The organism is Saccharothrix sp. ST-888 (assembly GCF_000955975.1).
Lineage (GTDB): Bacteria > Actinomycetota > Actinomycetes > Streptomycetales > Streptomycetaceae > Kitasatospora.
In genome coordinates, this window is record NZ_JYJF01000059.1 from 1 (window position 1) to 42235 (window position 42235).

At 72.7% G+C, this 42235-nt stretch carries 33 protein-coding genes; 17 read left to right on the forward strand and 16 right to left on the reverse strand.

The genetic code is table 11. The features are described from left to right. The 6 genes from UK12_RS19235 to UK12_RS19260 form a co-directional block, all read right to left on the reverse strand. A partial coding sequence (locus UK12_RS19235) for a VWA domain-containing protein (protein ID WP_045304277.1) occupies positions 1 to 480 on the reverse strand: 480 nt, incomplete at its 3' end. A 131-nt stretch (positions 481 to 611) separates the two neighbouring features. Continuing rightward, on the reverse strand, positions 612 to 1751 hold the full coding sequence (locus UK12_RS19240) for a protein phosphatase 2C domain-containing protein (protein ID WP_063838286.1): 1140 nt from the start codon (positions 1749 to 1751) through the stop codon (positions 612 to 614). Between the two features lie 5 nt (positions 1752 to 1756). Then, positions 1757 to 4243, reverse strand: coding sequence for a serine/threonine-protein kinase (locus UK12_RS19245; RefSeq protein WP_231591291.1), 2487 nt, complete (start codon positions 4241 to 4243; stop codon positions 1757 to 1759). 56 nt (positions 4244 to 4299) lie between these two features. Continuing rightward, entirely contained in the window at positions 4300 to 5670 is a 1371-nt protein-coding gene (locus UK12_RS19250) for a hypothetical protein (RefSeq protein ID WP_197084991.1), read from the reverse strand. Between the two features lie 112 nt (positions 5671 to 5782). Then, positions 5783 to 6760 (reverse strand): glutamate ABC transporter substrate-binding protein, encoded by a 978-nt coding sequence (locus tag UK12_RS19255; RefSeq protein WP_197084992.1) that lies wholly within the window; start codon positions 6758 to 6760, stop codon positions 5783 to 5785. 40 nt (positions 6761 to 6800) lie between these two features. After that, a complete protein-coding gene (locus UK12_RS19260) occupies positions 6801 to 8027 on the reverse strand; it encodes a hypothetical protein (protein ID WP_052681998.1) in 1227 nt (408 codons plus the stop codon). Between the two features lie 431 nt (positions 8028 to 8458). Here UK12_RS19260 and UK12_RS19265 point away from each other — a divergent pair, with 431 nt between their 5' ends. Both UK12_RS19265 and UK12_RS19270 read left to right on the forward strand, forming a co-directional pair. Continuing rightward, positions 8459 to 9034: a nucleosidase gene (locus UK12_RS19265; RefSeq protein ID WP_197084993.1), complete on the forward strand. Its 576-nt coding sequence runs from the start codon at positions 8459 to 8461 to the stop codon at positions 9032 to 9034. Positions 9035 to 9163: 129 nt separating this feature from the next. Next, on the forward strand, positions 9164 to 9940 hold the full coding sequence (locus UK12_RS19270) for a GNAT family N-acetyltransferase (RefSeq protein WP_045304282.1): 777 nt from the start codon (positions 9164 to 9166) through the stop codon (positions 9938 to 9940). A gap of 66 nt (positions 9941 to 10006) precedes the next feature. On the opposite strand, the gene UK12_RS19275 is transcribed toward UK12_RS19270, so the two are convergent. Then, the gene (locus tag UK12_RS19275; protein WP_045304283.1) at positions 10007 to 10606 is read right to left on the reverse strand and encodes a cysteine hydrolase family protein; all 600 of its coding nucleotides are present in this window, start codon (positions 10604 to 10606) and stop codon (positions 10007 to 10009) included. Between the two features lie 71 nt (positions 10607 to 10677). On the opposite strand from UK12_RS19275, the gene UK12_RS19280 reads away from it, so the two are divergent. Continuing rightward, complete coding sequence (locus UK12_RS19280) at positions 10678 to 11679, forward strand: GlxA family transcriptional regulator (protein ID WP_082119756.1); 1002 nt, start codon at positions 10678 to 10680, stop codon at positions 11677 to 11679. A gap of 110 nt (positions 11680 to 11789) precedes the next feature. Here the strand turns inward: UK12_RS19280 and UK12_RS19285 are convergent, their stop codons facing one another. From UK12_RS19285 to UK12_RS19315, 7 genes are all read right to left on the reverse strand, one after another. Further along, on the reverse strand, positions 11790 to 12842 hold the full coding sequence (locus tag UK12_RS19285; protein WP_045304285.1) for an N-acetylglucosamine kinase: 1053 nt from the start codon (positions 12840 to 12842) through the stop codon (positions 11790 to 11792). A 79-nt stretch (positions 12843 to 12921) separates the two neighbouring features. Then, positions 12922 to 14208 (reverse strand): 6-phospho-beta-glucosidase, encoded by a 1287-nt coding sequence (locus UK12_RS19290; protein ID WP_045304286.1) that lies wholly within the window; start codon positions 14206 to 14208, stop codon positions 12922 to 12924. After that, entirely contained in the window at positions 14208 to 15107 is a 900-nt protein-coding gene (locus UK12_RS19295) for a carbohydrate ABC transporter permease (protein ID WP_082119757.1), read from the reverse strand. The genes UK12_RS19290 and UK12_RS19295 overlap by 1 nt, the downstream gene beginning before the upstream one ends. Position 15108: 1 nt before the next feature. Next, positions 15109 to 16068 carry a carbohydrate ABC transporter permease gene (locus UK12_RS19300; RefSeq protein ID WP_045304287.1) on the reverse strand — a complete coding sequence of 320 codons (960 nt, stop codon included), beginning with the start codon at positions 16066 to 16068 and terminating at the stop codon, positions 15109 to 15111. Between the two features lies 1 nt (position 16069). Beyond that, positions 16070 to 17419 carry an extracellular solute-binding protein gene (locus UK12_RS19305; protein ID WP_045304288.1) on the reverse strand — a complete coding sequence of 450 codons (1350 nt, stop codon included), beginning with the start codon at positions 17417 to 17419 and terminating at the stop codon, positions 16070 to 16072. A gap of 94 nt (positions 17420 to 17513) precedes the next feature. After that, positions 17514 to 18719: an ROK family transcriptional regulator gene (locus UK12_RS19310; protein ID WP_197084994.1), complete on the reverse strand. Its 1206-nt coding sequence runs from the start codon at positions 18717 to 18719 to the stop codon at positions 17514 to 17516. A gap of 211 nt (positions 18720 to 18930) precedes the next feature. Then, positions 18931 to 20052, reverse strand: coding sequence for a mechanosensitive ion channel family protein (locus tag UK12_RS19315; protein WP_231591292.1), 1122 nt, complete (start codon positions 20050 to 20052; stop codon positions 18931 to 18933). 309 nt (positions 20053 to 20361) lie between these two features. On the opposite strand from UK12_RS19315, the gene UK12_RS19320 reads away from it, so the two are divergent. Further along, on the forward strand, positions 20362 to 20997 hold the full coding sequence (locus UK12_RS19320; protein WP_045304289.1) for an HNH endonuclease: 636 nt from the start codon (positions 20362 to 20364) through the stop codon (positions 20995 to 20997). 162 nt (positions 20998 to 21159) lie between these two features. On the opposite strand, the gene UK12_RS19325 is transcribed toward UK12_RS19320, so the two are convergent. After that, on the reverse strand, positions 21160 to 24993 hold the full coding sequence (locus tag UK12_RS19325; protein ID WP_052681999.1) for a beta-N-acetylglucosaminidase domain-containing protein: 3834 nt from the start codon (positions 24991 to 24993) through the stop codon (positions 21160 to 21162). A gap of 467 nt (positions 24994 to 25460) precedes the next feature. On the opposite strand from UK12_RS19325, the gene malQ reads away from it, so the two are divergent. The 4 genes from malQ (at position 25461) to UK12_RS19345 (ending at position 30515) form a co-directional block, all read left to right on the forward strand. Then, positions 25461 to 27590, forward strand: a complete 2130-nt coding sequence (gene malQ, locus UK12_RS19330) for a 4-alpha-glucanotransferase (RefSeq protein ID WP_052682000.1) — start codon at positions 25461 to 25463, stop codon at positions 27588 to 27590. Between the two features lie 21 nt (positions 27591 to 27611). Continuing rightward, positions 27612 to 27842: a hypothetical protein gene (locus UK12_RS19335; RefSeq protein ID WP_045304290.1), complete on the forward strand. Its 231-nt coding sequence runs from the start codon at positions 27612 to 27614 to the stop codon at positions 27840 to 27842. A 495-nt stretch (positions 27843 to 28337) separates the two neighbouring features. Further along, complete coding sequence (gene galU, locus UK12_RS19340) at positions 28338 to 29249, forward strand: UTP--glucose-1-phosphate uridylyltransferase GalU (protein ID WP_045304291.1); 912 nt, start codon at positions 28338 to 28340, stop codon at positions 29247 to 29249. 297 nt (positions 29250 to 29546) lie between these two features. Next, on the forward strand, positions 29547 to 30515 hold the full coding sequence (locus tag UK12_RS19345) for a ParB/RepB/Spo0J family partition protein (RefSeq protein WP_231591293.1): 969 nt from the start codon (positions 29547 to 29549) through the stop codon (positions 30513 to 30515). Positions 30516 to 30550: 35 nt separating this feature from the next. On the opposite strand, the gene UK12_RS19350 is transcribed toward UK12_RS19345, so the two are convergent. Further along, positions 30551 to 31444, reverse strand: a complete 894-nt coding sequence (locus UK12_RS19350) for a helix-turn-helix transcriptional regulator (protein WP_045304293.1) — start codon at positions 31442 to 31444, stop codon at positions 30551 to 30553. 217 nt (positions 31445 to 31661) lie between these two features. Here UK12_RS19350 and UK12_RS19355 point away from each other — a divergent pair, with 217 nt between their 5' ends. From UK12_RS19355 to UK12_RS19395, 9 genes are all read left to right on the forward strand, one after another. Further along, on the forward strand, positions 31662 to 33092 hold the full coding sequence (locus UK12_RS19355) for an MFS transporter (protein WP_045304294.1): 1431 nt from the start codon (positions 31662 to 31664) through the stop codon (positions 33090 to 33092). Between the two features lie 120 nt (positions 33093 to 33212). Next, the gene (locus tag UK12_RS19360) at positions 33213 to 33980 is read left to right on the forward strand and encodes an SDR family NAD(P)-dependent oxidoreductase (RefSeq protein ID WP_045304295.1); all 768 of its coding nucleotides are present in this window, start codon (positions 33213 to 33215) and stop codon (positions 33978 to 33980) included. A 27-nt stretch (positions 33981 to 34007) separates the two neighbouring features. Continuing rightward, complete coding sequence (locus UK12_RS19365; protein ID WP_045304296.1) at positions 34008 to 35255, forward strand: MFS transporter; 1248 nt, start codon at positions 34008 to 34010, stop codon at positions 35253 to 35255. After that, complete coding sequence (locus UK12_RS19370; RefSeq protein WP_045304297.1) at positions 35252 to 36931, forward strand: FAD-dependent oxidoreductase; 1680 nt, start codon at positions 35252 to 35254, stop codon at positions 36929 to 36931. Before UK12_RS19365 ends, UK12_RS19370 begins: the two co-directional genes overlap by 4 nt. Before the next feature lie 162 nt (positions 36932 to 37093). Then, the gene (wecB, locus tag UK12_RS19375; protein ID WP_045304298.1) at positions 37094 to 38296 is read left to right on the forward strand and encodes a non-hydrolyzing UDP-N-acetylglucosamine 2-epimerase; all 1203 of its coding nucleotides are present in this window, start codon (positions 37094 to 37096) and stop codon (positions 38294 to 38296) included. 25 nt (positions 38297 to 38321) lie between these two features. After that, positions 38322 to 38978 (forward strand): hypothetical protein, encoded by a 657-nt coding sequence (locus UK12_RS19380; protein ID WP_197084995.1) that lies wholly within the window; start codon positions 38322 to 38324, stop codon positions 38976 to 38978. Between the two features lie 2 nt (positions 38979 to 38980). Beyond that, the gene (locus UK12_RS19385) at positions 38981 to 40249 is read left to right on the forward strand and encodes an FG-GAP repeat domain-containing protein (RefSeq protein WP_045304300.1); all 1269 of its coding nucleotides are present in this window, start codon (positions 38981 to 38983) and stop codon (positions 40247 to 40249) included. Between the two features lie 75 nt (positions 40250 to 40324). Beyond that, positions 40325 to 41542, forward strand: coding sequence for an acyltransferase family protein (locus UK12_RS19390; protein ID WP_045304301.1), 1218 nt, complete (start codon positions 40325 to 40327; stop codon positions 41540 to 41542). 199 nt (positions 41543 to 41741) lie between these two features. Further along, the coding region (locus UK12_RS19395; protein WP_045304302.1) for an alpha/beta hydrolase at positions 41742 to 42235 on the forward strand (494 nt) is incomplete at its 3' end.

The following is a 42235-nucleotide window of genomic DNA, read 5'->3' on the forward strand; positions in this document are numbered from 1 at the left end:
GTGCCGGATGGGGATGTCGGACCGGGTCTCGAAGAGCTGGTCGGCCAGGGTCAGCCAGGTCCCGATCGCGGTGCCGCCGGCCGGGTTGAGCTTGCGCAGGGCCTGCTTGGCCTGCTGGCGGGTGGCGTGGTCGGCGACGGCCAGCTTGCCGTTGCCCGGGTAGACCTCGGTGGCGTTGTGGGTGCCCGCGACCACGGCGAAGGCGACGCCGTCCCGCAGCGCGTCGATCGCGACGGCGGTGGCCTCACGGGCGTTGCGCATCTTCGTCGGCGGGTAGTCCATCGAACCCGAGCAGTCGACCATGACGACCACCGCGGCCTCGGCCCGCGCGCTGTCGGCGGACAGCCGCCCGCCCGAGGTGCCGCCGCCGGTGGCGGTGACGGTCACGATCGCGTTCACCTCGCGAGCGCCGTCCGCCAGGTACTCGTTCTGGAAGATGTCGACGCTGAAACTCGGGTGCGACTTGGACAGAGTGGCCATCGCTGCTCCTGTCGAGCGGTGAGTGAGTAGAGCGGTGAGTGAGCCGGGGGAGAGTGGGCCGGGGGCGAAGTGGGTCGAGGGAGAGTGGGCCGGGCGCGAGGGAGGTGGGCCGGTGCCGGAGTGGCGGTGGGTCAGATGGCGGTGCCGGTGGCTGCGGGGGAGGGCTGGTCCGGCAGCGTCCGGAAGGGCTGGAAGTCGACCAGGGTCGGGGCGGGTTCGATGGCGGGCGGGTCGATCGGCAGGACGGCGACGGTGATGTTGTCGTGTCCGCCGGCCGTGACCGCGAACCTCACCAGCGCCTGGGCGGCCGCCAGCGGGTCGGTCCGGGCGTCGGCGCGGACGAAGAAGGCCAGGTCGGTGGCGGCCTCGGCGTAGTTCCACAGGCCGTCGGTGCAGACCAGCAGGACACCGGGGACGTGCGGGGTGAAGCTGACGGTGTGCGGTTCGAGCTCCTCCGCGTCCGCGCCGAGCCAGCCGGTGATGGCGTGCGCACGAGGGTCCGCGTACGCCTCGGCCTCGCCCATCAGCCCGGCGGCGACCACCCTGGCCGCCCAGGAGTCGTCCTCGGTGAGCCGGTACGGGACGGCGGAGACCCGGTCGTCAGGGATCCAGTACGCCCGGGTGTCGCCGACCCAGCCGATGGTGATCCGTCCGGCGGCCGAGATCGCGCTGACATAGGTGCACGCCGGCGCGTTGAGGCTGCCACCGGGCGTGAGCGGTCCGTCCTGCGCCAGCGCGGAGACGGCGTGCGCGGCCGCCTCGATGGCGCCGCGCATCGCGGCCTCGGGCTCCTCGCCCTGCTCCAGGGCGGTCAGCAGGGACTCCGAGGCGGCGTCGACGGCCGCCGCCGACGCCTCGTCGGGCCGGGCGGAGGAGGAGACGCCGTCGCAGACCACCGCGACCACGGCGGGCTCGCCGCCGGGCAGCGACGTGGCGGCCACGGTGAACGCGTCCTCGTTGCGGTGGTGGCGCAGACCGCGGTCGGTGACCCCGGCGACGCCCGCGAGGGAGCGCTCCTGGTGGTCGCGCGGCCGGGGCTGCACGCCCCCGCAGGACTCGCAGTACCCCTCGACGGTGAGCTCGGCCGAACCGCAGTGCACGCAGCTCGGCGGCGCGGCGGCCTCGGTCCTGGGAGCGGCCTCGGGACTGGCCTCGGGGGCGGGCTCGGGTTCGGGTTCGGGTTCGTTCAGGCTTCGGCCGCAGGCGCCGCAGAAGACGTCCTCCGGTTCCAGCGGCTCGGCACAGCTCGGGCACACGGTCTGCTGCGGCATCGCTCTCACACCCACGTCCGGGGGCGGGCCCGGTTCGCCCGCTCCACCATGTCGATCCTGGTCTCGGCCCGGTCGGACAACCGGGCCAACACTCGGTAGGAGTGTTCCAGAGCGAACCGTAGTTCCCGCTCGCTGGCCGGATGTCCGAGCACCTGAACGGCGGCCTTTCCGCCCTCGCCCGGCAGCCCGGCCAGCACCCAGCCGAGCGCACTGTCCAGCACCTCGACCGCCAGTTCCTCGCGCCGCCGGGCGTCCAGGGCGAGCCCGGACAGCTGCTCGGAGCACTGGACCAGGTCCGGTCCGAGCAGCTCCGCCGCGGCCCGGCCGCGCAGCCGGGCCCGGACGGCGCCGATCCGGGCGGCGGTGAAGTGCGTGGACACCTCGGGCACCGCCTCCAGAGCGCGCACCGCGCCCGGCCGGTCCCCGGCGGCCAGCCGGACCCGGGCCAGGCCGAAGGCGGCGCTGACGTAGGCCCGGTCGGTGCTGCCGACCAGCCGGTAGAATTCGGCCGCGTCCTCGCCCGCGCCGAGCAGTTCGGCGCAGACGGCCAGGCCCAGCTTGGGCGCGGCCTCGCCGGGGAAGGCGTCGTAGACGGCGTCGAAGGCCTCGGCGGCCTCGGCGATCCGGGCCGGGGCGGCAGCCCCGGAGGCGCCGGCGGCCTCAGTGCTCCCGGAGGACCCGGAGGACCGGATCACCAGCGCGGCCAGCCCCCGGTACCAGACGACCCGCCAGTCGTCGGGGTGGTCGGCCTCCAGGGCGCGCAGCGCGGCGTCCACCGCGGGGCCGTCCCGCAGCTCCAGGTGGGCGCGGAGTTCGCGCAGCAGCAGCTCGACCGAGGGGTTCGGCGCGGTGGCCAGCGCGGCCAGGGCCTCGGCGGGCGAACCGGCGACCAGGGTGGCGAGGAAGCCGGCGTTGGGGTCGGCGGGGTCGACGCGGGGGGCGGGCAGGGCCAGTGCGGCGGCCGCCGCATCCAGTGGCTCGGTGGCCAACTCGGTGTCCACCACGCGCAGTTCCGGTCCGAACAGGGTGGAGAGCGCGGGGCGCGGACGCCCGTCCTGCAGGCTCAGCACCTCGCGCAGCACGCCGGTCAGCTGGTCGGCCATCTCCTCGGCGGAGGCGAACCGGCGGGCCGGGTCGGGGTCGGTGGCCCGGACCAGGAAGCGGTAGTACGACTCGTACGTGGCGAACAGCGGGACCTGCTCGGGGTCGGGCAGTTCGTAGCGGTAGCCGGTCGAGTAGCCCTGGAAGTCGAAGGTCAGGACGGCCAGGGTGCGCGCCACGGTGTACAGGTCGGAGGCGGGGGAGGGGCCGTGGGTGGCGATCTCCGGGGCCTGGTAGCCGACGGTGCCGTAGATCGGGCCCTCGTCGTCGAGGCGGCGGACGGCACCCATGTCGATGATCTTGAGTGAGTCCTCGGCCTGTATCACGTTGTCGATCTTGAAGTCGCAGTAGACCAGCCCCCGGCTGTGCAGGTGGCCCAGCGCGGGCAGCGCCTCGAGCGCGTACGCGATGGCCTGTTCGACCGGCAGCGGGTCGCGGCGGCCGTCGGGGCTGCGGCGCTCGTTGGCGATGTCCTTGAGCGACTTGCCGCCGACGTACTCCATCACGATGTAGCCGTCGGTCGAGCCGGAGCGCAGATCGGGGTGCTCGACGAAGTTGATGATGCGGACGATGTTCGGGTGGTCCACCTCGGCCAGGAAGCGGCGTTCGGCGATCGCCACCGCCAAGGCGTCCTCGTCGCCGGTGTCCAGCAGGCCCTTGAGCACCACCCAGCGGTCGCTGACCCGCCGGTCCACGGCCAGGTAGATCCAGCCGAGGCCGCCGTGCGCCAGACAGCCGAGCACCTCGTACTGGCCGCCGACCAGATCGCCGCGCGCCAGCTTGGGCGTGAACGAGTACGGCGTGCCGCACTTGGTGCAGAAGCCCTCGGGACGGCCCGGACGGCCGTTCTTCTCCCGGCCCACCGGGGTGTCGCACTTGCTGCAGAACCGCTTGCGCTCGGGCACCTGGGGGTCGGTCAGTACGGCTGCGGCCGGGTCGGGGCCGGGGACCGGAGGCACCGTCACCAGCCCGGCGCCCAGGTTGCCGCGCCGCGCCGTACCCGCACTGCCGCCCTTGCCGCTGCGCACCGAGAGCGAACGGCCGCTGCCGGTACGGGCGGAGCGGTGCGAGCGGGAGCGGCCCGACATCGACCGGGCCGAACCGGTACTGGTCGAACCGGTGCGGGCGGAGTCCGGCGAACCGGTGCGGGCCGAGGGCAGGTACGGCTGGGTCCGGGCGCCCGTCTCCAGCGGAGCCAGCCCGCACTCGTCGCAGTAGCCGTCCGCGTCGATCGTCCCGGCGCAGTCGCCCCTGGTGCACCGGTTGCCGGGGCCGGAGGTGCCGCCGGGGCCCGTCTGCCCGCTCTGCGCGGCCTGCCCGGTCCGGCCGTTCGGCGCGGCCGCCGCCGGGGCCAGCCCGCACTCGTCGCAGTAGCCGTCGGCATCGATCACGCCCGAACCGGAGCAATCCGGCCGTGCGCACGCCTCGCCCGCCTCACCCATGATTCTCAAGCCCCCCGCTCGTCCTGGTACCCGGTCGCCGATCCGCCAACCGCCGACTCCCCGGCCGGCTGCGCAGCCTCCGGCCGCACCGGCCGCAGTGCCTGCTGGAAGCGGCTCACCGCCTCCGCCGCCGCCCGCAGGTCGCACGGTGCGCTCCACAGCAGCCAGCGGGCCTTCTCGAAGCGCTCGACGACCACTGGGTCCTCGGCCACGCCGAGCCGGGCGGCCATCGCCTTGTACGCCTCCAGCCGTCCGCGCAACTCGGCCCGGAGGGCGAGCGGTTGGGCCACCTCGGTGAGCGACTGCCGGGCCCGGGCGAGCTCCTTGGCGGCGGCGTCCTCCAGCGTGTCCAGCAGCGATGCCAGCCGGTGCCACTGGCCGGACTGCTGGAACTCCACCGCCTGGACGATCCGTTCGCGCAGCGCCGAGGCGGGCCCGGGGACGGCCGGGACCTCGGTCGCGGCGATCTTCGCCAGCACCTCGCCCCGGGCGCGCCGGGCCTCCGCCAGCGTGGCGTCGGCCCGTTGCAGCAGGTCGCCGACCTGCTGGAGCCGCTCGTGGGCCTCGTCGCGCAGCCGGAGCAGGCCCTCCAGTTCGACCCGGATCTCGTCCAGGCCGCGTCCGGCGCGGTCGAAGCGCTCGGTGTCCACCACACCCGAGGCCGGCGCGAACGGGCCCGCGCCGGTGGGGGTGTCGCTGCCGCGCTGCGCGGGCACCCGGACCGGGCGCCAGAGCGCCAGCGGGTCGGCCAGGACCTCGGCCCGCAGCGCCGTCAGCTCCCCGCTGAGCAGGGTCAGGTCGTCGCCGAGCGGGTGCGCGCCGGGCCGGACGCCGACCGAGACGGCGAGCATCTGCACCCGGCCGAGCTCGGCCAGCAGCAGGTCTATCCGGGCGGGCAGCGCGGACCAGACCGCGTCGGCGGCGTTCACCACCTCCAGCACGGTGGCGTACCAGGCGTTCATCCGCTCCATCAGCACGTCCAGGCTGACCCGTTCCACCAGCCGGGCCGGTCCGGGGCCCGCCACGTCCGGCAGTTGGCCGCCGGAGACGGTCACGGCCGCGCCGCCGAGCAGTTCGCTCAGCTCGGCCAGTTCGGCGCTGCCCGGACGGTTGCGGCGGGAGCGGACCGCCCGGGCGGAGGCCAGCGCCTCCGAGTAGCGGTCGAACAGCGCCCAGAGCAGCGTCAGGCCCTGCGCGGCGACGGACCAGCGCTCCTCGGTCCGGCCGCTCAGCGCGGCGCCCTCCAGCAGCCGGCGGCCGGGGTGGTCCTGCAGGGCCAGCAGCGCCGCCTCCACGGCATCGCGCTCCGCGCCGAGCCGCGCCAGTGCGCGGTCCACCTCCTCCCGGTTCATCACCGGGCCAGCAGATCCTGCCAACGCTCCGTCCTTCCTCTGTCCGTACGGTCGTGTCCCGGGTCCGGTCACGGTTCCGGTCCTGTCACTGCTCCGGGCCTGCGATGGCCCGGAGCCTGCCACTATCGCGGATCCGTCACCTGAGGTAGTCCGCCGGGTCGGCACCCATGCTCGCGGCCAGCCAGTGGTCGTAGCTCGCCCGCCAGCCGCCGTTCGCCCGGTAGTCCACCAGCACCTGGTTCACCCGCGCCACCAGGTCGGTGTCCTCCTTCTTCATCGCGATGCCCATGTGGGCGAACGCGATCTGCCCGCCGGCCTGTTCGACCGTCGGGTCCTGCGCGGCCTGGGCGGCCGCGAGCGCCGTGTCGGTCAGCGTGGCGTCCACCTGGCCGAGCTGCATCAGCACCAGGCAGTCGAGTTGGTTCTCCACCACCTTGACGTCGGCAGTGCCGTAAGGGTTCTGCTTGAGCAGCGCCTGCGAGGACGACTGGTCGGCCACGCAGGCGCGCTTGCCCTTGAGCCCCTGCTCAAGGTTGGTGACCTTCGCCGCCCTGGGGACCACCAGCCGTTGGCCGGAGGCGAAGTACGGGGCCGAGAAGGCGACGTCCTGCCACCGCTCGCAGGTGATCGTCATGGTACGGGCGATCAGATCGACCTGGCCGGTCTTGATGGCTTCAATACGCTTGGCCGTCGGGACGGTCCGGAAGGTCACCTTGTCCGGGTCGCCGAGGATCGCCTTGGCCACCGCCCTGGCGAGGTCGATGTCGAAGCCCTCGATCCGGCCGGTCTGCGGGTTCCGGTAGCCCCAGTGGTAGCTGTTCTGGTCCACCCCGACGATCAGTGTGCCGCGCTGCTTGATCTGCCGGACCTTGGGCCCGCTCTCGTTCGGACTCGGCGCCGCCGTACGGTCCTCGCAGCCGCCCGCCAGATCCTGCGCTGACTGCGGCGCGGCCGCCTCGGCCCTGGGCTGCGCCGCCGTGGCCGGACCGACCGCACCCGAGGTGCCCGCGCCGATCAGCCAGGCCGCGAGCACGGCGACGCCCGTCATCCGCGCAGCGCGCGCCGTCGCCGTACGTCGCGGCGCGGTGCGTCCGGTCGCGGTACGGTCCGTCACCTGCCGTGCTGTTGTTGCCGTGCGCATCGTCGGTTCCCCCTCACCGGTACTCGGCCAGTCGGCGGCCCAGGCCCCTGATCACACCGACCGCCGCCAGGACGGCCAGCACCGCGGCACCCGCCGCCACGGCGTCCAGCACCCCGTCGGTGCCCTTCGCGGACCGTGTGAACGCCGTCTGCTCGGCCGTCGCGGCCCGCGCGAGCTGCTGGTCGAGTGCGGTGAAGACGCCCTCCGCGGAGTCGTCGGAAGCCCCGACCGTGGTGCGCAGCGCGGCGTCGTAGTCGCCCTGTTCGTTGCTCTTGGCGGCGGCCTGGTGGCGGCCGTCCCAGGTGGTGAAGAGGTCCAGTGCCCGGGCCAGGGCCGCGTCCGCCTCGCCGGGCGCGCCTGCACGGGCCAGCGCGAGGTTGCCGCCGCCCGTCCGGCTGCCGCCGTCCCCGGCGAGCGGACCGGCCAGCGCGCCGGTGAGCGCGGCCCAGCGCGCGGCGTAGGTGTCGGAGGCGCCCCGGGCGACCAGGTCCATGTTCTCCGCGGTGTGCGACTGGAGCGCCTCGATCCTGGCCTGGTCGAGGGTCCGCAGCGGGACCGCGCCGTGCTCCCGGCTGTCCGTCAGGTCGGACCGGGCGGACAGACTGCCGGTCGCGAGCCAGAGCACTGCGGCCAGTACGGCGGCGGTGGCGCCGAGCAGACCGGGGCTGAACACCCGGTTGGTCCGGCGCAGCAGCAGCACCTGGCACCGGATCAGCGCCGCCAGCGTCAGCCCGCCCAGCACGAGTGCCGCCCACGGGAAGGCGCCGGCGTCCGCGTAGTCGCCGTCCAACTGCGCGGCCTCCACCGCCGCGAGGCGTTCCGCGGCGGGCAGCATGGACTCCTGCATCTGCTTGGAGGCGTACCGCAGATAGGCTCCGCCGAGCGGCAGACCCTGCCGGTTGTCCGCCCCCGCGGTCTCCACCAGGCCCGCGTACTGCGGGAGTTGCCGGTTGAGGGTGGCGACCCACTGCTGGGCGTCGGAGGAGGAGCCGGTCCTGGCGGCGGCCTCGGCGAGCAGCCGGGCGGCGGTGTCGAGATCGGCGCGGTAGCGGTCGCGGACGGCCTGCGGGGCGTCGCCCGCGAGCAGGAACGCGGAGGCGGCGGTGGCGTCGGCGTCGGCGAGCGAGCGGTAGATCTCGGCGGCGTTCTGGCTGAGCGGCTGGCTGTGCGAGACCACCTGGTCCGCTGCACGGGCCCGGCCGGTCGCCTGCCAGGCCGCCAGCGTGCCGAAGGCCAGCACCAGGACGGTCAGCAGGACGGCGGCCGTGCGCAGTCGGCCGGGCGCGGTGTCCGTCGTCCGCCGCAGCAGCGCCAGGCCACGCCGGGGAGTCGGCGGTGCGGGTGCGGGTGCGGGTGTCGTCGCCGGTGTCGGTCGCGGAGTCGGCGCTGGTGACTCCGGTGCCGGTGGTGCTGATCCCGGTCCCGGTCCTGGTGCCGGTCCCGGTGTCGGTCTCGGTGCGACTTCCCCCGCCTGTGCCGGTGTTGCCACCTGCCCCACTCTCCCCCCAAGGGCCGCACCGTCCGCCGGAGCCCGCCCGTTGCCAAGCAGTATGGCCGCAGCTTCGGGCGGCCACACGCGAGTTGCGCGGCTCTTGAGCTTCGACGGACCCCGGCTCCCCGGCTCCGGCCGGTGTCTGTCGGCGCCCGGTGGCGGCGCCTACCATGGACCGCATGCGTCTGCTCGGAACGATCACCCCTGACCGCCCGCTGCTCGTCGTCGCCGTCCAGGAGGAGGCCGTCTACCTCGACGACAGCCTTCCTGTGCTGCTCACCGGCATGGGGAAGATCAACGCGGCTGCCTCGCTGGCCACCGTGCTGGCCCGGGGCGACCTTCCGGCCGAGATCGTCAACCTGGGTACCGCCGGCGCACTCCGTCCGGGCTGGTCCGGTACCCACCAGGTGGCGCAGGTGATCCAGCACGACATTGACACCCCGGTCCTCAAGGCGCTCAGCGGCCGCGTCTACGGCGCACCGATCACCGTCAGCGAGACCGCCGGGCCGACCCTGGCCACCGGCGACCTGTTCGTCTCCGACCCCGAGGCCCGGGACCGCCTGGCCGAGCGCGCCGACCTGGTCGACATGGAGGGTTACGCACTCGCCACCGTCGCCCAGCGGGCGGGCGTCCCGATCCGGCTGATCAAGCACGTCAGCGACGAGGCCAACGAGGGCGCCGCCCGCACCTGGCGGGAGTCGGTGGACAGCTGCGCCAAGATCCTCGCCGAGTGGGTGCGCACCGAGCTCCTCTGACCTGCCCCAGCCGGGGGCACCCGGCCGGCCCCCGGGGCGCGGGCGGCGTACCGGTTCCTCCGGGCCCCGCCCCGGCCCGTCGGGAAATCCGATTGCGGTGCCGGCGGGCGGCTGCTGGAGTCGGGGGCAATGGACAGTGAAGCGGTGCTGGCGGTCTTCGACCAGCAGATGAGGCGGGACGCGGCGGCCGAGAGCCCCGGGGGCGTCGTCGAGCGGGTGGGCGGCGTGGTGCGGCAGGTCGGCGCGGAGCACGAGTGGAACGGCGTGGTCTGGTCGGACCTGGACGAGGACACCGCCGACGCGGCGATCGCGGCGCAGGTACGGCACTTCACCTCGCGGGGCCTGGAGTTCGAGTGGAAGCTCTACTCCCACGACCGTCCCGCCGACCTGGGCGACCGGCTCCGGGCGGCCGGCTTCGTCCCCGAGCCCCCGGAGACGCTGCTGGTGGCCCGGGTGGAGGACCTGCCCGTCGAGGTCCGACTGCCGGACGGCGTCCGGCTGGTACCGGTGACCGACGAGGCCGGCCTCGACCTGGTGACGGCCGTCCACGAGCAGGTCTTCGGCACGGACGGCTCCCGGCTGCGGCAGCGGATGCTCGACCGGCTGACCACGGACCCGGAGTCGCTCTCCGTGGTCCTGGCGATGGCCGGTGAGCAGCCGGTGTGCGCCGCCCGGCTGGAGTTCAACCCCGGGACCGCGTTCGCCGGCCTCTGGGGCGGGGGGACTCTCCCCGAGTGGCGCGGCCGGGGCATCTACCGGGCCATGGTGGCCCATCGGGCCCACATCGCCGCCGAGCGCGGCTACCGCTACCTCCAGGTCGACGCCTCCGACCAGAGCAGCCCGATCCTCCGGCGGCTCGGCTTCGCGGCCCTGAGCACCACCACGCCGTACCTCCACCAGCCGTAGCGCCTGGCCCGGTCGACCGGCCGTAGCGCCCGGCCCGGCCGGGGCGGCCGCCGCACCGCAGCCGTGCTACCCGAGCGCACCCGCCGCCAGGACGGCATCGGTGGTGACCACCTTGGCGAACCGCATGGTGTGCAGCGCCGCAGCGGTGGCACGGGCGAGTTCGGCGGCGGGGATCGACTCGCCGTCCGGGCCCGCCATGTCGAAGGTGTGCATCGCGTCGATCGGGAAGATCACGTCGTAGCCGAGGTTGCCGCCCATCCGCGCGGTGGTCTCGTTGCAGGCGTTGGTCATGATGCCGACCGTCACCAGCTGGGTGGCGCCCCGCTCCTGGAGCCAGGCGTGCAGGTCGGGGGTGCCGTAGAAGGTGCTGTTGACGGTCTTGGTGATGTGGAGGTCGGCCTTGGCGGCGGCCACGAAGGGCTTGAGCTCGTAGCCGGGGGTACCGGGCTCCAGCGGACCGGCCGCCGACTGGTGCTGCGCCACCACGACGGGGCGGCCGGTGGTCTGCCAGAGGTCCAGCAGCTCGGCGATCCGCTGCTCGGCTGCGGGGTTGTCCCGGGGCCCGAAGTGGTCGTACCGCTCGAAGCCCTGCTGGACGTCGATCACGATCAGGACTGCGTCGTCGGCGAGGTGGAGCGGTGCGTCGAAGGCTGCGGTGTTCGTCATGGCTCCATCCTGTGGCCGGGCCTGGAGCCGCGGTGAGTGGCGGGACTGCCGGTGATCGATAGATTTCCGCCATGAGTACTGCTGCCGGTCCCGCCGCAGGTGTCCCCGCCATGCGTACGGTGGGGTGCCTGCTCTTCGACGGTGTACGGGCCTTCGACTACGCCGTGATCGGCGAGGTCTGGGCGAACCGGGCCGGCCGGCCCGGCGTGCCCGCCTTCGACCTGCGGGTCTGCGGGCCGGCGGGCGCACGGGTCCGGCTCGGCGGTGGACTGGAACGGCTGCCCGACCACGGGCTCGCCGCGCTCGCCGGATGCGATCTGGTACTGGTGCCCGGAGTCGAGGATCCGGCCGCCGCGCGGGCCCCCGAGATCCTGGACGCACTGCGCGCCGTGCACGCGCGCGGCGTGCCGATCGCCTCGCTCTGCGCCGGGGCCTTCGTCCTCGCCGAGGCCGGCCTGCTGGACGGCCGGCGCGCCACCACCCACTGGGCGCTGGCCCCCGAACTGGCCCGCCGCCACCCCGCCGTGGAGGTGGATCCCGAGGTGCTGTTCACCGGTGACGGCGAGCTCTGGACCTCCGCCGGGGTCGCCGCCGGGATCGACCTCTGCCTGCACCTGGTCCGCTCGGCCCACGGGCAGCAGGCGGCGGCGACGATCGCCCGCGCGATGGTCACCGCGCCGTTCCGGGCCGGCGGGCAGGCGCAGTTCATCCCCTCGCCCGTACCCGGGGCCGCCCTGGCGGACGACCCGCTGGGGGCGGTCCGTGCCACGGTACTCGGTGCGCTCGGAGTGCCGTGGACGGTCGGACGGTTGGCGAAGCTGGCGACCATGTCCGAGCGCTCCTTCGCCCGGCACTTCACCGCCGCGACCGGGATCCCGCCGCTGCGCTGGCTGCTGGAGCAGCGGGTCCTGGCCGCCCAGCGCCTGCTGGAGGAGACCGACCTGCCGGTGGACGAGATCGCCACCCGCTGCGGTTTCGGCTCGGCGGTCTCGCTCCGCCCCGCCTTCGTCCGCCGGATCGGTGTCGCACCCCGCGACTACCGCCGTACCTTCCGCGGGCGGGACGCCGGTTGAGCCCCCGGTCGCCCCGAGGCACGCTCGGGGCGACCGGGATACCCCCGGGGGCGCGGGGCGGGCTCTTCCGATCGCCCGAGACCCGAGTGCCCGACCGCCCGAGGCGGCGCTCAGGCGAGGCCGGCGGCGCAGGCGGCGATCGGCTGCCGGGCGGCGTAGGCGGTGCGGAGGCGGCGCTGGGCTGCCGGGCCGCCGCCCAGGCCGGTGGCGGCGAGGTGGTCGAGGCCGAGCAGGGCGGAGCCGAGGACGGGCGGGGCGACCACGATCCGGGGCTCGGCCAGCGGGGCGGCGGCGGCCAGCCTGACGGTCAGGTTGTCGATCAGGAGCGGGTGCCGGGCGGCCAGCACCCCGCCGCCGAGCACCACCGGCGTCGCCTCGCCCAGCAGTTCCAGCCGGGTGAGGGCGACCACCGCGAGCCCGGCGATCTCGGCGGCCTGGCGGTCGATCAGGCCGAGCGCGATGGCATCCCCCGTCTCCGCGACCGCGAACAGCACCCGGGAGAGCTCGTGCAGCCGGATCCGTTCCAGCTGCCCGAGGTGGATCGCCTCCGCGACCGCGGTCGCGCTGGGCAGCCCGAAGTGGGCGGCGATGGCGGGGGCCAGTGCGGTGGCGGGCCCGCGCCCGTCCTCGGCGCGGGCGGCGTGCCACATCGACTCGGCGGCCAGCCCGCCGCCCCCGCCCCAGTCGCCGGTGAGCAGGCCGAGGGCCGGGAAGCGCGCGGTGCGGCCGTCGGGCAGCAGTCCGACGCAGTTGATGCCGGCGCCGCAGACCACCGCGACTCCGCGCGGCCCGTCGGTCCCGGCCCGCAGCAGCCCGAAGGTGTCGTTGGCGACGGCGCTGCTCAGCCCCCACGGCTGAGCAGCGAGCGCGGCCTGGAGCTGCTGCTCCTCGACGGGCAGGTCGGCGTTGGCCAGGCAGGCGCTGACCCTGGTGGTGAGAGGCCCGTCGGCGACTCTGAGGCCCGCCTCGGCTGCTGCTGCCCCGACCAGCGGGGCCAGCCCGGCGATGGCCTTCTCGGCGCCGTCCAGTTGCGGCTGGAAGCCGCCGCCCCGCGCCGTTCCGAGCACTGTGCCGTCGGCGCCGACCAGGGCGACGTCGGTCTTGCTGTTGCCGGCGTCGATGGCGAGCACGCCGTGGAGTTGCGCAGTCTGCTGCTGGTCCATCGGTCGGTCCATCAGTCCTCGCTGGTAGGTCCCCCCGGCCCGGTCGGGCCGGGGGGAGTCGGTGTCGGCCGGGACCGGCTCAGGCCCAGCTCAGGTGGGTGCGGTTGTGGGCCAGCAGCCGGTCGGTCAGCCGGTCGGCGAGGTCCAGCTGGCCGACCAGCGGGTGGGCCAGCAGGGCGTCGAACACCCGGTGGCGGCCGCCCTTGAGAGCGGCTTCCAGGGCGAGCTGCTCGTACGCCGTGACGGAGGCGATCAGCCCCGCGTACAGCGGTTCGACGGGGCGCTGCGGCAGCGGTCGTACGCCCTGGGCGTCCACCTCGGCGGGGACCTCGATCACCGCGTCGTCGGGGAGGAAGGGCAGGACGCCGTCGTTGCGGGTGTTGACCACCTGGACGTCGGTGCCGCCGCCGGTGCCGAGCAGGGCGCCGATCAGCTGGACGGCGGCCTCGGAGTAGAACGCGCCGCCGCGCCGGCCGAGCAGCTCGGGCTTGGTGTCCAGCGCCGGGTCGGCGTACATCCGGAGCAACTGCCGTTCGATCTCGGCGACTTCGGCCGCCCGTGAGCCCTTGACCCGGAGCTCCTCGACCACCGCGTCGTGCTGGTAGAAGTAGCGCAGGTAGTACGAGGGCACCACGCCGAGGCGGCGGATCACCGGGAGCGGCAGGCGCAGGTCCTCGGCGATGGACTCGCCGAAGCCGTCCAGGAGTTCGGGCAGCACCTCGCGCCCGGTGGTCGCGCCCGGGGCGTCCAGCAGGGTGACGCCGCGCTCCCAGGTGAGGTGGTTGAGGCCGACGTGGTCGAGCCGGATCAGTTCGGGCGCGACGCCGAGGTGGGCGGCGAACTTGCGCTGGAAGCCGATGGCGACGTTGCAGAGCCCGACGGCCTTGTGCCCGGCGTTCTGCAGGGCGCGGGTGACGATGCCGACCGGGTTGGTGAAGTCGACGATCCAGGCGTCCGGGTTGGTGCGGCGGACCTGTTCGGCGATGTCCAGGACCACGGGCACGGTCCGCAGCGCCTTCGCCAGACCGCCCGCGCCGGTGGTCTCCTGGCCGACGCAGCCGCACTCCAGCGGCCAGGTCTCGTCCTCGTTCCGGGCGGCCTGCCCGCCGACCCGCAGCTGGAGCAGGACGGCGTCCGCCCCGGCGACTCCGGCCGTCACGTCGGTGGTCGTGGTCACCGTCGCGCCGTGCCCCTGCCGGGCGAAGAGCCGGCGGGCCAGGCCGCCGATCAGCTCCAGCCGGTCGGCGGCGGGGTCGACCAGCACCAGCTCGGCGACCGGCAGGGTGTCGCGGAGCCGGGCGAAGCCGTCGACCAGCTCCGGCGTGTAGGTCGAACCGCCGCCCACGATGGCCAGTTTGAGAGACATCAGCCCTTGACCCCTGTCAGTGTCACGCCTTCGATGAAGGCTTTCTGAGCGAAGAAGAACAGCACGATCACCGGTGCCATCACGAGCAGCGTGGCGGCCATGGTGAGGTTCCAGTCGGTGTGGTGGGCGCCCTTGAAGGACTCCAGCCCGTAACTGAGCGTCCAGGCCCCCTCGTTCTCGCTGGCGTAGATCTGCGGGCCGAAGTAGTCGTTCCAGCAGTAGAAGAACTGGAACAGCGCGACCGCCGCGACGGCCGGCCTGGCCATCGGCAGGATCACCCGCAGCAGGGTGCGGAGTTCACCGCAGCCGTCGATCCTGGCGGCCTCCACGTACTCCTTCGGGATGGTCAGCAGGAACTGCCGCAGCAGGAAGATGGAGAAGGCGTCGCCGAACGCCATCGGGATGATCAACGGCCAGAGCGAGCCGGTGAGATGGAGCTGTTTGGCCCAGAACAGGTACATCGGGATGACGGTGACCTGCGGCGGCAGCATCATCATCGAGATCACCGCCATCAGGGCCAGGTTGCGGCCCCGGAAGCGGAACTTGGCCAGCGCGTAGGCCACCGGGAGGCTGGAGACGATGGTCAGCAGGGTGCCGAGGCCGGCGTAGAGGAGGGTGTTGCGCCACCAGCCGAGGAAGCCGGGGGTCTGCCAGACCTTCAGGTAGTTGCCCCACTGCCACTGGTGCGGCCACAGGTCGCCGGTGAGCGCCTGGCGGTCCGACATCACCGAGGTGAGGAAGACGAAGACGAACGGCAGCAGGAAGAACAGGGCTGCCGCGACGGCCACGGAGTGGACGGCCACCCAGTGCAGCACGGCCCTGCGGCGGGCCGCCCCGGCGGCGGCGGTGGTGGTGGAGGGTGAGGCCGTCGTGGGCCGGGTCATGGTGGTCACGGTCATCTCAGTCCTCGCTCGACAGGAAGCCGCTTCGGCGCCGCAGCAGCAGTGAGGTGACGGCCATCGAGATGGCGAACAGGACCAGCGCGGCCACGCAGGCCGAGCCGGTGTCGAAACGCTGGAAGCCGAGGTTGTAGACCATCTGCGGCAGCGTCCAGGTGGAGCCGTGCGGGTAGCCGGGCTCGAACTGCTGGCCCGAGCCGCCGATCACGCCGCTGGCGACCTTCCCGGCGACGATCGCCTGGGTGTAGTACTGCATGGTCTGGATCACCCCGGTGACCACCGCGAACATCACGATCGGCGAGATGTTCGGGTAGGTCACGTAGCGGAACTTCTGCCAGGGGCCCGCGCCGTCCAGCTCGGCGGCCTCGTACTGCTCCTTCGGTACGTCCAGCAGTGCCGCCATGAAGATCACCATCAGGTCGCCGATGCCCCACATCGCCAGCATGGTGAGGGCCGGCTTGGACCAGGACGGGTCGGTGAACCAGCCGGGCTGCGGCAGCCCGAGGTCGCCGAGCAGGTGGTTGACCGGTCCGGTGCCGGGGTTGAGCAGGAAGGCGAAGGCCATCGTGGCGGCCACCGGCGGCGCCAGGTACGGGAGGTAGAAGGCGGTCCGGAAGAAGCCGACGCCGGTCTTCAGCTTGGTGATCAGCAGGCCGATGCCGAGGCCGAAGGCGACCCGCAGGGCGACCATCACGACCACCAGCCAGAGGGTGTTGCGCAGCCCCTGCCAGAAGAAGGGGTAGTGGTTGAAGACGTAGTCCCAGTTCTTCAGGCCGTTGAAGGTCGGGGCGGTGAAGCCGTCGTACCGCATGAAGGAGAAGTAGACGGTGGAGATCAGCGGGTAGGCGAAGAAGAAGCCGAAGCCGATCAGCCAGGGGGAGAGGAAGGCCAGGGTCCGGGCGGTCTCCCGGCGGTGCTTGCGCTTCAGCGCCGCAGGGACGGCCGTGCTGCCGACTGCCACGTCACTTCGCCTGGTCGATGGCGGCGTCGATCTCCTTGGCGGAGGCCGCGAGCCCGGCCGCCAGATCGGACTGCTTGCCGGACTCGTAGGCGTAGCCGAGGTTCTGGATCGAGATCTGGTACGCGCCGCCGTTGATGCTGGCCGGGGTGGTGTCGGAGGCGGGGTTCCTGGCGATGTCGATGAAGGTCCTGAAGTTGGGATCGGCGTCCAGCTTGGGCGAGCCGAGCGCCGCGATGGTGCTGGGCACGTTGTGGATCGCGTTGGCGAATCCGACCACGGCATCGGTGTCGGTGGTCAGGTACTTGACCAGCTCCCAGGACGCGGCCTGCTTCCGGCTGGTCCGGGCGATCCCGATGATGGTGCCGGTCTGGTAGCCGCGCCCGTAGGTGTCGGCCTGGTCGTCCGGCACCGGGAACGGCGCGGTGGCCCAGTCGAAGGAGACCTTGTCCTCGGCGATCGAGGCGGTCCGCCACTCCCCGTCGATGGACATCGCCACCTGCCCGGTCTCGAACGGGTTCTTGGCGCTGTACTCGTCACCGAAACCGCTGCGGTACTTCTCCAGCCGGTCGAAGCCGCCGAGCTTGCCGATCAGGTTCTTCTGCCAGGTGAACATCGCGGCGACCCTGGGGTCGGTGGCGATGTTCGACTTCCCGGCGCCGCCGAAGTAGGACGCGCCGTACTGGCCCAGGTAGCGCGAGGGGGCGGACTCGTAGCCGTGGTAGGTCGGCATGAAGCCGAGCTGCTTGTAGCCGTCCCCGTCGGCGACGGTCAGCTTGACCGCGTCCGCGTCGAACTCGCTGAAGGTCTTCGGCGGCGCGGTGATCCCGGCGGCGGCGAAGGCCGTCTTGTTGTAGTAGAGCCCGTAGGAGTCGCCGAGCAGCGGCAGCGAGCACTGACTGCCCTCGAACTGGCTGTACTTGAGCATCGCGGCGGGGAAGGTCCTGGCCGGGTCTATGCCGTCCTTCTTCAGCAGCGGGTTCAGGTCCGCCCAGACCTTCGCCGAGCAGAACTTGCCGACGTTGTCGGTGCTGAAGGAGGACACCACGTCGGGGGCGTCGGGCCCGCCGGCCCGGAGCGCCTGCTCGCTCTTGTCGTCGGCGATGTCGCCGACCACCTTCACGTGGATGTTGGGGTGCAGCCTCTGGAAGGTGTCGATGTTCGCCTGGATCGCCTTGGTCTCGTTCTCCTGGCTCCAGCCGTGCCAGAAGGTGATGGTCACGTCCTTGCCGGAGGCCGAATCATCCGTACCCCCGGCCGAGTTGGTGCCGGTGCAGGCGGTGGCGAGGAGCGCGAGGACGGCGCTGCCGGTGACGGCGGCGGCCGTGCGGCGGGAGCGGCGCGGGGAGTGCATCGGTCAGTCCTCCTGGGGGTGCGGGGGCAAGGCGGCATCGCCCTTCGGCCCGGGCGCGGGGGGTGGGTGGTGGTGCGGGGGAGCGAACAGCGGGTCAGTGCGTCGTGAAGGCCGTCTCCCGGGCGGCGGCCAGGGCGCGTTGCAGGGCGCCGTGCACGACGGGGGAGTCGGGCACGGTGCTGCAGCGCACCTGCGGGCGGGGGATGGAGATCCGGGCCAGCGCCTCCTGGACCAGGCCGCGCAGCCGCTCGCCGCCCGCGGTCGGGGTGCGGCCGGAGAGCACCAGCAGCTCCGGGTCGACCACGGAGACGATCACGGACAGTCCGAGGGCCAGCCGTTCGGCCAGGGTCCGCAGGAACGCGTCGCCGCCGCCGGGCGTCCGCAGGGCGAGTTCGATGGCCTGTTCGGCGGTCGGCGCGGCGACCCCGTGCTCGGCCGCCAGGGCGAGCACCGCCTCCTCGCCGGCCAGTTCCTGGAACCCGCCGGAGTTCTTCCGGTGGACGTTGTGGACCACCGGGGCGCCGGGGACCGGCATGTAGCCGACCTCGCCCGCGCCGCCGGTGAAGCCCCGGTGCAGCCGCCCGGCCAGCACGATCGCGGCGCCGACGCCCTCGGCGGCCCAGAGCAGCACGAAGTCGTCGCAGCCCTGCGCGGCGCCGGAGGTCTGCTCGGCGACCGCGGCCAGGTTGACGTCGTTCTCGATGCTCACCGTGGTGCCGAGCGACTCCGTCAGTTCGGCCAGCAGCCGGGGGGAGTGCCAGCCGGGCAGGTGCGAGGCGTACCGGAGCCTGCCGGTGACCGGGTCCAGCGCGCCGGGCACGCCGATCACCACCTCGCGCAGGCTGTCCGGCGCCAGCCCGGCCAGCCGGACCGTCTCGGCCACCGCCGCGACCGTCCGCTCCACCGCCTCGGCCGCGGGCCAGCTCCTGGTGGCCACGGTGTGCTCGGCGAGGACGGCGCCGGTGATGTCGGCGACCGCGATCCGCACCCGGGCGGTGTCCACATCGAGACCGGCGACGTACGCGGCGGCCGGGTTGACCCGGTACAGCTGCGCGTTCGGCCCGGGACCGCCCGCCGTGGTGCCCATCGGCTGCACCAGCCGGGCCGACTCGAGCCGGGCCAGCAGCTGGGAGGCGGTGGGCTTGGAGAGCCCGGTCATGGCGCCGATCTGGGTGCGGGAGAGCGGCCCGTGGGCCAGCAGCAGTTCCAGTGCGGCCCGGTCGTTGATCGCGCGGAGCAGGCTCGGGGTGCCGGCCAGCGGAGTCTGCCTGGCCGAAGCGGTGGGGATCTTGTCGTTCACGGCCCGATCCTCCTCTGTCCTCGACGCCCGGTGCTGTGCGGGGTGCGGGAACTAACTGTTAGGAAAGTTTCCAATCACTGAGAGGACCGTAGGTCCCGCCGCCGGAGGGTGTCAATGACCGCGCGGGCGCTGGATGCCGAAGCGTTACCGGAGACGCCGGAGCCCCGTCCACCACCAGGGTGAACGGGGCCCGGTCGCGAGAAGAGGTGGCTCAGTCGAGCGGCAGCGGTATCGGCTTGGCGGCCAGGGAGCGCGCCGAGCTCGGGTCCGCCAGCGCCGAGGGCGCGGCCGAGTCCACCGCGGGGACGGCCACCATGGGCACCGGCTCCTCCTTCAGCTTCACCCCGGCCTCGTCGAAGGCGATCTTCAGCCGCTGCCGCAGCGCCCGGCCGACCTTCGCCGACTCGCCCGGCGACGTCCTGGCCTCGACCCGCAGCACCATCGAGTCGGCGGCCACCGACTCCACGCCCAGCACCTTGGCCCGGCCCCAGATCAGCTCGTCGTACGGGGTCTCCTTGCCCAGCTGCTCGGCGGTCTGTGCGATCAGCTCGGCGACCCGCTCCAGGTCCTCCCGGTAGGCGATCTGGACGTCCACCGAGGCGGTGCTCCAGCCCTGGCTCATATTGGCGATCCGCTTCACCTCGCCGTTGCGGATGTACCAGATCTCGCCGTTGCTCCCGCGCAGCTTGGTGACCCGCAGCCCGACCTCCAGCACGGTACCGGTGGCCACCCCGGTGTCGATCTCGTCCCCGACGCCGTACTGGTCCTCCATGATCATGAAGACCCCGGACAGGAAGTCCGTCACCAGGTTCCGCGCGCCGAAACCGATCGCCACACCGGCGACACCGGCGCTGGCCAGCAGCGGCGCCAGATTCACTCCCAGGGCGGACAGCACCATCAGCGCGGCCGTGCCCAGAATGCTGAACGAGGCCACACTGCGCAGCACCGAGCCGATCGCCTCGGCCCGCTGCTGCCGGCGCTCGGTGTTCACCACCCCGCTGTTGGCCAGCAGCCCGCCGATCCGGCCGAAGTCCGCCTCGTGCTCCCCGTGCCGGATCATCCGCGTTATCAACTGCGTGATCAGCTTGCGGACCATGGCCCGCAGCACCAGTGCCAGGAGCACGATGAAGACGATCCGCAGCGCGCCCTCGACCCAGCTCTGCCAGTTGGCGTCCAGCCAGCTCGCGGCCTGCCGGGTGCTGGTCGAGACCTCGTTCGCGCTGGTCGGCAGCCTGAGGTCGAGCTTGGGCAGCGGGTCGGAGGAGGAAGGGGCACTGGGGATGGCCGCGGGGGAAGCGTCGGCGAGAAGGCCGGTGACACCGGACCGGAACACGTGCGGAGCCTCTTTCCAAACAGGGGTCGGTGGATCGGTCCAGCGTAGCGGCCGGGCGACCCCCGGACGGACGCCCCATCAGGAGCCCGGGGCCGCCGGTGCGGCCGCGACCAGCGGCCTCCCGGTGCATCGGGCCGGGTCGCGGGCATACCGGCTATGACGGAACCCACATCGGACCCGTTACACAGGAGTGGTGGCGCCCTACCACGGCGTAAGGCGACACTGGTGGAGATCGCGTGGCAGAAAACGGCGCGATCACCCGCTCGTCCCGGCGCGAGCCACGCGCCGCAGGCGTCCAAGGAGGCATCCGTGCCGCATGTCCTGGTCCTCAACGCGTCCTATGAGCCGCTCGGCGTGGTCTCCATGCGCCGGGCACTCATCCTGGTCCTCAACCACAAGGCGGTCAGCCTGGAGGACTCGGGAGTCACTCTGCACAGCGCCACCAGCGTCGTACCGGCGCCGTCCGTCGTCCGCCTGACCCGGTTCGTCCGGGTCCCGTTCCGAGGCCCCGTCCCCCTCACCCGCCGCGCACTGTTCGCCCGTGACCACGGGCGCTGCGTCTACTGCGGCGCCGCGGCCACCAGTGTCGACCACGTCATCCCGCGCAGCCGGGGCGGTCAGCACCGCTGGGACAACGTCGTGGCGGCCTGCCGCCGCTGCAACCACACCAAAGCCGACCGCCACCTGACCGAACTGGGCTGGCGGATGAAGCGTCCCCCGGCCCCGCCCAGCGGCCTGGCCTGGCGCGTCATCGGCACCGGAATCAAGGATCCGAGCTGGCGGCCCTACCTGGAGCCGTACGGAGGGGTCGAGCAGTTCCGCGAGTACGAGCACCACGACCATACCGAGTCGAACGGAGCACTCCCGGCGCCGCTGGGCCGCTCCCACCCCGTCCACCCAGTCCACCGTGGCGAGCGTCCCGAACCGGAACCGCTCTCCGCCTGACCGACAAGGGCTTGCCCGCCAAGACATCCGGTACGCCTCATGGGCCGCCGGCGCACCCCCCAGTGGGAGCGCCGGCGGCCCGCCGTCTGCGCAGCGGCAGGCGGGCGGAACCGTCGACCGGAGTGCACCCCGAAAGCCTCGGTGGCGCCCCTGGACGGCCCGTCAGGGCGCCACCGCGTACGTCTCGATGCCGTAGAGCGAGTACCCGTACTTGGTCGCCCGTGAGACGCCCTGCATGCGCAGGTACTTGGTCCCCGGGGCGTCGAACCGGATCGTCTCGGTCCCGCCCCTGCCACTGTCCACCGAGGCGACGGTGGTCCAGGTGACGCCGTCCGGCGAGGTCTGCAGCTTGTAGGCGGAGGCGTAGGCGTCCTGCCAGTGCAGCACCGCCGACCCCAGCCGGACGGCCTGCGGCAGCGCCAGCTGCACCCAGGCGTCGTCCTTCGCGGGCGAGGACCACCGGCTCTTCGGGTCGCCGTCGTTGACGGCGGAGGCGGGGAAGGCGGGGGTCTCGTCGCCCGAGGAGCTCGCCGTGGCGCCGGGCGCCAGGTCGGCGCCGGCGACGGCGGGCACCACGTGCACCTGGAGCACCTGGCGGACCGTCACCCCGCCCGCCGTGAAGGTGACCGGAACCTGGTACGTCCCCGACGGGGTGTCCTTGGCCGCCACCACCACCAGCGGGGTGCCCACCTTGCCCCCGCGCGGCACGTTGACGGCCGCCGCCGGGGTGACCGTGAGCCCCTTCGCCGCCGCCGGGACCTCGGTCTTGAGCTCACCGGTGGTGCCGTCCGGGCGGCCGGACTCGACCACGGCCTGGGTCTGCGCGGGCGCCGGTGCGCCGGCGATCACGTCGAGCCCGGTGTCGGCCAGGCTGAGCCGGGCCGCCGGGACGTCCGTGTACCAGGGGATGACCTGGTTGACCACGGGGGGCTCGCCGCCGGGAGCCCAGGTCAGCCGGATGGCATCGGCGCTCTCACCGCCGGCCGGCAGCTCGTTGTAGCCGGGCTGCGCGGTGCCGATCGCCACCCAGCCGCCGGTCCGCCGCACCTCGACGGTGGCGATGGCCCGCACCGTCGGGTCGGTCAGCACCGTCACCCGGTCCATCGGCCGGGCCGTGCCCAGCTCGATGACCAGCGGGGCGTCGGAGGCGGTCGGCGCGCTGGCCGCGCGGAAGGCGGAGTCCGGGTTGCCGTCCAGGACGTCCGAGGGCGAGGAGCCGGGTGCGGCGGTCGGACCGCCGCTGACCGTCGCCGGGGTGTCGCCCGGCGCTCCCACGGTGAACTCGCGCACCGCCACCGCCGTCTTCTGCCCGGCGGTGGCCCGCAGCCGGACCGCCTTGGCTACCGTCCCGGCCGGGGCCGTGACGGTGATGTTCTTCTGGTTGTGCACCTTGGCCAGCTGCTTCCAGCCGCCGTCGCCGGTCGAGTACTCCAGGACCCCGTCGCGCAGGTAGTCGTCGGCCGCGCTGGTGGCGTCGGGGTCGGTGCCCCAGGAACCCATCAGCACGGTGATCTCGCCCACCGGCCGTCCGGCGCCGAGGCTGACCCCGACCGAGTCTCCGGTCTGCGGAGGGGCGGAGCTCCAGTAGAAGGTGTCCGCCGCGCCGTCCGTCATCAGCGCCGGGCCGTGGTCGTTCGCGGTCCCCAGCGTGGTGGTCGGCGTCAGCGAGCCCGTGCTCACGCCCGACCAGTTGTCCGCCGACTGCAGTGCCCGGTCCAGGAACGGATCGAGGACGCCGGAACCGACCGTCGCCCCGCCCTGGGTCAGCTGCTGGCGCAGCTGCCGCAGCTCCACCCGGGCCTGCCAGGCGGCCGAACCGTCCCCGCTGTGCTGGGCCAGCAGCATGTCGACGGCGGCCTGCCCGGCCCGGCCGTAGACGCTCAGCTGGGTCAGCCAGGGCGCGGCCTCGCTGCCGACCGCCTCCAGGGCGAGCGCGCGCTGGGCACCGGCCATGGTGCTGAACGCGTCCCGCACCGGGGCCGCCGCGTCGCGCAGCTTCGCCAGGTCGGGCGGGCTGCCCGCGCTCGGCTCCAGCGCCGCCCAGAACTTCTCCAGCAGCGGTGTCAGATAGCCGGATTCGGTCTTGGCCATCGGGGAGGACTCGCTGTTGCCCGCCAAGGCGGTGAGCGCCGCCAGGCCCGGGCCGTCGCCGACCAGCGGGCGCAGCGCGGCCTGCCAGGAGTCGGCCGGACGGTAGCCGGCCGGGTTCCAGGCGAAGTCGGCCGCGGTCGCCAGCGGGATCCGGGAGGCCACGGGCTGGCTCATCGCGGAGGTCAGCAGCGCGGCCGACCGGCTCGCCACGCCCGGGTCGCGCCCGGTGTAGCTGCCGAGGTACAGCCGGTCCGGGGTGGAGTCGTTGACCGGGTAGCTGTCCAGCGTCATCAGCGGGTGGCCGCCCCCCTGGGCCACGGCCTGGGCGGTCTGCGCGTCCGTGATCTTCTCCGGGATCACGGCGCCGCCGCTCCAGGCGATCTGGACGCCCTTCGGCAGCGCGGCCGCCAGCGCCGTCCGGTACGGGCTGGTGCCGGCCCGCTGGTACTCGGTCGGGACGATCGACAGCGGGGCCAGCTCGGGGTGCTTGGCCATCAGCCGGTCCTGCACCTTGGCGACCACCTGGGCCTGCGCCTTGGCGGCGGCGGCCGGGCCCTTGCCGAAGTTCTTCCGGTCGATCGTGCAGTGCCACTCGTCGTAGCTGACGTCCAGGAACTGCAGCTGGAGCGCGCCGAACCCGATCTCCCGCAGCCCGTCCAGCTTGGCCACCAGCGCGTCCACGTCCCGGTCGGAGCTGAAGCAGAACGACTGGCCCGGGTCGATCGAGTAGCCGAGCGTGACGTGGTTGCGCCGGGCCCGGTCCGCCAGCTGCCGCAGGTCGGCGGCCTGCGCCTCGGGGTACGCCTCCCGCCACCGGGAGAGCCGGTACGGGTCGCCGCCGGGGGCGTAGAGGTAGAAGTTCTGCTTGCTGCGGCCGAGGAAGTCCAGCTGGCTCAGCCGCTGGTCGGTGGTCCACGGGGTGCCGTAGAAGGACTCGGCGATGCCGCGCACGGGTGCACCGCTCGGCCAGTCCCGGATGCCGACGGCCGGGAAGCCCTCGGCGCCGTCGCCCTGGCCCTGCCCGGCGGGGATGGGGGCGAGCAGCTGGCGCAGGCTCTGCGCGGCGTTGAACGTCCCGACCTTGTCCGCCCCGGCGAGCACCACGGCGCCGTACGTCCCGCCGGCGGCGGTCGGCAGCTGGCCGGCCGCCAGCAGGTAGCCGCCGCTGGGCAGCCCGACGAACGACGGGACGGCGGCGGCCGCTGCGGCCGGACCCGCAGTGCCCGCCGGGCTCGCCGCTGTGGCGAGGTCGCGCAGCAGCCGCTCGGTCGTGCCGTCGGCGCCCTCGGCGGGGCCGCCGACGTACACCACCAGCGAACCGGCGGCCGGGGTCTGCGGGGCCATGGTGGTGATCTCGGCGGCCCCGGCGGAGCTGAGCACCTCCCGGACGGCGTCCAGGGCCGGCCCGTCGGCATCGGCGGCGGCGACCAGGACCACGCTCCTGGGAACGCTGACAGGCCGTCCGCCGGTGTGCAGCTCCTGCGGCCGCGGATAGACCTGGGGATCGGTCACCGTGCCGAGCCGGACCTGCTGGGCGCTGCTGACCGCCGCCTGCTCCTGCGGAGCGTTGGCGTAGGCGGGCGAGCCGATCAGCAGGCCGCCCACCACGGCGGCGGCCGACAGCGTCGCCGCGATCTGCAGCGCGGTCCGGCGGTGGCCGACCAGGCGCCCGGTGCCGCTGACGGTCCGTCGCTCGGCGCGCACCGAGGGGAGCAGCGGTTCCGTCCCCTTGAGATCCGCGATCAGCCGGTCCGCCGTCTTCGGCGCCAGCTGCCGCGCGGTACGCGCCGTCGCCCGGCGCGCGGCCAGCGCGGCCGGGTGCTGCAACACCTCACGCAGGGCCGTGCCGTGCTCGATCCGCTGCCTCAGCTGCCGTCCCGCGAATTCCGAAACCCGCGCCTGCACAGCAGCCTCCTTGCACCCGAAAACCCCAGTTCACCGGCCCGGTTCCCGCACACTCCCAGCCGGTCCTGCCACGCTCGACCCCACCCGCCGCACACCCCACCAGCTACCCGGGCCGGTGTCAACGTGGCTGGTGGGTATAGATGATATGTCCCCTACATTCCCCTTCCGACCAACAACCCGGTGCGGGCGCCGCAGCGGCCCGCGACGCCGTCGGTGCGCCACGGTTCCTGGCCACCGCTCAGCCGGGTTACCGTGGTCGGTTCACCGCTGTACCGGTGTCGCTGCGGCACCGGAGCCGCAGGTGGGTCCGTCGGCCGGTGGACGGGCGAGGCGCTCCTGACGGGGCGGGCGGGGCAAGTTCACCCGTCCGGTGATTGGGGCCGGTCGTGTCGTACGGGGTCGGCCGGGGTGGGCGCGGGTAGGACTGGGGGGTCCGAACCGCCTTCTGGACCCGCAGGAGTGCAAGAGTGGCCGCTTATCTCGACAGTGCCGCAGCAGCCGGCAGCTCGCAGGCCCCCGCCGAGGACGCCCCGCCCCCGCCACCGGAGTTGGCGGCGCTGGCGCACGCGTACGGGGTGGACAGTACGTACGACCCCGGCAGTGGGCCGGTGACGGTGGCGGCGCACACGCTGGTGGCGGTGCTCGCCGCGCTCGGAGTGGACGCCCGGACGCCGGAGGCGGTGCGGCAGTCGTCGGAGCGTCACCGCGCCCAGGTGGCGGAGCGGTTGCTGCCGCCGTGCGTGGTGGTGCGGTCCGGGCGGCGGACGGCACTGGACGTGCCGGCCGAGGCGCAGCTGAGCCTCGCGCTGGAGGACGGCGGGGTGTGGACGCTGCGCCCCGCACGTTCGCACTGGCTGCCCGCCGATCTCCCGCTCGGGCGGCACCGGTTGACGGTGCGCCTGGCCGGGAGGGAGGAGAGCGCCGCGCTGATCGTGGCGCCGCAGCGGGTGCCCGAGCCGACGGGCCGCAGCTGGGGCTTCCTGGCGCAGCTGTACTCGGTGCTCTCGGAGCGCTCCTGGGGGATGGGTGACCTGGGGGACCTGGCCGAGTTGGCGAGTTGGTCCGGCAGCGCGCTCGGCGCGGGATTCCTGCAGATCAACCCGCTGCACGCAGGACGTCCCGGTGTGCCCTCCGACCCTTCGCCCTACCGGCCGTCCTCGCGCCGCTTCGCCGACCCGGTGCACCTGCGGATCGAGGCGGTACCCGAGTTCGCCTACGCCGATCTCGGTGAACTCCCGGCCCGTGCGGCCCGGTTGCGCGACGAGGTGCTGCGGCACGACGGGCTGATCGACCGGGACGGGGTCTGGGCGCTCAAGCGCGAGGCGCTGGAGATCCTGCACCGGGTGCCGCGCGGGGTCGGCCGGGAGGCCGCGTTCCGGGCGTTCGTCCGGCGCGAGGGCGAGTGGTTGGAGCAGTACGCCACCTGGTGTGCGCTGGCCGACGTCCACGGCAGTGACTGGCGCAGCTGGCCGAAGGGCCTGCGCCGTCCGGACAGTCCGCACGTCACCGTCGCGCGGGTCGAGCACGCGGAGGGAGTCGAGTTCCACCGCTGGCTGGCCTGGCTGGTGGACGAGCAGCTCGGCGCCGCGCAGGGCGCCGCCGAGCGGGCGGGCATGCCGATCGGGCTGATCCACGATCTCGCGGTCGGGGTGCATCCGGAGGGCGCCGACGCCTGGGCGCTCCAGGACGTCCTCGCCGAGGGCATCTCGGTCGGGGCCCCGCCCGACGCGTTCAGCCCGCACGGCCAGGACTGGGGCCTGCCACCGTGGCGTCCGGACGCGCTGGCCGCCACCGGCTACGCCCCTTACGCGGAGCTGCTGCGGACGTCCGCCCGGCATGCGGGGGCGCTGCGGATCGACCATGTGATGGGCCTGTTCCGGCTCTGGTGGGTGCCGGCCGGGCATCCGCCGACCCAGGGGGCGTACGTCCGCTACGACGCGGAGGCGATGCTCGGGGTGCTCGCCCTGGAAGCGCACCGGGCCGGTACCGCGGTGATCGGCGAGGACCTGGGCACGGTCGAGCCCGGGGTGCGGGAGGAGCTGGCGACGCGCGGGATCCTCGGCACCTCGGTGCTCTGGTTCGAGCGGGACTGGCGGCACAAGGGCGCCATCCTGCCCCCCGAGCACTGGCGCGCCGCCTGCCTGGCCACCCTCACCACCCATGACCTGCCGAGCACCGAGGCCCGGCTCAGCGGTGAGCACGTCGAGCTGCGGCACCGGCTCGGCCTGCTGCTCCGCCCGCTCGGCGAGGAGCAGGCCGAGGCGGCGCACGAACTGGCCGAGTGGCGCGCCGAGCTGACCCGGGCCGGGCTGCTCGGGGCGGGGGAGGCGCTCACCCCCGAGGCGCTGTACGGCTTCCTGGCCGCCACCCCCGCCGAACTGGTCGGGGTCTGGCTGCCGGACGCGGTCGGCGATCCGCGCCCGCAGAACCTGCCCGGGACCTGGGACCAGTACCCCAACTGGCGCCTCCCGGTGGCCGATCGGGAAGGTCAGCCGGTCACCCTCGACCAGCTCGCCGCAGCGCCCGGAACCGGGCGGCTGGTGGCGGCACTCGCGGCGGCGCTCGGAAGGCGCACCCCGGCGCGCGAGGGCCGATAAGCGGCCGGTACCTTGGGAAACGTGGACAAGAGGAACGCTTTGCGCGCTGGTGCGGTCACCGCAGCGGCCACGCTGATGATGCTGATGTCGTCGCCCGCCATGGCCGTGACCCGGGACGACGGCGACAACCCGGGCTCCGGTCTGAGCGTGGCCCAGACCCTCGGCCTTTTCGTGCTGGCCCCGTTGGTGCTCTTCGCGATCATCGCCGGGCTGGTCATGCTCCCCTCGCTCGGCAAGGGCAAGAAGAAGTAGTCGCAGCCGGACCACGACATCGCGAAACGCCGCCGGGGGCTCTGCCCCCGGCGGCGTTTCGGCGTGCGCACCGCAGGCTGTTCCGGCGCCCGGAGAGGTCATGCGCCAGGGATGCCGCGTCCCGGGCCGGCGGCGGATTGTTGCACATTCCGACGTCAGTCCGGTAGGGCGATTCCCGCCGAATTCCCGCGCGTTCCGGGGCGGAAACCGAGGAATGCTCCTGCGGGCCTGCCGAAGCCGGGAACGAACACGCCCCGGAAATGACCGGCCCCCGGCAGGTCCGACGGCCGCCCGGATCCTGGCGCCCTGCTCGGGCCCGGCCGTCACGGCCCGAGGAATTCACGTCCGGTCCTTTCCGTGGGAATTTTGACAACCATTCCTCTGGTTATAATCAAATATTTTGCCGAAATTCAGACCGGTGTCGACGCCCCTGTGGCCTGGGTATTTCGAACGGGCTCTTCAACTCTTCTGCGGGCTGTGGTTACTGTCATCGGCATGACTCTGAACCAGCCCAGACTGAACAAGGCCGTAATTCCGGTGGCAGGTCTCGGAACTCGCTTTCTGCCGGCGACCAAGGCCACCCCGAAGGAAATGCTGCCGGTCGTGGACAAACCGGCGATCCAGTACGTCGTGGAGGAGGCGGTGTCGGCGGGCCTGCTGGACGTGCTGATGGTGACCGGCCGCAACAAGCGGCCGCTGGAGGACCACTTCGACCGCAACTACGAGCTCGAGGACCTGCTGCACCGCAAGGGCGACACCGACCGACTGGCCCGGGTGTGCGAGCCGACCTCGCTGGCCGACATCCACTACGTCCGGCAGGGCGATCCGCGCGGGCTCGGCCACGCGGTGCTCTGTGCCGCCTCGCATGTCGGGAACGAGCCGTTCGCGGTGCTCCTCGGCGACGACCTGATCGACCCGCGGGACTTACTGCTGGCTCGCATGATCGAGGTCCAGGCGCGTCTGGGCGGCAGTGTGGTCGCGCTGATGGAGGTCCCGCTGGAGAAGATCCACCTCTACGGGAGTGCCGCGGTGCGGTCGACCGCCGAGCACGGGGTGGTGGGCGTCGCCGACCTGGTGGAGAAGCCCGAGCCGGCGTTCGCCCCCAGTACGTACGCGGTGATCGGGCGCTATGTGCTGGATCCGGAGGTGTTCGGGGTGCTGGCGCAGACCGCTCCAGGACGGGGTGGGGAGATCCAGCTCACCGATGCGCTGAGGGTGCTGGCGCAGCAGGGTCGGGTGCACGGGGTGGTCTTCGGCGGCCGCAGGTACGACACCGGTGACCGCGCGGACTTCCTGCGCACCACGGTCAGGCTGGCCTGCGAGCGGGAGGATCTGGGCGCGGACTTCCGAAACTGGCTGCGCGAGTTCGTCGATACCGAGCTGCGGACGCCCGACCTGGTGTCCTGATCGCCCGAGGGGGGTGTGCAACCAGGGAAAACACCCTGGTCGCACACCCCCCTCGGGCCGGGCTCACGCCCGGTTGCTTCATTGCGAGTTGGGCCGCCGAGCCACTAATTTACATACCTAACGGAAGGTTTGTTTTTGCTGTGATGCCCGACGGCGCCAGGCGCCGTCGCCCGGTGTCGGCAGGCGTCGCAGGTGTCGGTAGAGAGGCCGCTGAGCATGGATTCCTTAGCAGTTCGCGGAGGGCACACAGTTCAGGACGGCGAGGCGGCACTGGGGCCCGTCCGCCGCGTACCGGTCGTGACGTTGCGGCCCGCCGACTCGCCCCGCAGCACGGGGGAGAACCCGGAGCACACCCGACTGCTCGCCGAATCGGAGCAGGTCCTGCCGCCGATCATCGTGCACTACCCGACGATGCGGGTCATCGACGGTGTGCACCGGGTGCGTGCGGCCCTGCTGCGCGGCGACCGCGAGATCGAGGCCCGGTTCTTCGAAGGTGACGTGGAGGACGCCTTCGTCCTGGCCGTGCGGGCCAACAGCGCTCACGGCCTCCCGCTCAGCGCGGCCGACCGCCGGGCGGCCGCGATCCGCATCCTGGGCGGCCATCCCGACTGGTCCGACGGCACCATCGGCGCGGTCACCGGCCTGGCAGCCAAGACCGTGGCCGCCCTGCGCCGCCGGGAGACCTGGCCCGGATCCCCCGGCGGGGCCGTGCCGGAGAAGCGGATCGGCCGCGACGGCCGGGTCAGGCCGCTGGACAGCTCGGACGCCCGCAGGCTGGCCGGACAGCTGATCACCGACTCCCCGGAGGCCTCACTGCGGGAGATCGCGCACAAGGCCGGGATCTCACCCGGGACGGTCCGGGACGTCCGGGCCCGGCTGCGCCGCGGCGAGGACCCGGTGCCGATGGGGAGCGTGTCCAAGGCCAACGCCGGTGCGAGGGCCGACACCAAGGCCGGGATCGTCGCGGTCGGCACCGGCGTCAAGGGCGGGGCCGAGATCCAGGAGCGGGCCGCCGGCGGACTCAGACCGGCGGGAGTACGCAGAGCCGAGCTGGTCAGAAGCCTGTACCGGGACCCGTCGCTGCGGCTGAACGAGAACGGCCGCCTGCTGCTGCGCCTGCTGTTCGTACGGTCGCTGCCCCCGGCGCAGTGGGAGGAGATCCTGGAGTCCGTACCCACGCACTGCACCGAGGCGGTGCTGGCCGCCGCGGCCGAATGCGCTGAAGCCTGGCGGGAGTTCGCCGCCCGGATCGAGAGGCGCGCGTGAGCGGGTACGGACCTGCGACACCGGTCCCGGCGGTGCTATCCGGCGTGCACCGGGGAGTTGAGGGGGGCGGGGGTCCGCTCGCGGCCGACCACCTCGCGCAGCAGGCGCAGGCCGGCCTCGCCCGGCGAGCTCGGACCGGCGCTGAACAGCAGCATCCAGTGCCCCGACTCGTCCGCCACCCGCAGCGTCTCGAAGTCCAGCTCCATCGCCCCGACCACCGGGTGGTGCAGCGACTTCACGCCCGAGATGCAGTTGCGCACCGGGTGCCGCGACCAGAGCGTCGCGAAGTCCGCGCTCTTCATGAGCAGTTCACCGATGAGCTCGGCCAGCCTGCGGTCGTCCGCGTGGCGCCCGGCCACCAGCCGCAGCGAGGACACGGCGCGCCGGGCCTCCTCCTCCCAGTCCGGGTAGAGCTCGCGGGTGTGCGGGTCGAGGAACAGCATCCGCTGGAGGTTCGGGCGGTCGGCCGGCCGGTCCGGGGCGTTCGGGTCCAGGTGACCGGCGACCAGCGCGTGGCCCATCGCGTTCCAGGCCAGCACGTCACTGCGCCGGTCCATGACCAGGACCGGCACGCCGTCCATCGCCGCGATGAGCTGCTTGGTGGCCGGCCGTACGCACTCCGGGCGCTCCGGCGGCCGGCGCTTGGCCCGGCTGGGGCGGGCGAGGTTGCGCAGGTGGGCGTGCTCGTCGTCGCTCAGCCGCAGGGCGCGGGCGAGCGCGTCCAGCACCGCCTCGGAGGCGTTGCTGCTCTGCCCCTGCTCCAGCCGGGTGTAGTACGCGGCGCTCACTCCGGCCAGCTGGGCCAGTTCCTCGCGGCGCAGTCCGGGCACGCGCCGCCGAGCGCCGTACGAGACCAGCCCGACGTCCTCGGGCAGCAGCCGGGCCCGCCTGGTCCGAAGGAATTCACCTAACTCAGTGGGAGTGTCCATGAGATCGAGTATCCCCGCTCCGGCCCGGGCCGGACCGGACCGAGGGTGACCCTGCCAATGGTAGGAACCGCGGCCCTACGCACCCGGTGCCTATGCAGACCAAGGGCCTGGCTGCCCCCTCCGCGCGTTCGCAGACTGATCTCGTCGCGTCGGCTTCCGCCGCATCGGGTCACCCCCGTCCCCCGCCAACCGTCCTGATCCACGAAGGAGTTCGACCATGACCACACTTGACGAGGTGTCGGCCGCCACGCCATCGGCGGCACCTGAACGCCTGACCGGGAAGCTACGGCTCACGCTGGTCGTGCTGCTGGTCGCCCAGTTCATGCTGGCCGTGGACTTCTCGATCCTGAACGTCGCCCTGCCGGTGATCGGTCGCGGCCTCGGCTTCTCGCTGGCCAACCTGCAGTGGATCGCCACCGCCTTCGCGCTGGCCGCGGCCGGCTTCACGCTGCTGTTCGGCCGGATCGCCGACCTGGTCGGGCGCCGTCGGCTGTTCATGGTCGGCCTGGCCGTGCTGGGCGCGTCCTCGCTGGTCGGCGGCCTCGCGGTGAACCCGGAGATGCTGCTGATCGCCCGGGTCGCCCAGGGCCTGGCCACCGCCGCCGTCACCCCGGCCGGTCTCTCCCTGCTGACCTCCTCGTTCCCCGAGGGCCCGCTGCGCGACAAGGCGCTGGGCCTCAACGGCGCGCTGATGTCGGCCGGTTTCACCACCGGCGCCATCCTCGGCGGCATCCTCACCGACCTGCTCAGCTGGCGGTGGGCGTTCTTCATCAACGTGCCGGTCGCGCTGGTGGTCCTGTTCATCGCACCGGCGGTGCTCAAGGAGAGCCGCGGCGACGCACGCGCCAAGCTGGACATCCCCGGCGCACTGTCCGTCACCGTCGGTCTGCTCGCCCTGGTGTACGGTCTGACCACGGCCGGCGAGCACGGTTTCGGCGACGTCACCGCCCTGGTCGGCCTGGCGATCGGCGTGGTCCTGCTGGTCGCGTTCTACTTCATCGAGAAGGGCGCCGCCCAGCCGCTGGTGCCGGTGCGGATCCTGCACCGACGCACCGTCATCTGGGGCAACCTCGCAGGGCTCATCGCCTTCGTGACCGAGACCTCGCTGGTCTTCCTGATGACCCTGTACCTGCAGAAGGTGCTCGGCTTCTCGCCGCTCGCGGCGGGTCTGTCCTTCGCCGTCCTGGGCCTGGGCACCGTCGTCGGCGGTGTCACCGCGGCCCGGGTGATCGGAAAGATCGGTACCACCTCGACGCTGGTGGTCGGCGGCATCATCCAGGCCGTCGCCACGGCGGCGCTGCTCGGGCTCGGTGACAACCGCAGCTGGATGTGGCTGCTGCTGCTCGCCACCTTCGTCGGCGGTGTCGGCAACATGCTGGTGATCGTCGGCTTCATGGTGACGGCGACCTCCGGTCTGCCCGACGCCGACCAGGGCATGGCGACCGGTGTGGCCACCATGACCCAGCAGATCGGCATCACGATGGGCACGCCGATCATGAGCGCCATCGCCACCGCGGGGATCGGTGCGACCGCCGGCGCGGACGCGATCCTCGGCGGTGTCAGCACCGCAGTCCTGGTCAACGCACTGATCGTGGCGGTCGGAGCGGTGCTGGCGGCGGTCTTCCTGCGCAAGAAGCAGCAGGTCTGACCGGCTGTCCGGAGCGCGGGCAGCAGGATCTGCCCCTCCTCCCCACCTCGGTGGCGGTGCCCGTCCGGGCATCGCCACCGTTCCACGTGCTTCCCCCGTTCTCCGCAGAGGAGCTCAACCATGGATCTCGAACTCAAGGACCGGGTCTTCCTGGTCACCGGCGCCTCCGCCGGGATCGGCGCGGCAACCGCCCGGCTGCTGACGGCCGAAGGCGCCTCGGTGGTCGGGGTCGCCCGCCGGGGCCTGCCGGACGACATCCCCGGCATCGCTGCCGACGTCACCGAGCCCGGCGCCGAGCGGCGCATCCTGGACGCCGTACTGGAGCGGCACGGCCGGCTGGACGGGCTGGTCAACAACGTCGGCGCGCTGACCTCCAGGACCGGCTTCCTGGAGGTCACCGACGAGCAGTGGAAGGCCACCTTCGAGCTGAACCTGTTCGCCGCGCTCCGGATCACCCGGGCCGCGCTGCCCGCGCTGCTCGAACAGGGCGGCAGCATCGTCCATGTGGCCAGCGAGGCGGCCAGGTTCCCGGACTTCCCGATGGTCGACTACGCGGCGAGCAAGACGGCGGTGCTGTCGGTCTCCAAGTCCCTTGCCGCCGAGTTCGGTTCCCGCGGCGTCCGCTCCAACGTCGTCTCGCCCGGGCCGACCCGCACCGCGCTGTGGGACGCGCCGGGCGGCTTCACCGAGCAGCTCGCCGAGCGCTTCGCGCTGCCCGCCGAGGAGGCCGTGCGGCACTTCGTCCAGGACGTCCGCCGCCTGCCGAGCGGGCGGATCGGCACGGCCGAGGACGTCGCCAGGATCGTCGCCTACCTGCTCTCCCCACTGGCGGGGCAGGTGACCGGGGCCGAGTGGTCGGTGGACGGCGGCGCCCTGCGCCAGATCTGACAGGCCGGCTGCCGAGGAGGTTGAACGATGCCCATTGCCCTGCTCGCCCTGGCCATCGGGGCGTTCGGGATCGGCACCACGGAGTTCGTGATCGTGGGGCTGCTGCCGAACGTCGCCGGTGATCTCGGCGTCTCCATCCCGACCGCCGGGCTGCTGGTGTCCGGCTACGCGCTCAGCGTGGTGGTCGGCGCCCCGCTGATGACCGCCGCGGGATCGCGGCTGCCCCGCAAGACCATGCTGGTCGCCCTGATGTGCGTGTTCATCGCCGGGAACCTGCTGTGTGCCGTCGCCGAGAACTACACCCTGCTGATGGTCGGGCGGGTGGTGGCCGCGCTCTGCCACGGCGCCTTCTTCGGAATCGGGTCGGTGGTCGCCTCGGACCTGGTGCCGCCGAACCGGCGGGCGAGCGCCATCGCCCTGATGTTCACCGGCCTGACCGTGGCCAATGTGCTCGGAGTGCCGCTGGGCACCGCGCTCGGCCAGCACCTGGGCTGGCGCTCGACGTTCTGGGCCGTCACCGCCCTCGGCGTGCTCGGGGTGCTCGGCGTCACCGCGCTGGTGCCCGGACAGCCGGCCCCGACCACCGACATCCGGCGGGAGCTGGGGGTGTTCCGGCGGCCGCAGGTGTGGCTGGCGCTGGCCATGACCACCTTCGGCTTCGGCGGGGTCTTCGCGTCCTTCACCTACGTCGCGCCGATGATGGCCGAAGTCACGGGCTTCCAACCAGGCACCGTCACCTGGCTGTTGGTGCTGTTCGGTGCGGGCCTGTGCGTCGGCAACGTGCTCGGCGGGCGGGCTGCCGACCATCGACTGATGCCCAGTCTGTATGTCATTCTCTCGGTGCTGGCAGTGGTCCTGGTGGCCTTCACCTTCACCGCCCACTGGAAGCTTCCCGCCGTCATCACCATCGCCCTGTTCGGCATCGCCGGGTTCGCCACGGTGCCGCCTCTGCAGATGCGGGTGATGACCAAGGCCGACGGCGCACCCGCGATGGCCTCGGCAGCCAACATCGGAGCCTTCAACCTCGGCAACGCGCTGGGTGCCTGGCTCGGTGGGCTGGCGATCGACGGCGGCCTCGGCTACACCGCCCCCAACCTGGTCGGCGCTGCGCTCGCCGCGGCGGGCCTGGCCGTCGCGGTGGTCTCCGGACTGCTCGACCGGACCACCCGGCCGGCCCGCTCCGCGCCCGAGCCGACGTCCCGCCCGGGGGCGGCACCCCAGCCGGAACCAACGCCCCAACCGGCAACAACAAGGAAGATCGAGGTGCAAGGATGACAGGCGTCAACCGCCGCACGATGCTCTCCCGCTCCGCCGCCGTGATCGGCGGGACGGCAGTGGCCGGAACGCTGGCGGCCCCGCTGGCCGCCGCTGCCGGGACCACGACGGCGCAGGCCGGGGCCGCGTCGACCGGCGCGACCATACGTCCGGACGACCCCCGCTACCCGCTGCTGACCACCGGGAACAACCAGCGCTTCGTGTCCCGCCCCGACTACATCCGCATGATCAGGTCCACCGCGGACGCCGAGCGCGCGCTCCAGGACGCCGTCCGGCAGGGCAAGCGGGTCTCACTGCGCAGCGGCGGCCACTGCTTCGCCGACTTCGTCTGCCACAGCGAGGCCGAGGTCGTCCTGGACTTCTCGGAGATGACCGAGGTCACCTACGACGCCACGATGCGCGCCTTCTCGGTCCAGCCGGGTGCCCGGCTGATGAACGTCTACGAGGCGCTGTACAAGGGCTGGGGCGTGACCGTCCCCGGCGGCATCTGCTACAGCGTCGGCGCCGGCGGCCACATCGCGGGCGGTGGCTACGGCCTGCTCTCCCGGGCCCACGGCCTGGTGGTGGACCACCTGTACGCGGTCGAGGTGGTCACCGTGGACGCGCACGGCAAGGTCCGCACCGTGGTCGCGACCAGGGAGGAGAAGGACCCCAACCGCGACCTGTGGTGGGCCCACACCGGTGGTGGCGGCGGCAACTTCGGCCTGGTGACCCGCTACTGGTTCCGCTCCCCGGGCGCGACCGGAACCGACCCGGGCAAGCTGCTGGTGCAGCCGCCGTCCACGGTGCTGGTCAGCGCGGTGTCCTTCCCCTGGAAGGATCTGACGGAGGCCCAGTTCACCCGGCTGCTGAAGAACTTCGGCGCCTGGCACGCGGTCAACAGTGCACCCGACTCCCCATACACCGCGCTCAGCAGCCTCTTCAACGTCTGCCACAGGTCGCACGGCACGCTGGACATGTTCACCCAGGTCGACGCGACCGTGCCGGGGGCCGAGAAGCTGCTCGACGACTACCTCTCGGCGATCACCGCAGGCACCGGGCTGAAGGCCGGTGCCATGACCAAGCCGTCCGGCGAGCTGACCGCGATGCCGCAGCTGGCCGCCCCGCGCAGGATGCCCTGGCTGCAGGCCACCCGGCTGGTCGGCACCAACAACCCGACCATCACCAACCCGACGTCGCGCGGCGCCCACAAGTCCGCGTACATGAAGAAGAACTTCTCGGACCACCAGATCGCCACCATGTTCCGCCACATGAGCGGCGAGGACTACTGGAACCCCGACACGATGATCGTGCTCTTCTCCTTCGGCGGGCAGGTGAACGCGGCGGCCCCCACCGCCACCGCCAACGCCCAGCGCGGCTCGATCTTCAAGATGTGCTTCCAGACCTTCTGGCCCGACGAGAGCGGCGACGAGGCGGCCCTCGGCTGGGCGCGCGGGATCTACGAGGAGTTCTTCGCCACCACCGGCGGCGTCCCGGTGCCCAACGACGACCAGGACGGCTGCTACATCAACTACCCGGACGTCGATGTCGCCGACGCCGCCCGCAACCGCAGCGGTGTGCCGTGGCACGCCCTGTACTACAAGGAGAACTACCCCAGGCTGCAGCAGGTGAAGCGGCGCTGGGACCCGGCCAACTACTTCCGGCACTCGCTCTCGGTGGAGCCCGCCGCCCGCTGACAATTCCGTCCCGGAATACCGGAATACCGGAAATCCGCCGCAGGATATTCTCCTGCGGCGGATTTTTCTGTGTATTCGGCGTTCGTTGACACCCGACCCGGCGTGGGCGAAGCTGATTTCAGATCGGACCGCGTAGATCGTGAGATTCGAAAGGCAGCAGATATGCGCTCCATTGCCATTGTTCTCGGCACCCGGCCGGAGGCGATAAAGCTCGCTCCGGTCATTCAGGCACTGAAGGACGATCCCCGGTTCCGGCCCGTGGTCGTCTCGACCGGCCAGCACCGGCAGATGCTCGACGAGACCCTGGAGGCGTTCGGCCTCCAGCCCGACCTGGACCTGGGGATCATGGCGCCCAGGCAGACCCTGGCCCAGGTGACCTACCGGTCGCTGCGCGGCCTGGCCGAGCACCTGGTCGGTCTCGGGATCGACGCCGTGATGGTGCACGGCGACACCGCGACCACCCTGTCCGGCGCGCTCGCGGGCTTCCACCACCAGGTCCCGGTGATCCACGTGGAGGCCGGTCTGCGCAGCGGCAACCTGCACTCGCCGTTCCCGGAGGAGGCCAACCGGCGCCTGGTCGCCCAGATCTCGGCCCTGCACCTGGCACCGACCCCGGGCAACAGCGCCAACCTGATCCGCGAGGGCATCAGCGCGGACCAGATCGTGGTCACCGGCAACACCGTCATCGACGCCCTGCGCTGGGCCGGCGAACTGGCGCGGGACTACGGCCACCCGGCCCTGACCGACCTCGACACCGACTCCCGCCGGATCGTGCTGGCCTCCGCGCACCGCCGCGAGTCCTGGGCGCACCTGCCGGAGATCGGCCGCGCGCTGGCCACCCTGGCCGACGACCCGACGGTGCGGGTGGTGGTCCCGCTGCACCGCAACCCGGCGGTCCGCGAGGCGCTGCTGCCGCTGATCGGCGAGCACCCCGGCGTGACGGTGGTCGACCCGCTTCCGTACCTGAGCTTCTGCCGCCTGATGAGGCGCGCGGACCTGATCGTCTCGGACTCCAGCGGATCGGAGGAGGAGGGCCCGGCGCTCGGCAAGCCGACCCTGGTGCTCCGCGAGATCACCGAGCGCCCGGAGGCGGTGATCGCCGGTACCGCCCGCCTGGTGGGCCGTACCACCGAGGGGATCGTCGCCGAGGCGAGCCGGCTGCTGAACGACCCGCAGGCGTACGCGCGGATGGCCACCGCGGCCTCCCCGTACGGCGACGGCCGGGCTGCCGAGCGCACCGTCGGGGCGATCGCGCACTTCTTCGACGAGGGCCCGGCCGTGGTGCCGTTCGTCCCCGGCAGCGCCATCGACCAGCTCTCGGTCGAGCTGGCGGGTGTCACCCCGGCCGCCTTCGCGCGCTCCTGAGGGGGCGGACGTGGAGCACGGTGCGGTGCGACCGCTGAACTTCTCCGGACGCCGGATCTCGGCGGAGTACGTCGAGGCCGTCAAGTGCTTCGAGGTCACCGGCCGGGCGATCGTCGTCAACACCGGGTACCACCCGGCGCTGGTGGCCGAGCAGCCCCGGCTGGGAATTCCGCCGCTGAAGTCCACCATTCTGCAGGACGCCGTGGTGGAGAACGCGGACGGACTGGTCGTCCTGCGGGTCGACGAAAGCCTGGGAATCGAGGGAATCGTCGGGGAGCCGGGCTGGGAGATGTTCTTCCCGGGCCTCTGGAAAAGCCCGCAGGATCTGCTCGGATTCAACGGCGGCCACCCGGTGAAGGTGAATCTCTGGTTCGCCCCGGCCGGCACGGACTGCCGGATCCACAATCTGCACGAATTCCTCGAGGTGCACACCCAGGTGCACGGCATCGGCCGGATGCAGAAATTCCGTGCGCAGGACCACGGCACGCTCTACGAGGACGCCCCGCTCGCCCCCGGCAGCACCCACGAGCCGTTCTGCGTCACCGGCCCGGACGGTACCTACCGCTACCCCTGGCACCAGTACCGGGCCGACACCGACTGCGTCTGGCTGGCCGTCGAGTACCACCCCGCTGAGACCCACCCCGCCGGCGACCCCGTCGTCGAGACCCGGAAGGAAGGCTAGAGATGGTACGCATCCCGAAGTTCACCCCGGAGCTGGTGGCCGACCAACTGCGCGACGGCTACTGGCTGGAGGCGCCGGACATCGACGGCGACGGCAGCCCGGACCTGTTCGGCTACGGCCTGCGGCTCGGCGAGATCTACTGGTACCAGAACACCGGATCGCAGTGGACCCGCCGACTGGTCGCCGACAAGATCAGGATGCCCGTCGGCGCCGACTACGCCGACGTCAGCGGCAACGGCAGCCCGGACATCGTGGTCTGCTACGAGCTGTACGGCCCGATCGGCACCATCGTCGACGCCGACACCTCCGGCGGCAAGATCGACTGGCTGGAGAACCCCGGCCACCCCGACAAGGACCTCTCCCGCTGGAAGCGCCACTACATCGGCCGGGCCACCGGCATGCACCGCCTGCGGGTCGGGCACTTCACCCAGACCGAGCGGCTGGAGGTCATCGGTCTGCCGATCGTGGCCAAGGAGGACGTGCACGCGGTCCTGCCGGTGGTGCTGTTCACCCAGCCCGACGACGTGCACACCGCCGAAGAGTGGCCGATGACGGTCATCGACGACAGCAACTTCCGGATGATCCACGGCGCGGAGAAGAAGGCCGGCCTGATCCCCGGCTCCGAGCTGGACTCGCTGCTGCTCGCCTCCGACGAGGGCGTCAGCTGGCTCTTCTACGACGAGAACGCCGGGCAGTGGGTCCGCCGGCTCATCGGCACCGGTGAGCTGACCCAGTTCGAGCAGACCAACTTCCGGGGCAGTGGCGACCTCAACTGCGGCCGGATCGGCGACGATCCGATGGCCTACGTGGCGGCGGTCGAGCCCTTCCACGGCAACACGGTCGCGGTCTACGTCAAGGAGGACCCGGCCGTCCCGGCCGCCGAGGCGACCTGGCAGCGGCACCTGCTGGACGTCTTCGGCGACCCGAACGAGAACGGCGAGGGTCCCGGCCACCAGATCGTCTGCGCGGACTTCGACGGCGACGGCGAGGACGAGTTCCTGGTCGCGCTGCGCGGCCCCTGGCCCTGGCAGGGCGTCATGTACTACAAGGCGATCGACCTCGCGAACGGCGTCTTCGCCAAGTGGCGGGTGTCCGACGAGTCGGTGGCCCGGATCGCCACCGCCGACTTCAACGGCGACGGGCGGCTGGACTTCGCCACCATCGCCTACTCGGTCCAGAACTACTACGTGGCCAAGGACGCCAAGATCGTGGTCTTCCGGAACGAGATCGAGACCGAGGCCGAGACCGCGACCGGCGCCGAGCGCGCCTGACCCGTCCCCCGACCGGCCGGGCCGCGGGCACTGCCCCCGGCCCGGCCGGGCCCTTCGAGAGGCTGACCCCACCACATGCCCGCCACTGCATCGGCCGCCGCCGAGCGGCGCCCCAAACTTCCCTCGCTGACCGGACTCCGGTTCCTCGCGGCTCTGTTCGTCTTCTTCTTCCACACCGGCCTGAGCAACTCCCCGATCCCCCCGAACCGGCCCATCAACCCGTTCGCCGACCACGACGTGGCGAGCACCTACGAGTGGCTCTTCGTCAAGGGCGGCTACCTGGGCGTGTCGTTCTTCTTCGTGCTGAGCGGCTTCGTCCTGGCGTGGGCCTACCGGCCCGGCGAGCGGGTGGCCTCGTTCCTCCGCCGCCGGGTGCTCAAGATCTTCCCCAACCACCTGGTGATCTGGGTGCTGGCGATGGTGCTCTTCGCCGGCTCCATCGCGCCGACCGCGGGCTGGCTCTCCAACCTGGTGCTGCTGCACACCTGGTTCCCGCAGGCGAGCATCAACCTCAGCGTCAACCCGCCGACCTGGTCGCTGGGCAGTGAGTTCCTGTTCTACCTCTCCTTCCCGCTGCTGATCGGGCCGCTGCGGCGGATCGCCGAGAACCGGCTCTGGGCCTGGGCCGGAGCGATGGTCCTGGGCACCGTCGGCGTCCAGCTGGTCTCCACCTACCTCGTCCCCGACACGCCCAAGTCGGCCATCACGCCGGTCTCGGACATGCAGTTCTGGTTCGGCTACCTCTTCCCGCCCGGCCGGCTCTTCGAGTTCGTCCTGGGCATCCTGCTGGCCCGCATCGTGCTGGCCGGGCGCTGGCCCCGCGCGCTGGGGGTGCTGCCCTCGCTGGTGCTGATGGCCGCCGGGTACGGCGCCGCCTGGGTGGTCCCGTTCCAGTACGGCTTCGTCACCGCGATGATCATCCCGATCGGCGCGCTGATCGGCGCCGTCGCGGTCGTCGACGTCGAAGGCAGACGGAGCTGGCTGCGCAGCAAGGCGATGGTCTTCCTCGGCGAGATCTCCTTCGGCTTCTACCTCTGCCAGGGCATCGCGATCTTCTGGCTGCGCTCGCTCTTCGACGACGTACGGTTCAGCACGCCGGACGGCATCCTGGTGATCGCCGGGTTCTTCGCGGTGACGCTGCTCTGCGGCTGGCTGCTGTACAGCCTGGTCGAGCGGCCCGCCATGCAGCGCTGGGCCCGCAGCCGGAAGAAGACCGCCGTGCAGGTGTCCGTGCAGGTGCCGGGGCAGGCCCCCGGGCAGGCCGCGCCGGAGGCGGAGCGGCAGCCGGTCTGAGGCCGCCGACCGGCCAGCCTGGCCCTGACAGGGTCAGGTTCCGGGCCCCGGTCCGCCCCCTGGCTGGGGGAGACTTGAGGCACGCCCCGGCGGTACTCGGAACGACTTCCGACCGCCGCGCCCTTTCGGCGGCACGTCCGCGCCGCGCGGCCACACCGCCTCGGCCGCCCACGGTCTTCCAGGGGAGAGGTACATCCTTATGCCGCTGTCCGATGTCCGCACCGCCGACGCCGTCCGGTGGGAATCGCTGCTCCTGTCCGGCCCGGGAGAAGAGCTCCATATCCGGGTCTTCCAGGCCGGTCCCGCCCCCGGGGGATGGCTGGTCTGGGCCCACGGCGGCAGCTGGCGGTCCGGGTCGGTGGCCGGCTGGCACTCGGCCTGCGCCGACCTGGCCCGCACGGCCGACGCCACGGTGGTCGGGGTCGACTACCGGCTGGCTCCCGACCACCCCCACCCGGCGGCCCTGGAGGACGTGCTGACCGCCATGGACTGGGCGCAGCAGCAGTCCGAGACCCCGATCGCCGTCGGCGGCGACAGCGCGGGCGGCACCATCGCCGCCAGCGCCGCACTGATCTGGCGCGATCGGCAACGCCCGCTCGCCGCCCAGGTGCTGGCCTACCCGCCGATGGACCCGGCCTGCCGGGCGCAGTCCTTCCGGCGGAATCCGGAGATGTTCCCCAGCCGGGCCGGCCT

What these genes read in the sequence shown, in the direction of transcription:
- UK12_RS19360 (WP_045304295.1), top strand. Translation starts at nt 33,213, where the DNA reads ATGGATCTCGAACTCAAGGACCGGGTCTTCCTGGTCACCGGCGCCTCC.
- UK12_RS19295 (WP_082119757.1), bottom strand. Translation starts at nt 15,107, where the DNA reads ATGACCGTGACCACCATGACCCGGCCCACGACGGCCTCACCCTCCACC.
- UK12_RS19390 (WP_045304301.1), top strand. Translation starts at nt 40,325, where the DNA reads ATGCCCGCCACTGCATCGGCCGCCGCCGAGCGGCGCCCCAAACTTCCC.
- UK12_RS19270 (WP_045304282.1), top strand. Translation starts at nt 9,164, where the DNA reads ATGGACAGTGAAGCGGTGCTGGCGGTCTTCGACCAGCAGATGAGGCGG.
- UK12_RS19285 (WP_045304285.1), bottom strand. Translation starts at nt 12,842, where the DNA reads ATGGACCAGCAGCAGACTGCGCAACTCCACGGCGTGCTCGCCATCGAC.
- UK12_RS19290 (WP_045304286.1), bottom strand. Translation starts at nt 14,208, where the DNA reads ATGTCTCTCAAACTGGCCATCGTGGGCGGCGGTTCGACCTACACGCCG.
- galU (WP_045304291.1), top strand. Translation starts at nt 28,338, where the DNA reads ATGACTCTGAACCAGCCCAGACTGAACAAGGCCGTAATTCCGGTGGCA.
- UK12_RS19370 (WP_045304297.1), top strand. Translation starts at nt 35,252, where the DNA reads ATGACAGGCGTCAACCGCCGCACGATGCTCTCCCGCTCCGCCGCCGTG.
- UK12_RS19350 (WP_045304293.1), bottom strand. Translation starts at nt 31,444, where the DNA reads ATGGACACTCCCACTGAGTTAGGTGAATTCCTTCGGACCAGGCGGGCC.
- UK12_RS19275 (WP_045304283.1), bottom strand. Translation starts at nt 10,606, where the DNA reads ATGACGAACACCGCAGCCTTCGACGCACCGCTCCACCTCGCCGACGAC.
- UK12_RS19385 (WP_045304300.1), top strand. Translation starts at nt 38,981, where the DNA reads ATGGTACGCATCCCGAAGTTCACCCCGGAGCTGGTGGCCGACCAACTG.
- UK12_RS19355 (WP_045304294.1), top strand. Translation starts at nt 31,662, where the DNA reads ATGACCACACTTGACGAGGTGTCGGCCGCCACGCCATCGGCGGCACCT.
- UK12_RS19265 (WP_197084993.1), top strand. Translation starts at nt 8,459, where the DNA reads ATGCGTCTGCTCGGAACGATCACCCCTGACCGCCCGCTGCTCGTCGTC.
- UK12_RS19240 (WP_063838286.1), bottom strand. Translation starts at nt 1,751, where the DNA reads ATGCCGCAGCAGACCGTGTGCCCGAGCTGTGCCGAGCCGCTGGAACCG.
- wecB (WP_045304298.1), top strand. Translation starts at nt 37,094, where the DNA reads ATGCGCTCCATTGCCATTGTTCTCGGCACCCGGCCGGAGGCGATAAAG.
- UK12_RS19365 (WP_045304296.1), top strand. Translation starts at nt 34,008, where the DNA reads ATGCCCATTGCCCTGCTCGCCCTGGCCATCGGGGCGTTCGGGATCGGC.
- UK12_RS19305 (WP_045304288.1), bottom strand. Translation starts at nt 17,419, where the DNA reads ATGCACTCCCCGCGCCGCTCCCGCCGCACGGCCGCCGCCGTCACCGGC.
- UK12_RS19280 (WP_082119756.1), top strand. Translation starts at nt 10,678, where the DNA reads ATGAGTACTGCTGCCGGTCCCGCCGCAGGTGTCCCCGCCATGCGTACG.